This is a genomic window from Saccharopolyspora sp. NPDC045941, from assembly GCF_056431445.1.
The window spans coordinates 1-57,671 of the sequence record NZ_JBWKKU010000026.1; the positions used below are offsets into that span (position 1 = coordinate 1).

The window sequence follows — 57,671 nt, forward strand, 5'->3', positions numbered from 1 at the left end:
CCTCGACCGCGTCCGCTGCTGCCCACACCGCGTCGGCACCCTCGCCCGAGCCATCCTCACCCTCGAACACGAAGGATGAAAAAGGCTCAATGGAAATCGGACCTCTGATTTCCATTGAAATTGCGGACGTTCACCCGGTCAGCGGCGGATGAGGCGTTCCAGGACGTCGAGGGCGACCGGCATCGCCGACTCGTCGATGTCGAACAGCGGGTTGTGGTGCGGCGCCGTGTTCCCGCCGCCGACCGTCATGTAGGTCGCGATGCCGCCTGCGCGCTGGACCTCGCGGGCGAACAGGCTGGCGTCGTCGCTGCCGCCCATCTGCTTGAACCCGTCGGTGGTTCCGGCGTCGGGGAGCTCCGCCGCGATCCGGTCGATGGCTTCCACCAGCTCGGCGTCGCAGTCCATAGTGGCCGATCCGCCGGTTTCGATCACGTCCACCGCGACCCCGTGCATCGCGCCCGAGCCGCGCAGGGTGGTCTTGATGCGCTCGGTCAGGTCGGAGCTGACGTCGGAGTCCGTGGACCGGGCCTCCAGCGTCATCTCCGCCCAGGACGGCACGATGTTGACGTTGTCGCCGCCGTGCAGCGTGCCCACGTTGATCCGGGTGTCCGCGGTGGAGTACCGCGGCAGCGCCATCACGTTGAGCAGCGCGCTCGCCGCCGTGACCAGCGCGTTCGCGCCCTGCTCCGGCGCTCCCGCGGCGTGCGCGGCCGTGCCGGTGAACCTGGCGCGCATCTTGGTGGTCGCGAGCAGGCCCTGGATCCCGCCGCTGACCTTCCCCGCCGGCTCGTCGAGCCCGAGGTGCACCGCGACGAACCGGTCGATGCCTTCGGTCGCCCCGGCGGCGATCATCGACGCGGCCCCGCGGCCGCCCTCTTCGGCGGGCTGGAACAGGAACCGGACCGTGCCCGCGAAGTCGTTGTCCGCCGCCAATCGGCTCGCCAGGCCGAGCCCGATGGCGGTGTGGCTGTCGTGCGCGCAGGCGTGCATCGCGCCGTAGTCGCAGCGGAATCCCCCTGCCGCCGGGGCGTGTTCCGGGCTGTCGGACTCCGCCAGCGGCAGGGCGTCCATGTCGAACCGCAGGCCCCACACCGGACCCGGCCGGTTGCCCTCGACCTCGGCGATCACCGCCGTGCCGAACTCGGCGGCGTGCTCGACGCCCGCGGCGTCGGCGCCGGTGTTCACGGCCCGCTCCGCGAACAGCTCGCGCCGCTCGGCGGTCGGGTAGTCGACCACGGTGTCCGCTCGCATCGCGGCCCGGCCGGTCAGCGGCTCCAGGCCCAGCGCCCGCAGCCGCGACGCGACGATGCTGGACGTGCGGATCTCCAGGAACGCGGGCTCGGCGTACCGGTGGAAGTCGCGCCGCAGCGCCACGAGCTCGTCGAACTGCATCATCTCTCCTTTGTAGACGGTCACAGCCGGATGCCGGCGCCAGGTCCCACCGGCAGGTCGAAGAAGTAGAACACCGCGAGGATCAGCAGCCACACCGCGAAGAACGGCAGCACGAAGACGCTCAACCGGGCCAGCAAGGTGCCCAGCTGCGTCTCCGGCTGGTACTTCCGGTTCACGCTCAGCAGGATGTAGACGTAGGCGTTGAGCGGGCTGACCGCCTGCGTGGTCGAGTCGCCGATCCGGTACGCGGCCTGGATGAACGCCGGGTCGTAGCCGAGGATGGTGAACGCCGGGATCATCACCGGCGCCAGCAGCGACCACAGCGCCGAGCCCGAGGTGACGAACAGGTTCGCCACCGTCGCCAGCAGCACCATCACGATGATCGCCGGGAAGCCCGTCAGGTTCGCGGCCCGCAGCCCGTCGGCGGCGCCGACGGCGATCAGCGTGCCCAGGTTCGACCAGGTGAACAGGGCGATGAACTGCGCCGCGACGAAGATGAACACGATGTAGCCGGCCATGTCCTTGACCGTCTCGGTCATCATCCGCGGCACGTCCGCGCGCTCGGCGACGGTGCCCGCGGTGCGCCCGTAGACCAGCCCGGCCAGCAGGAAGGCGATGATGATCAGCGGGACGATGCTCTCCAGGAACGGCGAGGGCACCAGCGCGCCGCCGTCGCCACGCAGGAAGCTGCCGGGCAGCAGCCAGATGCCGAACGCCAGCGCGACGTAGCCGGCGAGCACCGCGAACGCCCGCCACACGCCCATGCGCTGCCGCGCGGTCAGTTCCGCCACCTGCTCGCCGTCGGGATCGGTCCACGGCCCGAGCCGCGGCTCCAGCACCCGGTCGATCAGGAACCCGCCGACCAGCGGGAGCAGCAGGCCCGCGGTCGCGGCGAAGAAGTAGTTCATCGCGATGTGGGTGTGCACCTCGGTGGCCAGCGGCGCGATCTGCAGCGCCTTGCGGGTGATGCCCTCCAGCAGCCCGTCCAGCGAACCGACCAGGATGCCGCCCGCGTAACCCGTTGCACCGCAGGCGAAAGCGCCGATCAGGCCGGCCACCGGGTGCCGCCCGGCGGCCTTGAACATCAGCGCCGCCAGCGGCGGGATGACGATCAGCGACGGATCGGACATCACGTGCGCCTGGCACGCCACGAACGCCACCACGTAGGGCAGCAGCCAGCGCGGCGCGCGGCCGAAGACGAGCGTGACCGCGGCGGTCAGGAACCCGGTCCGCTCGGCGAATCCGACGACGAGCATCATCGCCAGCACCGTGCCCAGCGGCGGGAAGCCGATGAAGTTGTCCACGAAGTTCGTCAGGAACCACACCAGGCCCTCGGTGCTGAGCACCGCGCGCACCGGGATCGGCTCGGGCTTGCCCGGCACCTCGACGGTGACGCCGAACGCCGCCACCACGGTGGAGATCACCGCCAGCGCGGTCAGCAGGTAGACGAACAGGAAGAACGGCTCGGGAATCCGGCTGCCGAGCCGTTCGATCCCGGCGAAGACCCGATCCAGTCGGGTGGGCCGGGTACGCGCTGTGTCCATGTGATCTCCGGGCGCAGTCGAACTCGTCGCGGGCTCGAACCCGCAGTGGGGCAAGGGTGGACAAGCCGTCAGCCGCGCTGCTTGGATTGCCGGAAACAGTCACATGAAGGTTCGTGCATGCAAGATTCGTCCAACCTCGACGAGCTGGACCTGGCCCTGGTCAACGCCGTGCAGATCGCCCCGCGCGGCTCCTGGCAGGTGCTGGGCGCGGTGCTCGGCGTCGACCCGAGCACGGTGGCCCGCCGGTGGCAGCGGATCACCGAGCAAGGCCTGGTGTGGATGACCGCGTACGCGCGGCTGACCGCGCCGTCGGCGCACGTGCTCGGCTGCGTGGAGATCGACTGCCTGCCGGCCGAGCGGGACGGGCTGGCGATGCTGCTCGCGCGGCTGCCGCAGGTCGTTTCGGTGCACCACGTCGGCAGCGGGCGGGACCTGTTCGTGATCATCAACGCGCGGAGCCTGCCCGCGCTGTCCCGGTTCGTGCTGGACGAGCTCAGCCACCATCCCGGCGTCCGGCGCACCAGCGTGCACACGGCCACCACGGTCTACGGCGAGGGCGCGCATTGGCGGCTGAACGCGCTCACCCCCGCACAGCGCGCCGAGCTGGCGGAGCACGCGCCGCCGCGCGCCCGCCAGGGCGTGCTGACCGAGCAGGACCGCGACCTGATCGTCGCGCTGAGCGTCGACGGCCGTCGTTCCGTGGCGGAGCTCGCCGAGCTGACCGGCACCAGCGTGTCCACCGCGCGGCGGCGGCTGGTGCGGCTCGTGGACCACGGCCTGGTGTCGATCCGCTGCGAGGTCGCGCAGAGCCTCACCGGCTGGCCGATCTCGGCGATCTTCTGGGCGAACGTGCCGCCCGACGAGCTCGCCGCGGTGGGCCGGACGTTGGCGACGCTGCCGGAGATCCGGTTCTGCGCGGCGGTGACGGGACGGCACAACCTGGTGATGATCGTCTGGCTGCGGTCACCGGAGGACAGCCAGCACCTGGAGGAGCGCCTGGCGGCCCGCTTGCCGTCGCTGTCCCTGGCGGAACGTGCGATCACCCTGTACCAGCTGAAGCGCCAGTCCCGGCTGCTGGACGACCTGGGCCGCAGCACCGAGGTGGTCCCCACCGACCCCTGGTCCGACCTCCACCTCGCCTGAAACCGCGGAGCGTCAGGGGCGCTTGTCGATCACGTGGGTGCGGAGGTCTTCGGAGGTCTGCGCGAGGTGGTCGATCATCGCCTGCCTGGCCGTCGCCGGATCTCCCACCTCCAGCGCGTGCAGGATCTTGGTGTGGTGCTCGATCGCGTTGGCGCGGATCTCGCGGACGGACGAGGTCTCCCGCCGGCCCTCCACCAGCAGCCGCCCGAACGGCTCGAACATCAGCGGGATGAACGCGTTCCCCGTCGCCTGCATCACGGTGTTGTGGAAGGCGATGTCGGCCGCGACGAACAGCTCCACGTCGTCGGTGTCGGCGGCGGACTGCATGTCCTGCAGCTGTTCGCGCAGCTGAGCCAGGTCGGTCGCGGTCCGCTTGACGGCGGCGAGCTCGGCTGCCCCGACCTCCAGCAGCCGGCGCGCGTCGATCAGGCTCTCCGACACCACCCGGCTCGACCGGGGCGCCGTGGCCGCCCGGATCATCGGATCCAGCGCGGTCCACTGAGCGGGCGGGTTCACGTAGGTTCCGCGACCCCGCTGGATGCGCACGACGTTCTGCACCCGGAGCGCCTTGACGGCCTCGCGGACGGTCAGCCGGCTCACCGAGAACTGCTCGGCGAGCTCGCTCTCGGACGGCAGCGCGACCCCGGGCGGATGGGTGCCGTCGATGATCGCCCCGAGCAGCCGCTCGGCGAGCTCTTCCGGCAGCGACACCCGGACCCCCCTCGCGCGACATCAGATGCCCAGAACCCAGCGACCCTAAACGCCCCGTCCGCGCCCGGTCAAGCCCGCGGTCCACTGAGGACCGCTCGCGGCCGCCGGATGGGTATAGAGGCTGTTTTGGATGTCGTGGTGTGAGGTGCGGTATCGCGGGGTTCTGTCTTTGAAGCGGCGCAGCCGCTTAGCCCGCCCTGGCAACTCGCAACGCCGCGGGTTCTCAGGGTCTTCTCGCGAGGACAGCCCCGACGTGGTGAATTAGTCATTCATGAGTCGGGGATCCCACAGCGAGAGGGCGGCAGCAACTCCCCCAGGGGAGCCGCTACCCGCACCGCCACCCAAAGCGAGTTTCGAAACAGGCTCTATAGTCCGATGTGGTGGGGTTCCGCGGACTTGGTGGGTTTCTTCATGAGTGGTCGAGCTCCCGTGGTGGAGTTGCTCCGGCAGCAGCAGGACACCGCCACCGCCGGGGAGCGGAAGGTCTGCCGGTTGTTGCTGGCCGACTACCCGCTCGCCGGGCTGGAGCCGGTGGCCCGGCTGGCGGCCCGGGCCGGGGTCAGCGCCCCGACCGTGCTCCGGCTGGTCGGCAAGCTGGGTTTCGTCGGGTACCCGGAGTTCCAGCAGGCGCTCAAGGACGAGCTGGGCGAGCGGCTGTCCTCGCCGCTGGACATGTACGCCAGGACCGCGGGCCGGGGCGGCGATCACGCCCTCGACCGGTCGGTGGAGACCTTCACGCAGGGCATCCGGTCGAGCCTGGAGGCGGTGCCCGCCGCCGAGGTGGACGCGGCGGTGGCCCTGCTCGCCGACGCGCGCCGCCCGGTGACGACCATCGGCGGCCGCTTCAGCGGGATCCTGGCGCAGTACCTCGCCGGGCACCTCCGCGAGCTGCGGCCGCGCACCTCGCACGTGCCCGACGGCGGCGGCGACCGCGCAGCCGCGCTGCTCGACATGGGGCGCCGCGACGTGGTGGTGGCGTTCGACTACCGGCGGTACGAGAAGGCGACCATCCGGTTCGGCGACCTCGCCAAGAAACAGGGCGCGGCGCTGATCCTGTTCACCGACCCGTGGCTGTCGCCGCTGGCGAGCTCGGCCGACATCGTGCTGCCCGCCAGCGTGCAGGCGCCGTCCCCGTTCGACTCCCTGGTCCCGGCCCTCGCCCTGGTCGAGGCGGTGGTGGCGGCGCTGGGCGACGAGCTCGGCGACGAACCGCGCAAGCGCCTGGCCCGCTACGACGACCTGGCCGACGACGTCGCGGAGTAGCCGCCCGGCGCCCGCCAGTGGGCGATTTCGCGCGAAATCGCCCACATCCCAGGGCGCGGGGTCAGGTGGCGGCGAGGTAGCCCGCGAGCATGGCGTGGGCGACGTCGCGGATCCGGTCGTCCGGCGGGAGGAACGTGGGGGAGTGGAGCTGTTCCGCGCCGCCGTGGGTGCCGACGAACATCATCAGGGACGGGAGCAGCTCGGAGAAGTAGGAGAAGTCGTCCGATCCGGCCGAGCGCAGGTCGTCGGAGACCCGCAGGCCCAGCTCGCCGAGCAGCGGGGCGGTCGCCTCCACCAGCTCCGCGTCGTTGTCCAGGACCGGCTCGCCGTGCACGAACTCGACCTCGGCGCAGCAGCCGTGCGCGCGGGCGGTCAGGTCGGCGACCTCGACCAGTCTCTTGTGGACATCCGTGCGGTCGGCGGTCGTCATCGCGCGCACCGTGCCGCGCGCAACGGCTTGCCCCGGAACGACGTTCGCGGCCGTACCCGCCGACAGGGTCGTCACGCTGAGCACGACCGAGGCCATCGGGTCGATGGTCCGGCTGATCATGCTCTGCAGCGCGACGATCACGTGCGCGAGCGCCACCACCGGGTCGCGCGTGCGGTGCGGGTACGCGGCGTGCCCGCCCTCGCCGCGCACGGTCAGCGTGAACTCGTCCGATGAACCGTTGACCACGCCCGGGGTGCACGCCACCGTCCCCGCTGGCAGCAGCGGCTGCACGTGCGCACCGATCACCGAACGGCACTGCTCTGCTTGCAGGACACCGCTTTCCGCGATCTCCGCCGCCCCCGAAGGATAGGTCTCCTCGCGCGGTTGCAGCACCGCGAGCAGCGGCGCCGGGCCACCGGCCTCGTCGACGGCGCGCGCCAGCGCGATCAACGCGGCGAGGTGCACGTCGTGGCCGCACGCGTGCATCGCACCCGGATGCCGCGATGCCCAGTCGACGCCGGTCCGCTCGGCGATCGCGAGCGCGTCGAGCTCCGCTCGCACCGCGACGGCCGGGCCCTCGCCGCCGACCCGCACGACCGCGGCGGTGTCGCCGATCCTGGTCACCGCTCCCGGCAGGTTCGCCAGCGCCAGGTCCAGGGTCGGGCCCTCGGCGCCGGACACGCAGGGCCGGGCGTGGATCCGGTGGCGGATGTCCACTGCGGACTCCAGCTGCCGGTCCAGCTCCGCCAGCAGCCGCTTCACCGCTGGTCCAGCCGGTAGACGCGGCGCGCGTTGTCCTGGCCGATCATGCGGGCCACCCGGAACGCGTCGGCCTCGGACCACTCGCCGGCCTCGACCCACTCCGAAAGCGCCTTGCGCATTCCCCGCCGCCACAGCAGCGCGCCGAGGTAGTGCAGTTCCGGCGGCCCCCAGGCGTCCGAGGAGAACAGGATCTTCGCGAACGGCGCGAGCTCCAGCGACTCGGCGACGACCGCTGCGGAGCGGACGCCGCTGTAGTTCACCCCGAGCCCCACGTCGAAGTACACGTGCGGGAATACCTGGGCCAGGTATCCGGCGTTGCGGTGGAACGGATAGCAGTGCAGCAGCATCAGGTCGACACCGGAGGGCTCCACCAGCTTGATGAACCGCGTCAGCAGCAGCGGGTCGCAGCGGTGCAACTCGACGTCGGGATCGCCGTACCCGGCGTGCAGCTGCACCGGCAATCCCCGGTCAACGCCCGACCACAGCAGGAACCGCAGCAGCACCGGGTCGGCCACGCGCGTGGAACCGGACCGCAGCCAATTCCCGGCGGCTGCAACGACTTCCGCCTCCGACGGGCGCTGCGGATCGAAGTCGAAGCCGTAGCGGTAGGCGACGATGCTCTTGAGCCCGACCGCATCGGCCGAGCGCTGCGCGAGCACCTCTGGGAACCGCGACGGCAGCTCGGCCGCGCCCACTCCGCTGCGCGCGAGGTCCTCCAGCACCGCCTCCAGGCGCACCACCTCGTCCGCCGGGACGCCGGAGGCCGACGCCATCCCGTCGGGGGAGAGGATCTCGTCGCCCTTGTAGCCGGTCTCGATCAGGTAGTGCCCGATGCCGCTGCCGGCCAGCAGTCGCCGGGTGACCTCATCGGCGCCGAGTTCTTCCCGCCGCGCCACGTAGTCGGCCGGGTCGGCGTGCGCTGTCAGGCCGAGTATGGGGGCGCACCAGCGGCGGATGGCGAAGCCCAGTTGCGAGTCGAACTGGGTCATCCACGCCGGCACCGGCCGGTCGGACTCGGTGAGCATCAGTTCCAGCGCCGGGCGGTCCACCTCACCGGCCAGCGCGCCGTGCACGTGGTGGTCCACCAGCGGCAGGCCGTCGACGGCCGCCGCGAGCTCCTCAGTAGACATCCGCGATCCTCCGGGTGCGTTCCGCGTCGTCGAGTCCGTCGAGGTGCGCGAGTTCGGTGCGCTTCACCGAGAGCTGCGTGGCCAGCAGCGACGGATCGAACCACGATCGCATCACATCATCGGCTTCCAGCGCTTTCAGCGCCGATTCGAGCGAGTCGGGCAGCGCGGGCACCCCGGCGAGATCGGCCTCGGCGGCGTCCTCCGGCCACACCACCGGCTCGTCGTAGTCCGAGGTCAGGCCCGCCAGCCCGGCCCGGATCAGCACGCCGAGCGCCAGCCACGGGTTGGCGGTGGCGTCGGCGGCCCGGAACTCCAGGTTGAACTGCGCCGCCGGGTCGGGGCCGGAGGTCGGGCAGATCCGCAGCATCGCCTCGCGGTTGCGCTCGGCGAGGAACGCGCCGCCGACGCTCCACCGGTGCGGGGTCAGCCGCAGGAACGACACCGGGCTCGGCGCGGTCCAGGCGGTCAGCGCCGCCGCGTGCCGCAGGACGCCCGCCGCGAACCGGGTGCCCACTGTGGACAGCCGACCGGGCCGTCCGGCGTCGAAGAACACCGGGCGGCCATCGGCGTCGCGCAGGCTCAGGTGGATGTGCACGCCGTTGCCGACCCCGGCCGGATCCAGCAGGGGCGCGAAGCTCGCGCCGAGCCCGCGCCGCCGGACCAGGTCGCGGACGAGCTCCTTGAGCAGCACCGCGCGATCCGCCGCGACCAGCGCGAATCCGGGTGCAGGGTCGTCAGCAGCACACTGCCGACCAGCGCCCGCGGGATGTTGCGGCGCGGGTTGTCGGTTTCCTCGCCCAGCGACGCGCACGCCTCGAAGCCCGCCCAGGACACGAACGCGAACACGGTCGCGGTCATGACCGCGCCGAGGGTCGTTCCCTGCGCGGTGAAGACGGACAGGTCGAGGGTCTGCCCGCGCGGGGCCGAGCCGCCCGCCACCCGGCCGATGACCACGAACGCCAGCATCGCCATCGCGACGATCCCGACGCCTTCGACGATCAGCAGGATGCGCGCGGTGATGCGGGTGTCGCGCGAGTTGAGCAGGCCGACCGCGACGGCGGCGAGCAGGGCCACGACCAGCCACGGCGTCGCGGCCGGGATCCCCAGCGCCTGCAGCAAGGCGTGCGCGAAGACGCCGGTCGCGGCGAGCGTGCAGGTCAGGAAGAAGAGGTAGGTGCCCAGCAGGGCGAAGCCGCCGAAGAACCCGGCGCGCGGCCCGATCGTCGCCCCGGCCAGGGCGTAGACCGAACCGGCGTGGTTGAAGTGCTGCGTGAGCCGCCAGAACCTGTAGCCGACCAGGGCGACGCCGATCAGCCCGAGGACGAAGACGAGCGGCACGGCCTTCCCAGCGGTGGCCGCGACGCCCGCGCCGTTGAGGCCCATCGCGAGGGTCGGGCCCATCAGGCCCACGGACAGGGCAAGGGCTTCCCCCAGGCGCAGCTTGCGCGGGGCGCGGGTTCGACCAGGCAACGGCTGCTCCAGCTGGCGGCGGACGGCGGAGCCACCGGCAGGCGACCCATCGGCACAGAATGAAACATCCATTCCATATCGACAGTCAACGTCCCATTTTGGAACGAACATGCCACGCTTCGCGTCGGCTGGGTGGCGCCGACGCCGACTGCCTCCGGGGCGGGTGATCCGCCCGGCGGGGCGTTTGCCCTGCTAGATGTCCGTGCGCACGTTCTGCTGCTGCGGCGACACGAAGTGCACGCGGGCCCGTGACCAGCCGAAACGTCGTGCTCTGCCGGATGTTCGCGGATCGGTGAACGGTCGAACGTGATGAACGCCACGATTCGGCGCCGTCCCGCGTGGCAGGTGTCCTGTGTGGACGATCTGGCCGGCGGTCCGCCGAGCCGTTCGCGTGGCTAAATTTCCCAGCTCGGCGGCGATTCCCGCGTCGGCGGCGGCCGGGCCGGTGCCGGACGCGAAGGCCGGGTGGGGCCGGAATCGGGCGCCGCGATGTCGTCACAGGCGTACTGACTGGTTGGTATGGGTGTGGTACTCCTGATGGACCGCCCAGGTGGGGGCGCGCTTGGAGGTGTGGTCATGGGCGACTCGCGGCACGAGTGGATCGAGCCGGGCGCGTACGAAGTCGCGCCGGGCGTGCACCGGATCCCGCTGCCCCTTCCCAACGACGGCCTGCGCGCCGTGAACGTCTACGCGATCGCCGACGGCGACACGCTGACGCTCGTCGACGGCGGCTGGGCGCTGGACGAGGCGCGCGAGCAGCTCGCCGCCGCGCTGCGCCAGATCGGCGCCGGGCTCGGCGACATCAACCGGTTCCTGGTCACCCACGCGCACCGCGACCACTACACGCAGGCGGTGGCGCTGCGGCGGGAGTTCGGCTCCAAGGTGCTGCTGGGCGAGGACGAGCGCCACACCATCAACGTCCTGAAGGATCCCGGGCACCGGCCGCTGGCCAAGCAGATCGAGCTGCTCGCCGAATGCGGCGCGAAGCCGGTGCGCGACGCGGTCATCGCCGCCCGCGACGACGGCCCGCGCGGCCCGCACTTCTGGGAAGAACCCGACGAGTGGATCGGCGAGTCCACCGACATCACGCTCGCCGACCGGCCGCTGCGCGCGCTGGCCACGCCCGGCCACACCCGCGGCCACCTGGTCTTCATCGACGATGCCGCTGGGCTGATGTTCGCCGGCGACCACGTGCTGCCGCACATCACGCCGTCGATCGGGTTCGAGCAGGCCCCCACCGAGACCCCGCTGCGCGACTACCTGGCGTCGCTGCGGCTCGTCCGCGCGCTGCCCGACATGCGGCTGCTGCCCGCGCACGGCCCGGCCACCGACAGCGTTCACCAGCGCGTCGACGAACTGCTCGACCACCACGACTCCCGCCTCGACGCGATGGCGGCCGTCGTGGTGAACGGCGCGAGCACCGCGTACGAGGCGGCGCGGGCGCTGACCTGGACCCGCCGCGAGCGCAGCTTCGACGAGCTCGGCGACCCCTTCAACCAGATGATGGCGGTGCTGGAAACCGCCGCCCACCTGGACGTGCTGAGCCTGCAGGGCAAGCTCGTCAAGGAGAAGGTCGAAGGGGTCGTGCACTACTCCGCGGCCTGACCGATGCGGATCAGGAACGGCACCACGCACACGGCGAGCACACCGCCGCCGATGGCCAGCGCGCTGTAGCTCGTCGAGGCCATCACGAGCCCGCTGGAGAGCCCGGCCGTCGCGCCGGCCAGCGAGACCGCGAGGTCGACCCGACCCTGGATGCGGGCCCGGTTCGCGAGCGGGGCGGCGTCGGTGACCATCGCGGTCCCGCCCAGCAGGCCGAGGTTCCAGCCCAGCCCGAGCAGGCCGAGGCCGATCGCGAGCCCGGCGACGGAGTGCTCCGGGGCGAACGCCGCGACGAGCCCGGCGGCCAGCAGCACGACGCCGCCGGCGGCGATCACCGCTCGCCGGCCGAACTTGTCGGCGAGCGCGCCGGTCAGCGGCGACGGCAGGTACATGCACGCGATGTGCACGGCGATCACCAAGCCGGTTTCGGCGAGCCCGTGACCGTGGTCGCGCATGTGGATCGGGGTCATGGTCATCACCGCCACCATGACCAGCTGGGTCAGCACCATCGCCCCCGCGCCGAGCACCAGGCCGCCGCGCGGCCCGTTTCCGCCGGGCCGCGCCGGGCCGGAATCCTGTTGGGCGGCAAGCTCTCGCGCGGTCAGCAGCGGGTCCGGCCGGAGCATCGCGGTCAGCAGCACGGCCGCCGCGCCGTAGGCGACGGCGGAGAGCAGGAACGGCCCGGACAACGCAGGCAGGCCAACGGATTCTGCCGCTGAGCCGGTGACTTCCGTGAGGTTCGGGCCGAGCACCGTGCCGCCGGTGGTCGCCAGCAGCACGATGCTCAGGGCGCGCCCGCGGTGCGCGGGATCTGCCAGATCCGCCCCGGCGTAGCGGGCCTGCAGGTTCGTCGCCGTGCCCGCGCCGTAGGGCAGGAACGAGATCAGCAGCAGGACGGCGTTGTCCAGCAGGATCGCCGCCACGATCCCGAGCGCCCCGAGCGCGCCGATGGCGTAGCCGGCCGAAAGGCCGCTGCGGCGGCCGCCGCGCTGCGACAACCGGCCGATCAGCAGTGCGGCGGCGGCTGCGCCGAGGGTGAACAGCGCGCTGGTGATCCCGGCCCAGCGCTTGGATTCGAGCATGTCCTCAGCCAGCAGCGCCCCGACGACCACGCCGGAGGACAGCCCGGCACCGGCCAGGACCTGCGAGCAGATCAGCGCGCGGATGGTCCGGCGCTGCACGAGCCGCCGGGTCCGGGCGGCATCGGAGTTCACCGCATCGTCGACGGTCACGCCCCGCTCACCGGCCGGTTCGGGAAGTGGCCGGACACCGCGGAATTCCGCGCGAGGGAGATGAGGAGCGAGGCGCAATCATGCACATTGTCTACCTCTCGCGGTTGCGCCGGGGCAACCTTCGGCCATGCGAGCGGGAATTCCGGCTCAGAGCACCGGGTGCATCTCGGGATGGGCCTGCCACCACTCGTGGAACAGCGGATTGTCCGCCACGTGCAGCAGGTAGGCGCGGGCGATCTCCCGGTAGAGCAGGCCCGCCTGCTCCCGGGTGATGCGGTCCGGCCGCCAGGCCACCACCAGCCGCGCGACCAGCGGATCTCCTTCCAGGGGCAGGACGACGGTGCCGGGCGGCGCGGCGAACGTGGGCTCCACCACGCGGATCCCGTGGCCGTTGGCGACCAGCTCGCGGCCGCCGCCGCTGGGCGCCTCGAAGCGGATCCGGGGCTCGAAACCGGCTTCCAGGCACGCGGCGCGGAGCGCGGCCAGCGAGCCGTCGTCGGCGCCGGGCGGCCCGATCCACGCCTCGTCGCGCAGATCGCCCAGCCGCACCTGTTCGCGGCCGCCCAACCGGTGGTCGGCGGCCAGCGCGACGAAGCACGGATAGCGCGGGATCAGCACGCGGGTGATGACCGGCCGCTCCAGCGGAACGTCGAAACCCGCCATGATGCCCAGCAGGGCCGCGTCGTGCCGGCCGCTGGTGAGCGAATCCGCCAGCACCGCGGCGGAAGACTCGACGTGCAGCATCACCGAACGCCCCAGCGGGGCGGCCTGGACGCGGTCCACGATGCTCGAAATGCACGCTATGTGGGCACATCCCAGGTGAAGTGGCTCGGTCGACGCCTGCGGCCCGCCCGCGCCGCCGAACAGGGAATCGACCTCCGACAGCACGATCCGGGCGCGATCGAGGGTCCGCCGCCCGAATTCCGTCGGCACGACGCCGGTCCGGCTCCGGACGAACAGCGCATGGCCCAGCATCCGTTCGATCGCGTGCAGCTGGTTGCTCAGCGCCGGCTGGGTGAGTTCCATCCTGGCGGCGGCGCGCGTGATGCTGCCCGCCTCCGCGATCGCGCAGATCATCCGCAGCTGCCGGATCTCGATCGTCATAGCCGAACTGTATAGCGCCGCTTATGGGGCCAGATGTCCTTCTGATGACAGAATTCCCGCAACGTGCGCACGTTCCAGGAGCCGGGAGACCCGAATCCCGGCTCCGCCCCCTTACCGAAAGCTTCCTCGCTAGGAGGTCGAACGTGCCGAAAAGACCGCCCCATGCCGCCCGGAGCCGGCGCCCTGCCGCGCTTCGGATCATGCTGCTCAGCCTGGTCTTCGCCCTGATTTCGCCCGCCGTCGCGCAGTCGGCGCCGGGCCCGGCCGAAAAGCCCACCGCGCCAACGGAAAAGAGCCCGGTCCGCACGCTGGAGGCCAAGGACCGCCCGCCGCTGCCCGCGGACGACTCCGCCCAGCGGCGCAAGTACTTCGAAGTGCAGGACTTCCCGTTCCGGCCGCGCCCCTCGGTGCAGGCCGAGGTGCAGGCGCCGGACTGCGATCCGTCACAGTTCACCGGCAATACCGGGAGTGAACTCGTCCGTCAGATCCAGTCTGCCACCCCCGACTGCATCAACACGCTGTTCCGCCTTACCGGCGGTGACGCCCACGGGGCGTTCCGGGAAGAGCAGATGGTCACAGTCGCCAATGCGCTCCGGGACAACGCCGCCGCCTATCCCGGCGACAACAGCACGAACACCCTGCAGCTGGTGCTCTTCCTGCGCGCCGGGTACTACGTCCAGTGGGGCGACCCGGGAAGCGTGGGTGAGTACGGGCCGGCGCTCAAGGCGGCGATCCAGGGCGGGCTGGACGCGTTCTTCGGCAACCCGAAGTCCGGAACTGTCAGCGACGAGAGCGGCCAGGTACTCGCCGAATCGGTCATTCTGATCGACAGTTCCACCGAGAACGGCCGCTACCTGGAGATCGTCAAGCGGCTGCTCACCGCCTACGACTCGTCCTACGACCAGTTCTATTGGATGGTCAACGCGGTCAACAACGTCTACACCGTGCTGTTCCGCGGGCACCAGTTCCCGGACTTCGTCGACGCGGTCCACGCCGACCCGAGCGTGCTGGACACCGTGCACACCTTCGCGACGCAGCACCTCGACCTGCTCGGCACCGACAACCGCTTCCTGACCGCCAACGCGGGCCGCGAGCTCGGGCGCTTCGTGCAGCACGAGGCGCTGCGCGACAAGGTCCGGCCGATGCTCAAGGACCTGCTCGGCCGCAGCCAGATGACCGGCCCGACCGCGCCGCTGTGGGTGAGCATCGCCGAGATGACCGACTACTACGACAAGCCGAACTGCGGCGAATACGGCACCTGCGACCTGCAGCAGCGGCTGACCGACGCGGTGCTGACCGTCGGGCACACCTGCTCGCCCAGCATCCGCATCCGCGCCCAGCAGATGGTGGCCGAGGAGCTGAACGCCAGCTGCACCAGCCTCAACGGCCAGGACGCGTTCTTCCACGACAAGGTCCAGGACGGCGGTCAGCCGGTGGCGGACGACAACAACACGACCATCGAGGTGGTCGCGTTCGACTCCAGCGCCGACTACCAGACCTACGCGGGCGCGATCTTCGGGATTAGCACCAACAACGGCGGCATGTACCTCGAAGGCGACCCCGCGCAGCCGGGCAACCAGCCGCGGTTCATCGCGTACGAGGCCGAGTGGCAGCGGCCCGCGTTCGAGATCTGGAACCTCAACCACGAGTACACGCACTACCTCGACGGGCGCTTCAACATGCACGGCGACTTCGCGGCGTCGACCAGCACGCCCACGGTGTGGTGGATCGAGGGCGTCGGCGAGTACATCTCCTACTCCTACCGCAACCTGCCGTACAAGGAGGCGATCGACGAGGCCGGCAAGCAGACCTACCGGCTGAGCCAGTTGTGGGACACCACCTACGACAACGGCGACACCAACCGGGTCTACCGGTGGGGATATCTCGCGGTCCGGTACATGTTCGACCGGCACCGCGCCGAGCTCGCCACCGTGCTCGACCATTACCGCCGGGGTGACTGGAACGGCGCGCGCGACTTCCTCACCCGCACCATCGGCACGAGCTATGACCAGGACTGGTCGAACTGGCTGTCCGAGTGCGCCGCAGGCGCCTGCTCGACGCCCTGACCGACAGCGATCCAGCCGCGGGCGCGCGGTCGGCGTGGAGCCGGCCGCGCGCCTGCGCGCGTCGAATGGCAACGATCAGTGATCAGCATCGTCGCTGTGCGTGCCCGAAAATCACCCGGCTGCCGCGTAGGGCGGCGAACTCCGGCGTGCCAGGCTTGAAGGGCTTGAGGCAGGTGGGGGGCGGGTACCTCGTTGGGGTCGAAGGGAACGTAGCTAGGAGCTCGTCATGTTGAGCAGGCACGAGCGGGACAGGCTCGCCGAGATCGAATCAGAGCTGGTGTCCGGCGATCCTCGGCTGGCGGAGAAGTTCGCCCGGTTCGACAGCGGCCGGAGCTGGGGTGGCGTGCGCCGGATCCTGGTGTTCCTGGTTCTCGCCCTCGTCGCGCTGCTAGCCGTGCTCTGCCTGGTGAGCGGGCTGGTGCTGACCGCGATCGCGTTGATCCTCGGCACCGCTGCCGTCGCGTTCGGCGTTTGGTGGCACGCCAGGCGGAAACGCGAGGAGTGACCGCCGATTTGTCCTATATGGATGATTCACGGAGTCGGATGGGGAAGCGCCTGTAGCACGGTGTCGGGCTCGATGAAGACGCCGTCGGGCAGGCTTCGGAGGCGTTCCAGGTGCGCCGCCGGTGCGCCCAGCGCGACGCACTGCTCGTAGATCTCCTGCTTGGTGGCCGGGAAACGCACGTGGCAGAGGAACCTGAGGAGTTCTCCGCGATCGGGTACGGGCATCGTTCCCCCCGCCCGTCGAGCCGGTTGGGTCGACATCCGGCTACCCCTCCGGAGCGGCCCGCACACGCGGCCCGGCGATGACGGAGCGGATGGGGCTGGCGGGTCAGACGGCGACCATCTCGCGGGCCGCGAGGGCGATGGCGGGAGCGTCGATGCCCGCCTGCCCCAGCAGCTCGGCCGGTGTGCCCGAGCCCGGCATGCCGCGCACCGCCAGCACGCGCACCGGCGCTCCGGTGCCCGCGAGGGCGCTGAGCACCGCCTCGCCGAGGCCGCCTTCCGGCCAGTGGTCCTCGGCGGTGACCAGCCCGCCGGTCTCGGCGGCGGCCCGCCGCAGCGCGTCGACGTCCACCGGCTTGATCGAGTACAGGTCGATGACGCGGGCCTGGATGCCTTCCCGCGCAAGCGTTTCCGCCGCCCCGAGCGCCTCGTGCAGGGTGATGCCCGCGCCGACGAGCGTGACGTCGTCGCCGTCGCGCACCACCCGCGAGCCGCCGACCGGGAACTCCTCGCCGGGCTCGTAGATCACCGGCGTGGCGCCGCGGGTGGTCCGCAGGTAGTTGATGCCGTCGCGGTCGGCCATCTCCGCGACGAGCTGCACGGTCTGGTTCGCGTCGCACGGGTAGAGCACCGTGCTGCCGTGCACCGCGCGGAACTCGGCGAGGTCCTCCAGCGCCATCTGCGACGGCCCGTCCTCGCCGATGGACACGCCGGCGTGCGAGCCCATCAGGCGCAGGTTCGCCCGGCTCACCGCGGCCATCCGGATGAAGTCGTAGGCGCGGCTGAGGAACGCGGCGAACGTCGAGGCGAACGGCACCCACCCGCGCACCTGCATGCCGATCGCCGCGGCGACCAGCTGCTGCTCGGCGATGTACATCTCGAAGTAGCGGTCCGGGTGGGCGTCGCGGAACAGCTCGGTGAAGGTCGAGTTCGACACCTCGCCGTCGAGCGCGACGACGTCGCCGCGGCGGTCGCCGAGCGCGCGCAGCGCCTCGCCGTAGGCCTTGCGGGTGGCGACCTCGGTGCCGGGCTCGAACGCGGGCAGCCCGCCGCCGGGCGCCGCGAAGACGTGCGGCACCTCGTCGCCGGCCGGCTTCGCACAGGTCACCCGCAGGTCGCGGATGCCGCCGAGCTCGCGGATCGCCTCCTCCGGGTGCACCAGCGGCTTGCCGTGGAAGCCCGGCCGGTCCTCGACCTCGGCGACGCCCTTGCCCTTCTTGGTGGCCGCCAGCACGGCGACCGGCCGCCCGTCGCCGGACTCGGCGTCCTTCAGCGCGGCCTCCACCTGCTCCGGGTCGTGGCCGTCGATCTGCAGCACCCGCCACCCGGCGGCGTGCGCCCGGGCGGCGTAGGCGTCGAGATCCCAGCCGTGCATCGTCTGCCCGGTCTGGCCGAGCCGGTTGACGTCGATCAGCGCGATGAGGTTGTCGAGCTGCTCGTGCCCGGCGTGCTCCAGCGCTTCCCAGACCGACCCCTCGGACATCTCGCTGTCGCCGCAGAGCACCCACACCCGGTAGGGCAGCCGGTCGAGCCGCTGCGCCGTCAGCGCCAGGCCGACGCCGATCGGGAGGCCCTGGCCGAGCGAGCCGGTCGCCACGTCGACCCAGGGCAGCACCGGCGTCGGGTGGCCCTCCAGGCGGCTGCCGAACTCGCGGAACGTGAGCAGCTCGGCGTCGTCGATCGCGCCGACCGCCTTCAGGCACGAGTAGTACAGCGGGGACGCGTGGCCCTTGGAGAAGATCAGGTGGTCGTTGCGGGGGCCCTCGGGGTGGTCGAAGTCCAGCCGCAAGTGCCCGTCCAGCAGCGCGGCCATCAGGTCGGCCGCCGACATGGACGACGTGGGGTGCCCGGACCCGGCGGCGCTGCTGGCCCGCACGGAGTCGACCCGCAGCTGCTGCGCCAACTCGAATCGGAAGGTCAGATGGTCCATGCCAGGGGACATGCCCGCAACCGCCGCCGACCAAACGGGCCCTGACGATCCAGGCCTGCCTCGTGGGACTTGCAGCTGATCGTCCTTTATCAGGCAAACATCGGACCTTGGCATACATGAGTCGGGGATCCCGGACCGAGGGGGCGTCTGAGATTCCGCCACCGGCACCGCTACGCAAAATGACCTGTGACTGCTGCTCTACGTCAGGTCGCTGTTGCTCAGGCCGGTGAGGAGGCGCTTGATCACCTCGGGATCGATCTCCGCCGTTTCGTCGACCTGGTGCTCGGCCTGGGCGCGCCTGCTGCGGGAGCGGCGCGGCAGCGGCACGGCGTTCGCCGAGACACCACCCGGCAGCGGCAGCTCGCACCACACGAGGGTGCCGCCGCCGCGCAGGGCGGTCGCGCCGCAGCGACCGCCGGCGAACCCGGGCGCCAGCGCCGGTGGGACGCTCGCCAGCTCGTCCTCGACCTCGGCGACGAGGCTCTCGCCGCTGAGCCGCAGGCGGACGGTGATGAACCCGGGGGTCTCGGGGTTCGCGCTGTCGACGGCCGCCGTCACCAGCGCGGTCGTGAGCTGCGAGGTCTCGTCGATCAGCTCCCGCAGGGACCACTCGGCGAGGGTGAACCGGACGAACATCTCGGCGCAGTTCACCGCGCTGGGCAGTGCGATGAGCCGTAGGTCGTCGACTTGGGAGGTCTGGGTGTTCACCTGGTTGTCGTCCTCCATCCGCGTCCGCTGCGCGCCTTCACCCGTGAGCCTTATCTTGCCAACTCGAACGGGTGGCTTGTCTTCAGGGGCGGGACTAGTGGTGTCACCGCTCGCGGCTCGGTTCCGGGCGGGCTTGTCGATCTCTCCGGCGTGCGCACCACGCGGCGACCGCTCGGCCCCGCCCGGTGCGGTGCCTCAGGTGGCTCGGTGCATCTGTTGGCCATCCCTTGACTGTCTGTTGTGGACGATATCCGGGGAACCCCGTTCCAGCGCAGCGAATTCCGGTGCCGAGCGCGGAACGCGTCGGCGCCGGGCGGGCCGGGCACAGTGGTCTGGCCAGAAACGTACGTGACGAATCGCGGTTGGTACAGACCGGTACGTATCGGTTCCGCAACGGCAGTGCCGTGGCCTGGCGCCCCGGCGGGGTGCCCGCGGTCGGCGGGCACCCCGATCGGGTCACGCGAGGGAGTCCAGGCCCTCCCGCATCGCCTTGCCGATCAGATCGATCTCCGACTCGCTGATGATCAGCGGCGGCGACACCGCCAGCGCCTTGCCCAGCGGGCGCACGATCACCCCGAGGTCGCGGATCGCGGTCTGCGCGCGGCCCACGGCGCCGGGGTCGGCGGCCAGCACCTCCGGCGCCAGCTCGACCGCGCCGAGCAGGCCGGTGCCGCCGCGCACCTCGGCCACGGCGGGGTGGTCGGCCAGCTGCTGCAGCGCGTCGTGCAGCGGGCGTTCCAGCTCGTCGGCTCGCGTCAGCAGCTTCTCGCGCTCCAGGATGTCCAGGTTGGCCAGCGCCGCGGCGGCCACCGTGGGGTGGCCGGAGTAGGTCGCGCCGTGCCGGAACGGGCGGCCCGGGTGGTTCCAGAACGGCTCGGCCACCCGCTCGGCGACCACCACGCCGCCCAGCGGCAGGTATCCGCTGGTCACGCCCTTGGCGAAGGTGATCATGTCGGGCTGCAGGCCCCACCGCTCGACGCCGAACCAGGTGCCGACCCGGCCGAACCCGCAGATCACCGCGTCGGCGACGAACAGGATGTCGTGCTCGGCGCAGATCTTGGCGACCGCTTCCAGGTAGCCCGGCTCCGGCGGGTACAGCCCGCCGGCGCCCATCACCGGCTCCGCGAAGAACGCCGCCACCCGGTCGGCGCCGAGCCGGTCGATGGCCTCCCGGAGGCTCTCGGCGTCGTCGTGGGCGACCCGGCCGACCTCCGGCACGAGCTGGCCGAACCCGGCCTGGTTGACCTCGATCCCGCCGATGCTGGTGCCCATGCCGTTGGTGCCGTGGTAGGCGTTGCCGCGGCTGAGGATGTGGGTGCGCTGCGGCTGCCCGCGCTGCGCCCAGTACTGCCGGGCCAGCTTCGCGGCGGTGTCGATCGACTCGCCGCCGCCGGTGGTGAGGAAGATCTTCGCGCCGTCCATCGGGGCGAGCTGCGAGAGCCGGTCGGCGAGCGCCTCGGCCGGCGGGTTGGTGAAGTCGTTGAACACGAAGTAGGACTCGAGCTCGCGCATCTGCGCGGCGGCGGCCTCGACGATTTCGGTGCGGCCGTGACCGACGTTGGCGTACCACAGGCTCGCGGTGCCGTCGAGGTAGCGGCGGCCCTCCTGGTCGTAGATCCAGACCCCGTCGGCCTTGCTGACGCAGAACTGGCTCTTCTTGACCTGGAACATGTCCGCGAACGGGTGCCACAACGCGGTGTCGCGCGGTGCTGTCGACATGCAGTCCTCCTTCGGTATCGCGCCCCCAGCTTGGTCGCAGCACCCGCCGGTACGCCAGTGCCAAAACGCCGAAATTCGCCGATCGAGTTGGCCAGATCGCCACCGGTGATCACGCGCTGTGACTGCGGGGTCGGTCACAACCGGGACCTTCTCCTCTGCTCGGTGCCCACCGCCGACGGCACTGTCGTGGTGTTTGCCGACCCGTGGAGGTGATCAGCGCATGAGCAGCCCTGTGTCAACCCGAGTCCTCCTCAACCGCACCTCAGGGGAACGTGACGCGAACCAGCCACGAGAAACCACGCAACGGGAGATAAGGCTGAACGCAACCACCACTGTGAATCGCGGAGAGGCGGACCAGTCATGAGCTGGCTCCCGATGCTCCGCCGCCAGTCGCCCGAATCCGCCGACGAGCGGCCGTGGACCCCGGAAGAGGTGGCGGTGCTGGCCGAGGCGGTGCGCCGCGCGCCCTCCGTGCACAACACGCAGCCCTGGTCGCTGCGGGTGCAGGGGCGCGCCGCCGTGCTGCGGCTGCGCTCGACGCCGGAGCTCGCCCACCACGACCCGGACGGCCGTGACCGGCGGATGTCGTGCGGCGCGGCGGTCGCCAACCTGGCGATCGCGATGCGCGGGCTGGGCTGGGCGACCGACGTCCACTGGCACGCCGACGAGGGCGAGGCGGCGGTGGTCGGCACGCACCGGCGGCCGGCGACCGCGATCGACCGGGAGCGCCGCCAGGCCATCGGCCGCCGGGCGAGCTGCCGGCGCGCCTTCGCCGCGCGCCCGGTCCCGCACCTGGCGCGCACCGCTGTGGCGGCCGCGGCGACCACGCAGGCCACCTGGGTGGACGGGCCCGCCGAGGAGCACGCGCTGGCGCGCCTGCTCGCCTACGCCGCGCGCACCAACCACGCGGACAAGATCTACCAGCGCGAGCTGGGCGCCTGGATCGGCCCGGTCTCGGACGAGGGGCTGCCGGCGGAGGTGCTGCCCGTGCGCGGCGTGCCCGCGACCGGCCTGGCGACCGGCGCCACCCGCCTGCCGGACCAGGCGCAGATCGCCCGGTCGCTGGCGCAGGAATCGGTGCTGGTCTTCAGCACGATCACCGACGGCCCGCGGGACCAGCTGATGGCCGGGGAGGCCGCGGAGCGGGCCTGGCTGGAGGCGACGCGGCTGGGCCTGGTGGCGTCGGTGATGACGCAACCGCTGCGGCTGTCGGAGGTCCGCGCGGGGCTGAGCGTCGAGCTCGGGCTCGGCGGGATGCCGCAGCTGCTGATGCGGATCGGCTACCCGCCGGCGATCCCGGTGCCGCGCGCCGGTCGCCGCCCGCTCCCGGACCTGTTCGCCGACTGACCGTCCACTGTGTCCATTAGGCCGACCGGCGGGTCGATCCCCCCCGGTGGGCCGCTTCGCGTCCGGCTGGTGGGACGGGTGGATGCCCGCATTGACATGCCGGTGGTGCTCTGTTGCGATTGATTCGTGATGTTCCCGGTGCTCACGAAACGGCGGCACGTGGATTTCCGCCGCGTGTCGGCCCAAGCGTGTCGTTCCTAGCGCTCCGCCAGCCCGGGCTCCGCGCCGTGGTGGAGATCCGGATCAGCAGGTAGTCCACATCGGACTGAAATTTCGGACCCAGGGAGCACGTGTGTCCAGCGTCCTCGTCATTTCCGGCAGCCCGTCGCGCACCTCGAAGACCGAACGGATCGGTGAGCACATCGCCCAGCGCATCGCGGCGTCCGGCCGCAGCGCCGACCACCTGCGCGTCCGCGGCCTGCCCGCGGATGCGCTGCTCGGGGCCGACACCCGAGCCCCGGCGATCGCCGAAGCCATCGGCAAGGTCGCCGAGGCCGACGGCGTCGTGCTGGCCACCCCGACCTACAAGGCGGCGTATTCCGGCCTGCTGAAGGCCTTCCTCGACCTGCTGCCGCAGTTCGGCTTCGCCGGCAAGGCGGTGCTGCCGCTGGCGACCGGCGGCACGGTCGCCCACGTCCTGGCCATCGACTACGCGCTGCGCCCGGTGGTGCACTCGCTGGGCGCCCGCCACGCGGTGCAGAGCTTCTTCTTGCTCGACAAGCACATCTCGGTGGTCGAGGACCAGCTCAGCGTCCACCCGGATAGCGCAGGACCGCTGGCCGACGTCATCGAGCAGTTCACCAAGGCCCTCGACGGTGTCCCGCACTCCACCGTCCTCGGCCGCACGGCGTAGGGGGCTGACGGGCAGCCACAACGCCGAACGGGCGCACGTTATGAGACTCGGTGTGCGATGTGGTCGAGTGCGTCGCTAAGGGTGGATGGCAACGCTGGGCGTTGCTCTGGTAGCGCCACGGTCCGGCGGAGAATGCCTTCTGTCCGTGCCGATGCGATCTCGCCGACCATCGAAGCCACGTCGGCGGCGACCCGTTCGGCTTCGGACCATGATCCGGCGCGCAGGGATGCTCTGAGCAGGTTCGCCCGGTGAATGTAGAGCGCCCACCGGAAGTGTTCGCGTCCTTCGGAACGTTCGACGGCGGTCGCCAGGCGGGGGAGTGCCTTGTCGTGGTTGCCGAGGCTGGCGTACACCATCCCCTCGTGTCCGGCGAGTTCACGTTCGTCGAACCACCATGACCAGACCGGATCGCGGCCGGTGGTGCCGTCGGTGAACGCGGAACAGGCACGATCGAATACCCGCAGGGCTTCGGTCTCGTCGCCGAGCGCGGCCAGGGCGCGGGCGGCGCGCACGTCGAACAGTGCCCGGACCCGGCCCGGTAGTTCGGCCCGGTCGCTCATGCGGGTCGAGATCCGCAGTGCTTCGCGGTCACGGCCGACGTGCACGCTGGCCAGTGCCTGGTTGGTGAGGATGAACCACTGCATTGACGTGTCGCCTGCGATGTGGGCGAGTTCGAGCGCTTCGGCGTTGACCGCCCGTGCCTCCTCGTGCCGTTCGGCATCGAACAGGAGCCATCCGGAGAGTTCGCCGAGCTCGGCAGTGACGGCTTCGAGGTCCCGTTCGATCGCCGGTACGTAGCGGCCTTCGCCGAGAATGCCCTGCGCCCGCCGGAAGCACCGCAGGGCGATCGGGGCGACTTCGGCTCCCCCGTGCACGCCGTCGAGGGCGACGAGGTGGGAGATCGTCCGGCGCATTTCGTCGAGGTAGTCACTTGTTGCGGGTGCGTCCTGATCGGCTATCGGGAGGAACACCCCGGATTGGGTCGGTTCGGGGTGATCCGCTGACACTCGCAGAGCCTTTTCGGCGGGTGGGGTGCTGGTGGAGAAACCGAGTTCGGCGTCATCGGCGGCACCCAGCACGGCCCGGAACCCGGCGCGGTAGTCCCGTCCGGGGCAGCGCACCGCGCCGCGTTCCAACCGGGCTATGTAGTGCGCGTCGAGGGCTCCGGCTCGTCGGGTGTGCTGAGCAACCCAGGCGTTGACGGCGTCGGCGAGCTCGGCACGGGACAACGGCTCCCCTGGCATCCGTGGCGAGGAGGTAGCCTCACGGGCTGCGCGGAGTCGATCGTTATGGGCGCGGGCCATGCTGTTGATGCTGCCAGGCGCCCTGATCTGCCCCAACCTGCCCAACCCGAATGCCCTAGCTCTGGCGCGGTCTCATGTCGAGGTTCGAGGCATGCATGATGCACTGGCGATGTTGCTCGGGCTGCTGGCCTGGTCGGTGATCTTCGTTCCGCTTTTCATCGTGTGGTGGTTGCCGGGACACCGGGAGAAGCAGGCGTTGAAGGCGGCGGCGCGGCGTCGGGAGGAACGGCTCCGCCGCCGTTTTCCGGGGCGTGCCGCGTGAACGATCAGCGTTCAGGGGCGGTGATCCTGGCGCGGCTACGCCCGGAGTGCGCGCCGCCGGATCGGCCGCCGGAAGTGCACGCCTACCGCGTCGATCACCTCGTGCGGGTGTCGCCGTGCGGCGACCGGCTGGAGCCGGACGAAGCCGAGATCGTCGAGCCGTTCACGGGCAACCCGTGCCCGACGTGCCTCATGTTCGCTGCGCTCACCAGCGAAGCGCCACCGGTCGCACGCGCCGAGTTCGAAAGCGTGCCGTCGAGCCGGGAGCTTCTGGCTGCGTTCCCGGCGGACGTCATCGCGTGGATCGTCCGGGCGCGGCGCTGACGCCCCTGTCCATTGCGGACTCGACGGCCTCCACGGTCCAACAGCGCCCTTTTCATCGCGTATCCGGCTCAGTGCAGTTCCGGTGGGTTGGTCTCGGAGGTGTCGATCGCCGAGGCCTCGACGCCCCACTTGCGCACGATTCGCTCGTAGGTGCCGTCCTGGATCAGCTTGTTCACCGCCGCCTGCAACGCGGGCGCCAGCGGCGAGTCCTTCGGCAGCGCGAATCCGACGTTCAGGCGCCGGAACTCGTTGAGGAACCGCAGGTTCGGTTGCTGGCTCACGGTGTAGCGCAGGCCGTTGATCGTGCTCATCAGCACGTCGACCTTGCCCTGCTGCAGGGCGGAATACTGCGCGCTCATCTCCTTGAAGACCAGCACCTGGTAGGCCGGCCGGCCCAGCTCGCCGCAGCGGTGCTGGTGGGCGTTGAGCGTCGTCTCGAACGTCGTGCCCGCGCCGGTGCCGATGGTGCGCCCGCACAGCTGCGTGACGTCGGTGACCGGGGCGAGATCGCTGTCCTGGCGGACCGCGAGGCCCTGGCCGTCGTTGAGGTAGGTCACGAAGTCGACGGTCTTCTTGCGCTCCTCGGTGACCCCGAAGTTGCCGGTGCCGACCTGGAATTTGCCGCTGCCCAGCGCGGGCAGGATGGTGTCGAACGCGGCGTCCTGCCGGTCGATCCGCACGCCGAGCACGCGGGCGACGGCCTCGGCGATGTCGATGTCCACGCCGACCGCGGTTCGGTTGTCGGGCAGGTAGAACGCGCCGGGCGGGCTGCCGTCGAGCGAGCTGCCGAAGGTCAGCGCCCCGGCCTGCCTGACGTCCGGCGGCAGCAACGCCGCGATCGCTTCGTCCTCGGGAACCGCGGAGACCACGTCGGCGGTCGCATCGAGACCGGGCGCGGCTTCGGTCGGGATCGCGCCGGGCGCGCATCCGGCGAGCAACCCGGCCGCGGCCAGCATCACGACTATCGTTCTGAAACGGGGCAGCATTCGGTGTGAACCCTTCGAGTGCAGCGAACGGGCGCGGTGGTGGTGGACGGCCCGTGCGAGGTGTGGTCATGCGAAAGTCGGGGATCCCATAGCCAGCGGCGGCCGCAACTCCCGCAGGGGGCCGCTGTCCGCGCCGCCACGCGAGATGAGTTTGGAAATAGGGCTCTGCAGCGGCTGAGGGCGCGAAGGGGGGACGACGTCAGCCGCGACAAGCGGCCGACCACACCAGGGCGAGGTCGATGTGGGCGCGTTTTACCAAACGCAGTTGCCTGGTCACGAAACGAGAATCGCCGGAGGCCGGGTGGGTGTCAACGACGATCAACCTGTGGGACGGCCTTGACCCGGCGTTCGGGGCGGCTAGCGTGTCAGGCGGTGGTGGACCCCGCCGACGTCGATCGGCGGCCGTGTCCTGCGAGGCGTTCCTCTCCTCTTCGTCCAAGCAGCGCGATTTCAGCGGAAGTCGATGTGCCGATTTCCGCGGATTCGCCGCACGACAGGGAAGTCCCGATGACCCGATCAACGCATCTGCAGGCGGTGCCCGATGCCGGGACCGCCACCGTCGCCCCGCCGCCCGTGGTGCCCGCGCGGCATCCCGGCAGGTGGATCGCCGCCGTCGCGGCGCTGGTCGTGTTCGCGCTCGTGGTGCATTCGATGGCCACGAACCCGAACTTCCAGTGGCCCGTCGTCGCCGCCCACTTCACGCTCCCGGCCGTGCTCAACGGCCTTTGGCTCACGCTGTGGCTGACCGCCGTCACCATGGTCCTCGGCTTCGCGCTGGGCGCCGTGCTGGCCGTCATGCGGCTGTCCGGGAACGCCGTCCTGAACTGGCTGAGCTGGACCTACACCTGGCTGTTCCGGTCCATCCCGCTGCTGGTCCAACTCCTGTTCTGGTTCAACATCGGCGCGCTGTACCCGACGCTGAGCATCGGCCCGTGGTTCGCGGTGGACACCGTGAACCTGCTCGGCGGCACCACGACGGCGGTGATCGGCCTGGTGCTGCACGAGGCCGCGTTCGCCGGGGAAGTGGTGCGCGCCGGCATCCTGTCGGTCGACGCGGGCCAGAGCGAGGCCGCGCAGGCGCTCGGCATGACCAGGATGCGCGTGCTGCGCCGGATCGTGCTCCCGCAGGCGATGCGCGCGATCATCCCGCCGGCGGGCAACATGCTCATCGGCACGTTGAAGGGCACCTCGATCGTCAGCGTCATCGCGGTGCACGACCTGCTGTACTCGGTGCAGCTGATCTACAACCGGAACTACCTGGTGATCCCGCTGCTGCTGGTGGCGACCGTCTGGTACCTCGTGATCACATCGATCCTGACCGCGGGCCAGTACTACGTCGAACGCCACTACGCCCGCGGTGCCCACCGCGAGCTGCCGCCGACGCCGCTGCAGCGGTTGCGTGCCGTGCTGAAGGGAGCCCGCTGATGCTCCGGATTTCCGGTCTGCACAAGAGCTTCGGCGCCACGCCGGTGCTGCGCGGCGTCGATCTGGCGGTGCGGCAGGGCGAGGTGACCTGCGTGATCGGCCCGTCAGGCTCGGGCAAGAGCACGCTGCTGCGCTGCATCAACCACCTGGAGAAGGTGGATGCCGGGAGCATCGAGGTGGACGACGTGCTGATCGGCTACCGCGAGTCGGCGGGCCGGCTGCACGAGCTCGGCGACCGCGCGATCGCCCGCCAGCGCGCCGGGATCGGCATGGTGTTCCAGAGCTTCAACCTGTTCGGGCACCTGACGGTCCTGGAGAACCTGATCGAAGCGCCGGTCGGCGTTCTCGGTCTGTCCAAGAAGGACGCGTTGGTGCGGGCGCGGGAGAAGCTGCGCCGAGTCGGCCTGGCGGACCGCGAGGATGCCTACCCGCGCCAGCTCTCCGGCGGCCAGCAGCAGCGCATCGCCATCGCCCGCGCGCTGGCGATGGAACCGAAGCTCCTGCTGTTCGACGAACCGACCAGCGCCCTGGATCCGGAACTGGTGGGGGAGGTGCTGGCGGTGATGCGCGACCTGGCGGCGGCGGGCCAGACGATGGTCGTGGTGACGCACGAGATCGGCTTCGCCCGGGAGGTCGCCGACACCGTCGTGTTCCTGGACGGCGGCGAGGTGCTGGAAACCGGACCGCCGAGTCGAGTCCTCGACGCCCCCGAGCTGCCACGAACCAGGGACTTCCTGCAACGCGTGCTGTGAAAGGGGATCGGGAATCACGCGGTGCGCTAGTGCGGTGCAGCCCGGGAGGTGCTCGACCGCTTGATGGTGGTGGCGAAAGGGCCTTCGCAGGACTGGTCCTGCGAAGGCCCTTCTCGATTCGCCGAGCCTCGGTCAGGCGAGGAACCGGCCCCGCGGGGCGGTGTCCCGGAGGACGTCGCGCGCCGCGAAGGTCAGCTCAACGGCCCTTCCGCGGAGCAGCGTCACTTGGTCCTCGCCCGGCCGTACCGCAGCATGCCCTCCAGCCACTCGTCGAGGCCCGCCGACCGCGGTTCGCCGCGCCACGCCAGGTGACCGTCCGGGCGCACCAACCAAACCTCGTCGGCCTCCGCGCGGTCCTTCTTGTTGGTGGCGTTCGATGTCTTGCGCTGCAGCACCTCGAAGTGCTCCTCGCCCAGCCGCTGCCGGACCACGTCGACGCACGGGTCCGCGCCGCCCGCGGGCACGAGCAGCACCCAACGCCCGCGGAACTCGTCGTACAGCCGGGTGCGGCGGCGGTCCGACGTCCGAACGCACTCGAAGTCGCCGACCATGTCGCCGGGCCGCGGCTTGGAGTCGAACCGGGCTCCGCCGCCCAGCGGGCCGTCCCGGTACGTCTCCCAAAGCTCGGAATGGGAGAACGTGGTCAGCTGGTCGAATCCGGGGAGCTTCACCAGTGGTGCGATGACCTGGTCCCGCACGAACCGCACGATCGGGTTGCGCATCTTCTCGATCTGGCTGGGCGCGGTCTTGCCGAGGACGATCTCGGCCGCGATCGGGCGGCGCTCGCCCTGGTAGGTCTCCAGCAGCGCCTCGCTCGCCTTGCCCTGGATGACGAGGGCGAGCTTCCAGGCCAGGTTCTCCGCGTCGCCCATGCCGGTGTGGATCGCGGGCCCGCCGAACGGCACGTGCGGGTGGGCGGCGTCACCGGCCACCAGGACGCGGCCTTCGCGGTAGTTGTCCACGATCCTGGCGTGCGAGACGAACGTGAGCTTCGTGGTCGTGTCGCGGAACTCGATGCTGCCGTAGGGGGAACGCTCGGCCAGCACGGTCCGCACCCGCGAAACGATCTCGTCGTCGGTGGGCTTCTCGGTGCCCTGGTCGGGGTCGAGCGCCAGGAGGCGCCACAGGTTGTTGGCGCCGTCCGGGTCGATCATCGGCATCGCGCCGACTCGCCCGTCGGGGTGGATCCAGCTCGTCAGCCCGCCCCGGTCGAGGTCCCAGTCGATGTGCGCGTCGACCAGCAGGTAGCGCTTGCTGCGGCCGATGTAGCCGATCCCGGCGGACTTCCGGACCATGCTCTCGGCACCGTCGCAGCCGACCAGCCAGCGGGCGCGGACCTGCTCGCCGTTGGCGAGCACCGCGGTCACGCCGGTCGGGTCCTGCTCGATGTCGACCAGTCCGCAGTCCCATTCGACGGCTCCGCCGAGTTCGGCCCAGTGTTCCCGGATGGCCGCCTCGATCTTGCCCTGGTTGATCAGCATCGGAGGAGCCAGGTTTTCCTTGCCGGGCGTGGTGTACCGCAGCCTGATCGGCTGCCGGCCCAGGTGCGCGGTGGCCCTGGTGAGCAGCGGCGTCTCGTTGGGCAGGTTGCCCAGCGAACCCATCCGCTGCATGACTTCGGATCCCGGGCCGTGCACCGAGCTCGACAACCGCACGGGCGGGCTGGGGGCCCGGTCCATCAGTCGTACCGAAACGCCCTGCAGCGCCAGGTAGTTGGCGAGCGTCAGGCCCGCCGGTCCGGCGCCGATCACCAGCACGTCTGTCGTTGATTCACTGCTCATTCTGGGCTCCACGGGGGGTGATTTATCGGGACCTTGCGACGATTGCCTTCGCGCCACCGCGTCCAGGCCTGGACCCAGCGCGAGGACGCCGGCCGCCCCTGGGGCTGGCCCGGGGAGCGCGGTGGCGAGGGCTGTTGGTCACGCTTTTCACATGCCGTTCGGGCTAGTGCCCTGGACGGGCCCGGATTCGGGTCCCGCCGACGGCCGGACGATCCTGATCGGCGTGCCGGGCTCCGCGCTGGGGCCGGTGGTTCTCGGGCCGTCCTCCGCGCCGGCTTCGGCTGCCGCTGTTCTCACTCCTTCCGGATTTCCTGCGAGAATGTGCAGAATGTAGGGAGATCGCGATCTTGTGCACAAGCGTTGGGACAGCAAGTTGCCACCGCCGCGAGTGCCGGTGAACGGCGCTTCGGAGGGGTGGCAGTTACCTGCCACCGGCCCCGGTGCCGCGCGGGTGACCGCAGGGGACGTTCATGGTGGAAGAAGTGTTCAGCCGGTGGCGTGCACTGATGCGATCGACTGCCCTCGCGATGATCGCGGCACGAATTCGGCCTCGATGGCCAGGTGCCTGTTGGTGCGATCTGCCGGAATGCACGGGTCGTGACAGTCCACAGTGAACCGGCGTGAACGGCGGAGCGGAAAGGACCCGGGGGCTGTGGCCGAGGGCTGGTGATTCCATCGCAGCACTGGGCGGTCGAGGAAGACAGGGCTCGGAGTCGTCGACGCGTGGCTGACCGAAGCGGGGGTGCCACACCCGGGGTTGGGACATGCGGCAAGGGTGCATCCGCCCGCGCGATCGGATCCGGGCGCGGCGCGGCCGTTTCGGGACGAGATGGCGGAGGTGCGGCGAAATCGCTGCATCGGCCGGGGCCGCATCGCGCCAGCGCTTGGTGCCCCTCGTCAATTCCTTTCATCCGGTGATCTCGTCTTTTCGCCGGCTGCCCGAGTGCCAGGTCACGCGAGCTTGGATCACTCGAACGGGCTCCGGCAATCCTTTCGAGGCAGTGTGAAAGGTGACGGCCGTGGTGTGTGTGCCAGATCACAATCAAGTGCTTTTGCTTGAGAAGCGCCAGCACCATCGCGCTTGCGGCACTGAGGCCGCAATCACATTCGTCGGGGGTGTGCAGATGAGCAATCCCGTCGGTGCCGGCGCGCCGGACGGCCGTCGGCTCGTCCGGCCGAAGAGCTTCCGCTCCGGCGGCGATCGTGTCATTCGGACGGTGGAGGTGCGCCTGTTCCGAATGCGGATCATGTTCGTGCGCGCGAGGAACTCGCCGACTGCCGCCGCATCGTGCGGCGGGCGGCAGGCGGCGGGGAGCGGGGCGTCGTCCGTCGGGGGAGCGGCCGAGGAGCCTGCCGCGAGACCCGCTCCCCGGTGGGCGCCGCGCGGCCGGCACGCGTTCCGGTCGCGCTCCTCGGTTCGCGTTCAGTTTCGAGGGCGGGCACCCGAAAGCGGTGTCGCGGTGACGATTCACCCTGGGGCGAAAGATGGTTGGTGAGCTTCCCGCTCGCTGGCTAGTGTTGGCCCAGGTGCGTGGCTGAAGATCTCGGTCAAGACGGCGCAGTCCGCTTCTCGGAGTGTGCGGCGGGCGCCGTTCTCCCGCGTGTTCGGCGCTCTTTCGGTTCTGTGGTTTCGCCGTTCGGCGAAGCGGTTCCTTCCTGCTGCTCGCGGGAAGGTCGGGTGGGCTTGTTGGCAGTTCGTGCTGATCGAATGCGACTTGGATAGTCCAGGAGTTGAATGGTGTTCGAGTTGGCTTTCGCTTCTGAAGGTTCGGTAGGAGGCCTGCGCGAGATAGCCGCCAGGGCGCGGCGGGGCGCTGTCGACGACGTCGGCGCTGTCGACGACGGGCTGGAACGTTCGCTGCTGCGGGCGAACGAGCTGATCGAGACCGCGGTGCACGAACACCGCCGGAGATCGTCGCAGAGCTCCTTCGTCATGGTCGGGCTCGACGAGGACTTGCAGTGCACGGTGGAACAGATGGTAGCGCGGGCCGAGAGATCCGTGTTCATCGCGGTCTCACTCCCCTCCGATGCGGAACTCCTCTGCCGGACAACAGGAATCGGTGCGGCGGTGGGCGTCCGGGTGCTGAGCGCCCCGCAAGCTTTGCGGGTGGACCGCGCGGTGGAGATGATGCGTCGGCCGGAATGCGAGATCAAGCTCTCCCGGAGCCCCCTGCAGGGAGTCGTCCTGGTGGACGGCCGGCTCGCGTTGCTGCGGTCGAATGCGGGAGCCGCCGACCGGCAGGCGTCGATCATCCGCCTGCCCGCGGTGGTCCGGGCACTGGAATCGCTGTTCGTCGCCTCCTGGGAGACCGGCAGGCCGCTGCCGGACCACCTGCTTCCCCTCGAACGCCGGAGCGCGGAGCCGGTGCGGCGGATCTTGGAGCACCTGCGGGCCGGGCACACCGACAGCCAGTCGGCGAAGAAGCTCGGCATCTCGCTGCGGACCTACCGCCGCCAGGTGGCCTGCATCATGCAGGAGCTCGGGGCCAAATCGAGGTTCCAGGCCGGTGCCCTGGCGGTCGAAGCGGGCCTGCTGGACGCGCGGGGCGCGGCGCAGGATTCGTGAACATCTCGGGTCGGGTGGGAGGAGAGGCGAACGCGGTGGAGCATTCGATGGTCGGGGACCAGGCGGAGCACGGGCGTGCCTTCGAGCAGGCGGCGTTCGGGAACCTGGGGGATGGGATCGAGCAGGCGTTGCTGGAAGTGCGTGCGCTCATCGGTGCCACGGTCGCCGAGCACCGCGAGAAATCCGCATCAGACCTGGCGTTCCGGGTCGTGGGCCGGGACGTCGACGCGGCGCTGGAGGCGATGGCGAACCTGGTCGGCCGGGCGCGGAACAGCGTCGAAGTGGTGCTCGCCTCGAACTCGGAGTGGCGCATGTCGGCGCGTTCGGTGCTGCGCAACCTGGCCCGCTTCGCGGGCGACCAGGTGCGGGTCAGATTGCTCTGCGCCCCCGCGGTTCTCGATCTCTCGCTCTTGCGGGCCGGTGACGAGCAGCGGGCGCCGTTCGAGGCCCGGTTCGGTCGGATCAGTTCGCTGGTGGCCGTCGTCGTCGACGGGCGGACCGCGCTAGTGCGCTCGGACGCGACGTGCGACGGGCAGGCGGTCGTCGTCCGCGCCGCGCCGGTGATCCGTGCGCTGGAGGACCTCTTCGCCGATGTCTGGCGCAATGCGCGTCCCGTGGCGAATCCCGTCGACTTCGGCGGCCGGGCGCACACCGAGTTCGCGCAGCGGGTGTTGAAGATGCTCTACGACGGCCACACCGATGCGGTGGCCGCGCGGGAACTCGCCGTGTCGGTCCGGACGTACCGGCGCTACGTCGCCGAAATCGTGGAGTTGTTGGGGGCGAACTCGCGCTTCCAAGCCGGCGTGCGGGCCGCCGAGATCGGCTTGCTGCCCGCGTCATGACGGCTAGTTGATCGCGAATTTCTTCTTGTGCACCAAGGTAATCGAGTGACAGCTGGTTGCCAACCAGGTGGTCCGGCAGCGCGCGGCCGACGGCCGGTGGCAGCTTGTGGCCGCAGGCCTTGTTGTTCGATCGGGGCCGGCAATAGCTTCGAACCACGCTCGCGCGGAGGTCGCGAACCACGAGTTGGTGCGGAAGGGGCGTTATGGCTGCGCTTTTGGAAGAACGCAAGGAAGAGATCAAGGACATCGTCTGCGACATCCTGGAGATCGATCCCGACGAGCTGACGGATGTGAGCCTCTTCAAGGAGGAGCACGACGCGGACTCCCTGCGCGCGATCGAGATCCTCGCGGCCCTGGAGAAGAAGTTCGGCGTCGTCATCGACCAGTCCGAGCTGGGCCGGATGGTGAACCTCGACGGCGTGTACTCGGTATTCGTCGAGGCGGCCGAGAAGTAGCCGGTCCGGCGGTGCCCGGATCGCCGGGACCCCCCTCCCGGCTTGGAAATCTCCTGCCGAACGCCCACGCAATGACGCCCAGGAGGCGAGGGAACCATGCGCGACGCCGCGACCCATCGCGTTGTCATCACCGGTATCGGTGCGGTTTCCAGCATCGGCATCGGGGTACCGGACTTCCTGGCGGGGCTGCGCGCGGGCGACAGCGCGGTCAAACCGATCAGCGCGTTCGACACCAGCGGGTACGAGCACTCCTTGGGTTGCGAGATCGATGATTTCGAACCGCAGCGGTGGATTCGCAACATCGCGCCCGACGGTCTCGGCAGGGCGAGCCAGTTCTCCGTCGCCGCGGCCCGCATGGCCGTCGACGACGCCGGGCTCGGCGAAGAGGACCTGCGCGAGCGGCGCTGCCTGAGCGTGATCGGCACGACCGACGGCGAGGCTCGCGACCTGGACCAGCTGGTCGAGACCGAACTGCGGTCCGGGCCGGGGGACATGGACCCGGCCGTGGCCGCGCGAGTCCCGGCGGGCCGGCTCTCGACCGCGGTCGCCGACGAGTTCGGGCTGCGCGATGTCGAGGCGGTGACGCTTCCGGCCGCGTGCGCCGCCGGGAACTACGCCATCGGCTACGGCTTTGACGCCATCCGGGCCGGCGACGTGGACTTCGTCCTCTGCGGCGGCGCGGATGCCTTGTGCCGCAAGACGTTCACCGGATTCTACCGCATCGGGACCATCGCCCCGGAGCGGTGCCAGCCCTTCGACAAGGACCGCAAGGGGATCCTCACCGGAGAGGGCGCGGGCGTCCTCGTGCTGGAGAGCCTGGAGTCCGCCCTGGCCCGCGGGGCCCGCATCCACGCCGAGGTGCTGGGGTTCGGGCTCAACTGCGATGCGTTCCACCCGGTCGCGCCGAACGAGGACAGCGTGGCCAGGTGCATGCGGCTCGCCCTCGACGACGCGGGCGTCAAGCCGGGCGAAGTCGACTTCATCTCCGCGCACGGCACCGGGACCAAGGCCAACGACGTCACCGAGGCCTCGGCGATCCGGCGCGTGTTCGGCGCGGACACCGCGCCGCGCACGATCTCCATCAAATCGATGCTCGGGCACACCATGGGCGCTGCGAGCGCGCTCGCCTCGATCGCCTGCGTGCTCGCGATCACCGAGAACTTCATCCCGCCGACGATCAACCACGTCGAGACCGACCCGGAGTGCGGCGTCGACTGCGTGCCGAACGAGGCGGTCGAGGCGCAACCGCGGATCGTGCAGAACAACGGGCTCGCGTTCGGCGGGAACAACGCCGTCGTGATCTACGGCAAGTACGAAGAGGAGCGGGTGTGACAAGGCTTTGCGCGCACAAGAGGCGTTCCCGATGAGCTGTCTGATCACCGGCACCGGAGCGGTGGCGAGCGTCGGGAACACCGCGGACGAGGTCTTCGACGCGCTCTGCGCGGGCCGCAGCGGGCTGGCGCCGCTGCGCGGCTTCGACAGCGACAAGTTCCGCGCCAAGAACGCCTACGAGATCGATGACCGCCCGGCATCGGGAGGTGACGTGCCGTCGCGCGCCACGGACTGGCTGCTGCGAGCGGTTGCCGAGGCGTTGCGGGACGCCGGTCTCGGCGAAGACCTCTCCGACGTTCCCGTGCTCGTAGGAACCGGGCTGCGCGAACTGCGGTCCGTCGAGCTGAAGTGGCGCGACGGCGCCGAGTTCGACCTCGATCGGTTGCACTTCGGCACGGCGCTGCGGGAACGCTTCGGAGCCGCCCGGACCTACACGCTCTCCAACGCCTGCTCGGCTTCCCTGCACACGTTGGCGATGGGCAGCGACATGATCGCCACCGGGCTCGCCGACACCGTCGTCGTCGCCGGCGTGGACACCGTCACGGAAAGCATGTTCGGGCTGCTCGACCGGGTCCAGCTCGATCCACCGGACCGCGTGCGGCCGTTCGACCGGGCCCGCAAGGGCACGCTCATGGGCGACGGGGCCGCGGCCGTGGTGCTGCGCCGGGACGATCCCGCGGCACTGGCCGGGGCCGGCGGCCGGCTGCGCGCCGTGAGCATGAACTGCGACGCGGGTCACGCGACCGCGCCCGACGCGCACAGCATCGCCGGTGCCATTCGCGCCGCGCACGAGCTGGCCGGTGTCAAAGCGCGTGACATCGACCTGATCCTGTTGCACGGCACGGGAACCCCGCTCAACGACGAGGCGGAGGCGACCGCGCTCAGCGAGGTCTTCGGTGCCGACGTCGAGCTACCGCTGCTGACGGCGCTGAAGTCGATGACCGGCCACACCTCGGGCGGATCGGGGCTGCTGAGCCTGATCGTCGCCGTGCTGGCGCTGGCATCCGGCCGGATCCCGCCCGCCACCGGCCTCACCGACCCGACGGCCGATGCCGAGCGCTTCCGGTTCGTCCGCGACCGTCGCCGGTACCCGGACCTCGGGCTGGCCCAGGTCAACGCCTTCGGCTTCGGCGGTGTCAACGCGGTCGCCGTCGTGGAAGGGATGGACGGCTGATGCGGATCGTCGTGACGGGTGTCGGCCTGGCACTGCCCGGCGCTGAAGACCTCGCGGCGCTGCTGCGCACCGACGGGCAGCGCGGCGAGCCGGTCGACCCCGGGGCCCGGATCGGGCGCCGCGGCCTGCGCTACAAGGATCGAGCCTCGCAGCTCGCCCTGTGTGCGGCGGCGGAGGTGCTGACCGACGCCGGTTTGCGCGCGGCGGACGGCGAGTTGACCGTCGCCGGTGAATCGGTCGCCGTCGTGGCGAGCTCGAACCTCGGCAACCTGGACACCGTCTGCGAGATCGCGTCGGCCATCGCCGAGGAGTCCACTGATCGCATCAGCCCGATGGCCCTGCCCAACGCTTCGAGCAACGTCGTCGCGTCGTCGGTCGCCATGAAATTCGGCCTGCGCGGCCCGAACCTGATGCTCTGCAACGGTCCGACCGCCGGCCTGGACGCCGTGCACTGGGGTGCGGCGCTGGTCGCCGCCGGCCGGTGCGAGCGCGCTCTCGTCGTCGGGGTGGAGACGCGCAACCACGTGGTCGAGGCCCTGACCGGCGAGGTCGACCTGCTGGACGGCGCGGTCGCGCTGGTGGTGGAGAGCGACGAGGCGGCGCGGGCGCGCGGTGCGCGGGCGGTCGCCGAACTCGGGCAGTACACCCGGGAAGGCAGCGTCGCCGCGTGCGTCGACCGGGTGCTCGCCGGCGGCGGGTCGCCCGGCATCTGGTTCACCCCGGACGCCGCGGAACGGCCGGAGGTCACGCCGGGAACACCGCGCCACGACGTCACGGGTGCCTTCGGGCTCGCTTCCGGCGCGCTCGGTGTGCTGCAGTGCGCTGCCGCGATCGGCTGGCTCGGCACCGGTGGTGCCGGTTCCGCGCTGGTCACCGCGGGCGACGACGCGGCCGACGGGGTCGCCGGAATGGTGTTGTGGCAAGCGGGGAAAGGGGAGCGATGAGTGCTGACACGTCGGCTTCGCCGAGCCAGGTAGCCCTTCTCGGCGGCCAAGAACCGGTCGCGGTGCGGTGCGCTAGGAAGGCGGAGGTGCCCGACGACCCGATTCGCGTCCTCCTGGTGCACGGGCTGTGCAGCAACGCCGCGATCTGGGACGCGTTCGTCGCGCTGGCCGACCCCAGGTGCGAGCTCTGGGTCGCCGAACTTCCCTGGCGCGGCACGGGAATCGCCGGATGGACATCGCAGCCGGTCGAGGAGTGGATCGGCCAGGCGGTCGCCCAGATGCCGGGTGGTCCGGACGTGATCGTCGCGCATTCCTTCGGGACCAACGCCGTGCTCAGTTGGCTCGACCGGCAGGACACCGGGCCCAGCGGCCGGATCGCGGTCGGGAGTCGGGAACTGCGCGGCGTCGTCCTCGTCTCGCCGCTCTACCGCGCCGAACCGGAGGACTTCGACTGGGATTCGATCGGCTACTACCTGCACAACTTCGACCAGATCCTGGCCGCGGGCATGCGCGTGCGGCCGGGCAGCAGGCGCCTCTCGCCCGAGCAGCGGCTGGCCATCGCGGTGAAGGTGCGCGACCTCATCGGGCCCTACGGCTGGATCCGGTTCCTCGACACCTACCTGCGGATGCCGGAGGTGCGCACCGAACGGCTGCTGATGCCGTTCCTCGTCATCGGCGGCGAGTCGGATTCCATCGCGTTCCCCGCCGACTCGGAAGCCCTGGGCAAGGCGCTGCCGGACGCTTCGGTGCACATCCTCCCGGGCAGCGAGCACTTCCCGATGGTCGCGTCGGCGGAGTCGTTCGCCGACCTGGCAAACACGTTCCTCCGCACCCTGTCGGCCTGATGGTCTGTCGGCGGATGCCGTCCGCGCTTTTGGAAGCGGCGCAGCCGCTTGCATCCACCTTGCCAAGACGACCATCGGCGGGTTCTGAGAGGTTTCCTGGCGAGGACGGCCCCTCCGCCGCGTATTGGACATACATAAGGAGGGGCACCCACAGTCCAGGGAAGCTCTCAGGTTCCGCTAAGCGACCACCCACCCCAGACCAGCCACCAACAGGCTCTGATCACCGCCAGGAGCCCGTCACCCAGCATGGAGCGCAACCGATGACCGCCGACACCGAGCCGGTACTGACGAAGTCCTTGTTCGCCAACACCACCCACGTGGCGCTGCGGCCCCGCTACGAGGGCTCCAACATCTGCACGTGGATCGGCTTCAAGCACGTCAACTACCTCGTCGAGGAGGCCGTGCTGGAGCACTTCCGCAGCGCGGGCCTGGGCGCCCGAGGCCTGTTCGAGGCTTACGGCCTGGGGCTGGACATCGTCGACCTGGACACCCGCATCCTGCACGCGCTGCACATGGACGACCTCGCCGATGCGGAGGTCGTCTCGGTCACGAAGCCGGGCGATCCGGTGCTCGGCTTCCGCGTCACGCTGAGCCTGGAGCGCGCCGGGCAACCGACCAAGGCGGTGGTCGCCAAGGTCAAGGTTTCGCTGCGCCCCACCGACTACCTGCCCGCCGCAGGTGAACCACCCGCGGAACTGGCCGGTTTCGTGGTGTCGAAGCTCGGCGCGCACCTGCCCGCCGCGCGCCCCACCGCGACCGTCGAGCCCGCCGACAACACCGCGCTCCAGCAGGGGCGCGGGACCACCGGCGGCGACCCGGTGCTGGAGCGGCTCACCGCCGGGGAGAACGCCTTCGGCTGGAAGTGGCGCATCCCCTACCCGTACTGCCACTTCACCGAGCGGCTGCAGATGTCGGGCTACCTGCGGCAGATGGAGGAGGTCGTCGACCTGTTCCTCGCCGACCGCGGCATCTCCATCCGCGAGCTGCTGGCCGACCGGCGGTGGATCCCGGTCGTCCCGCACTCGAACATCCAGATCCTGGACGAGGCCCTGATGGAGGAGGACCTCTACACCATCTACACCGTCGAGGGCATCTTCAAGGACTTCACCTACACCTCGCGGATGGACTGCTACGTCGTCCGCGACGGCCGGCTCGTGCAGACCGCCACCGGGCGGATCACCCACGGCTACGCCCTGATCGAGAGCCGCAGCGACTGGCGGCTGGTCAACTTCGACGAGCGCGTGGTGCGAGCACTGGGCGGCTGACCGGCCCACACGGCGCGGGAACGGAGACCCATGCACGAGTACTTGCTGATCGAGAGCGGCGGCCCCCGAGCGGGCGCCGGGTGCGACCGGTTCGTCGGCGACGCGGTCCGGTTGCTCGATGGCGGCGACGCGGTGTCGCTCCTGCTCATCGAGAACGCCGCGCCGGCCGCGGTGCGGGATGCGTTCCCGAGCATCGACGGATTCCTGCGCAACGGCGGCGAACTCTGGGTGGATTCGTTCTCCCTGCGGCAGCGGGCCGTGCGAGCCGAAGATCTGGTCCCCGGCGCCCGGGTCGTGGAAATGGCCGACGTCGCCGAGAAACTGCTGGAGACGGGACTGCGGGCGGTGTGGCACTGAGATGGTGTTCGAGGTTCCGCACACTGACGTGCTGCTGAAGGTACTCGGCGCGCCGTACCAGACCGAGCTGGTGACCAGCGTGTTCCGGTTGGCGGATGCGCTGCTCGACCGCGGCGCATCCGTGCAGGTCTGGACGTGCGGCGACGCCACCGGCCTGACCCGGGTCAGCCTCGGCGACAGCAAACCGATCAACTTCGCCGATCGGCACGCCGACCACCCGTCGACGGCGCGGCTCGTGCGCGAGCTGCTGAGCGCGCACCCGGATCGGCTCGACTGGTACGTCTGCCGCTTCTGCTGCGCGGACCGCGGCGCGGCCGAGCAGATCCCGGAGGTGCGCAAGCGCCCGCCGGCCAGGTTCTGGGAGCACGTGCAGGCGACCGACAAGGTCCTGGCGATGGGGGTGTGCTGAGCGTGGCGAGCAGAAGCACCCTGATGATCATCGAGCGTGCCTACCGGGGATCGGTCGAAACGCAGTTCGCCGACGTCCTCTACTTCGTCCGCGAGCTGCACCGCCAGAGCGGCGGCGTCGACATCGAGCTGCGCGGGCCGGCGGCGGGGTTTGCGGTGGACACCGAGTTCGAACCCGCCATCCGCATCGCCGGCCGGGTGCTCGACTCGCTGCCCGACCCCCGCCACTCGCTGCGGCAGCTGCTCGACGACGGCGTCGGGGTCCGGGTCGAGGAGCCGGACCTGGCGGCCCTCGGCCCCAGCGCGCGGGACCGCCTGGTTCCCGGCGTGCACGTCGTTCCCGCGCACGAGCCGGCCTCGCGCTGGCCCGACTACGAACGGGTCTGGTTCTTCTGATGGTCTGTCGGCGGATGCCGTCCGCGCTTTTGGAAGCGGCGCAGCCGCTTGCATCCACCTTGCCAAGACGACCACCGGCGGGTTCTGAGAGGTTTCCTGGCGAGGACGGCCTCTCCGCCGCGTATTGGACATACATCAGGAGGGGCACCCACAGTCCAGGGAAGCTCTCAGGTTCCGCTAAGCGACCACCCACCCCAGACCATCCACCAACGGGCACTGAGCCCGACCGCCCCGATCCGCCCGTCACAGCCGGAGGAAACACGAATGGCCCCCACCGCCGCCGTCGGCAACCCGGTCATCTCCGCGTGGTCCACCATTTCCCCCTTCGGGTTGAGCAGCGCCGATTTCGCCGCAGGGCTGCGCTCGGGACGCAAGCCCGCGGGCCGCCTCGACCGCGGCGAGTGGCGAGTGCCGTTCGAGGAGGCGCACCTGGTGCCCGGCTTCGACATCAGGTCGGTGCTGGGCAGGCGCGGCACCCGCTCGATGGACCGGGCGAGCGGGCTGGCCGTCGCCGCGGTCGGCCGGCTGCTGGACGGCGCCGGCGGCGAGCGGCTGCCGGGCGTTGGCGAGGACACCGGGCTGGCGCTGGGGACCAGCACCGGGAGCGCCCAGAGCATGATGGACTTCACCCGGGACTCGCTGGTCGGCGAGCGGCCCTACCTGGTCGACCCGGCGCGCTTCCCGAACACGGTGATGAACTGCGCCGCCGGTCAGTCCGCCATCTGGCACCGCCTCAAAGGACCCAACACCACCATCGCCGGCGGGCGGGCCACCGGGCTGCTGGCCCTCCAGTACGCGCTGCGGCTGCAGCGGGCCGGCCGGGCGGAGACCTTGCTGTGCGGGGCGGTCGAAGAGTTCTCGACCGCGCGCGCTTGGCTCGAATGGCACGCCACCGATCGCCGGGACAACGTGCTGGGCGAGGGCGCCGCGGTGTGGTTGCTGGAGCGCGCCGGCGCAGCCCGGGACAACGGCAGGCCGGGCATCGCCGAAGTCATCGGCCTGGAGTTCGGATTCGCCAAGGACGGGCAGGAGATCCGCCCGGTACTCGGGGCGGGCCTGCGCCGCCTGCTGGATCGGTCCGGGGTAGCGCCGGAGGAGATCTGGGCGGTCGCCGACTCGCAGGCACCCGGCGCCGACGGGGAGGAGGAACGCGCGGTCATCGCGGACGTGCTCGGCACCGCCACGCCCCGGCGCGTGCCGTGCGCGGAGTCCATTGGGGACACCTCCGCGGCGTCCGCGGCGTTCCAGATCGCTGCTGTTCTCGCACTTGCGGAGGACGGCGGGGCAGGCGGTGCCCGGACGGTCCTGGTCACCTCGGCGGAATCGAACGGCGTCGTCGGAGCGGCCCTGCTGGAGCTGGTCGACCCCGCCCGATCCGGGCTGTAGGGGACATACGTGAATCGGGGAGCCCGCAGACCGGACGGCGTCCGTAACTCCCGCAGGGGGCCGCTCCCCGCACCGCTACGCAGGACGAGTTCGGAAGCGCAGTACCGCCAGGAAAGGGATGCACACGATGACCGACACCGACGCGACGCCCATCGACCTGGAGGACCTGCGGCGCATCGTCGCAGAGGTGCTCGACGTCGAGGTGTCCGACGTGACCGACGACGCCCGGTTCGTGGAGGACCTCGGCGGCGATTCGCTGCTGGCGTTGGAGGTCATCGTCGTGCTGGAGAAGAAGTACGGGGTGAAGTTCACCGAGTCCGAGGTGCAGGGCCTGACGTCCCTGCCGAAGACCCACGACCTGCTCGCGGCCAAGTTGGGGGGCGCCTGATGCGCGCGGCGTGCAGCCCGATCGCGGGCGCGATCGAGGTCGCGGGCCAGGAGCTCGCGATGGTCATCGAGCCCGGCGAACCCGTTTTCGCCGGCCACTACCCGGGATTCCCGATCTTCCCCGGGGTGAGCATCGTCGAGTTCGTCCACCGCGGTGCGCTGGCCGCCATCCCGGAACCCCAGCAGCGGTGGGAACTCTCGGGCATCGACAAGGTCCGGTTCACCAGCCCCGTCTTCCCGGGCGACTCGCTGACCGCGGACCTCGGGTGGCGGCGGCGCGGTGCCGGCTGGGCCTGCACCGCCTCGGTCGCCACCGAGCGCGGGACCGCCGCGCAGGTCCGGATCAGCTTCGCGGAGGCGGGCGCGGCGACCGCGGAGAGCGGCGGAATCGCCGGGATCAAGCGGATCCTGCCGCACCGGCACCCGATGCTGCTCGTCGACCGGGTCGTCGATCTCGTCCCCGGCGAGCGGCTCACCGCGCTGAAGGCGGTCACCTGCAACGAGCCGTGGTACCGGGAGCTCGCGGACGACGCCGACGACGAGGACTACGACTACCCGGGCGTGCTGCTGCTCGAATCCTGGTGCCAGGCGGCGGGATTGCTCATCGCGGGGCCGAAACCGAACCCCGACGTGCGTACCGGCACGGTGATGCTCTTCGGCGGGGTCGCCGGCGTGCGCCGCACCGGGCGGGTCCGCCCCGGCGACGTCGTGGAGCACCGGGTCCGCTTGGCGCGGACGTTCACCGACACGGCGATCTTCGAAGGGGAGAGCGCGGTCGGCGGCGAGGTCGTGATGGAGATCGACCAGGTGGTGATGGCGCTGCGACCGGCATCCGAACTGACCGGCGCGGCGGCGGCCGGAGCGGAGGGGACGGGCGGATGACGGAGTCGGACAGGCGGGTCGCCCTGGTCACGGGCGGATCGCGGGGGATCGGCAGGGCGACCGTGCTGCGGTTGGCGCGGGACGGGTTCGACGTGGCGCTCTGCTACGCGTCGAACCCCGAAGCGGCCGCGCTGCTAGAGAAGGAAGCGGGCGACCTGGGGGCGCGGGTGGTCGCCAAGCAGGCGGACGTGTCGCGGGCGGACGAGGTGCGTGCGCTGGTCGCCGACGCCCAGGAAGAACTCGGGCCCATCGACGTCGCGGTGACCTCGGCGGGCATCGTCCGGGACAACCCGCTGCTGCTGATGAAGGACGAGGACTGGCACCAGGTCCTGGACACCAACCTCGACGGCACCTACCACGTCTGCCGCGCCGTCGTCTTCGAGATGATGAAGCGCAAGCGCGGTTGCATCGTCAACATCTCGTCGGTGGCCGGGGTCCACGGCAACGCCACGCAGACCAACTACTCGGCGTCCAAGGCCGGGATCATCGGCTTCACCAAGGCGCTCGCCAAGGAGGTCGGGAAGTACGGCATCCGCGCGAACGTGGTCGCGCCGGGCTTCATCGAGACCGACATGACCGCCGGGCTGTCCGAGAGCACCCGCGCGGCCGCGGCGGCGAACATCGCGCTGGGGCGGTTCGGCCGACCGGAAGAGGTGGCCGACATGGTCGGTTACCTGGTGTCCGCCGAGTACGTGACCGGCAGCGTGCTGCAGATCGATGGCGGCATCGTCATCTGAGCCGGCCGAGGAGCGGAGAACCCGTCATGCGCAGGAAGAACAGCGTCCCCAGGTGGTACTTCTCGTTGCGCAGCCCGTACTCCTGGCTCGCCTACCGAGACCTGGTGGACCGGCACCCCGAGGTGGCGGCAGCGGTCGAGTGGCGACCGTTCTGGGAACCGGACGCCCGCAGCGAGCGGATGCTGGCCGATGCGGGCGGCAGCTTCCCGTACGTGGCGATGTCCCGCGCCAAGAGCCTCTACATCCTCCAGGACGTGCGCCGGCTCACCCAGGAGCGCGGTCTCGAACCGACCTGGCCGGTCGACCGCGACCCGGTGTGGGAAGTGCCGCACCTGGCGTACTTCGTCGCGCTGGACGGGGGACTGGGGCGCGAGTTCGTTGACCGCGCCTACCGCGCCCGCTGGCAGGAAGGGCGTGACATCTGCGACCGCGCCACCATGGCGGAGCTCGCCGCCGAACTCGGGCTGCCGCCGGACCGCGTCGCGAACGCGGTCGACGACGAGGAACTGCGTCGGCGGGGGACCGCGGCACTGCTCGACATCGATGAGGACGGCGTGTTCGGGGTCCCGTTCTTCGTGGACCGCTTCAACAAGTTCTGGGGCGTGGACCGGCTGCCGGCCTTCGTCCGGTCGGTGGCCGGCACGGCCGCCGCGCCGGTGCCCGTCGCGGCCGCGGAGCTGGACCCGGGCCTCGGCGGTGACCAGGGGCATGCCGGTGGCTGCGGCTGAACGACCATTCCGCGCGACCTGGAGGGCGAGATGAGGGAAGGCAACATCAGTTCGGCCGCGGCCGTGCACCGGTGGGCTCGGGTTGCCGGCAGCACCACGGCGATCGTCTACGAGGGCACCGAGATCAGCTACGCGCAGCTGTCCGCCCGGGTGCGGCGGTTGGCGGCGGTGCTCTCCGATGGCGGGCTCCGCCGCGGTGACCGGGTCGCCTACCTCGGTCGGAACAGCGCGCTGCTGCTGGAGACCGCGCTTGCCGCGGCGCACCTCGGCGTGATCTTCCTGCCGCTGAGCTTCCGGCTGTCCAGCGACGAAGTGGCTTTCCTGCTCGGCGATTCCGGTGCGCACACGCTCGTCGTCGAGGACGAGCAGCGGGCGTTGGTCGACGGCATCGCCGACTCGGTCCCGGTGCGCCGCTTCCTGCTCGACTCGGCGGCCGACCCCGTTCACCCGCGCTGGGAGAGCTTGTCGGCGGCGGCTTCGCCGGACCGGGACGACGAACCGGTGCACGTCCGGGAGGCGGACGTCGCCCTGCTCATGTACACGTCCGGGACCACCGGGCGGCCCAAGGGCGCGCTGCTGACCCACGGGAACCTGTGGTGGAACCAGGTCAACACGGCGACCGCGATCGAAACCCGGTTCCGCGACCCGGCCCTGGTCATCGCGCCCATGTTCCACATCGCCGGGCTCAGCGGCTTCACCATGGGTACCCTCGCGCACGGCGGCACCTTGGTGGTCCGGCGCGCGTTCAACGCCGAGCAGTGCCTGGAAGACCTGGTGACACACCGGGTGGCCAACCTGATCGCGGTGCCGACGATGTTCGACGCCATCGCCCGGACCCCTGGTTTCGAGCGGGCCGACCTGTCGGCGTTGCGCGCCGCGATCGTCGGTGGCGCGCCGGTCCCGGACCAGCTCGTCCGCGACTACTCGGCGCGGGGGGTGAAGCTGCAGCAGGCGTGGGGCCTGACCGAGACCGCGCCGCTGGCGACCTACCTGCCTCCGCAGTTGGTGGACGGCAACCCTGGATCGGCGGGTTTCCCCATGCCGCACACCGAGATCAGGCTGATCGATCCGACCACCGGGGCCGTGGTGACCGAACCGGGCGAGGCCGGCGAGATCTGCGTCCGCGGGCCGAACGTGATCTCCGGGTACTGGAACGACCCGGACGCGACTCGCAAGGCGGTGGACGACGCCGGCTGGTTCCGCTCCGGCGACATCGGACACTGGGACGAGCAGGGCCACCTCTACGTCGTCGACCGGCTCAAGGACGTGATCATCAGCGGTGGGGAGAACATCTATCCCGCCGAGATCGAGCGGCTGATGGCCGAGTTCCCGGGCGTCCGCGAGGTGGCCGTGGTGGGCGTGCCGCACCCGAAGTGGGACGAGACTCCCGTCGTGGTCGTGTGCCAGGACGGCGCGGCCACCCTGGAGGAGATCCGCGCGTTCCTCGGGGAGCGGCTGGCGCGGTTCAAGCTCCCCACCGCGGTGCACCACTGCGACGTCCTGCCGCGCAACGGCACCGGGAAGGTCGACAAGGCGGGGTTGCGGGCGCGGCTGGCCGGCGAGCTCGAACTGGTCGCCGCAGACCGATGATGCGAGCCAGGCCGGGAGGGGTGCGACGTGGTCGGCGTTCGTGATGGCACCGAGACCGCGGTTTCAATTGAAACTGCGGCCACGATCCACGGCGTCATCGAGGAACAGGCGCGGCGGAACCCGGCTGCGGTGGCGATCGCGCACCGCTGGTCCGAGCTGAGCTACGCGGCGCTCGACGCCAGGGCGAACCAGCTCGCGCACCACCTGCGCGCGCTGGGCACGGGGCCGGGTTGCCTGGTCGGCGTGGGCCTGCGCCGCGGGCCGGACCTGGTCGTGGCGCTGTTGGCCGTGCTCAAGGCCGGTGGCTCGTTCGTGGCCCTAGACCCCGCCGAACCGGCGAAGCGGCTGGCGCTCATCTCGTCCGATGCCGACCTGCACTGCCTGATCACCAGCGGCGCCGGCCCATCGGGGCTTCCCGCCCGCCACCTCGTGCGCATCGACGCGGACGCCGCGGAGATCGCCCAGCGGCCCACCGCGCCACCGAAGTCCGTTGTGGACGGTGAGTGCCCGGCGTACGTCACGTACACATCGGGACCGCACGGCCGGCCGCTGGGAATCGTGGTCCGGCACCGCAACGCGCTCGGCCGCTTCGCCGGGATGCGCGACCGTATCGGTTGCGCGGAATCGGACGTCGTCCTCGCGTTGACCAGCATCTCCTTCGACGCCGGGGTGCTGGACGTGCTGTGGCCGCTGACCTGCGGCGCGAAGGTCGTCATCGCCGGGGACCGGCTGATCGAGAACCCGGCTCCCGCCGCCGAGCACCCGCTCGGCTTCAGCCTGTTCTTCTTCGCCGCCGCCACGGCCGACGAGCAGCGGCGCGACGGGTACCGCCTGGTGCTGGAGGCCGCGAAGTTCGGCGACGCCCACGGGTTCGAGGCCGTGTGGACCCCCGAACGGCACTTCCACTCCTTCGGCGGCCTGTACCCGAACCCGGCGGTCATGGCCGCGGCGCTGGCGACGGTGACCGAGCGGATCGGACTGCGGTGCGGCAGCGTGGTCGCGCCGCTGCACGACACGGTCCGCATCGCCGAGGAGTGGTCCTTGGTGGACAACCTCTCCGACGGCCGGGTCGGCCTCGCGTTCGCATCCGGCTGGAACACCAACGACTTCGTGTTCTTCCCGGACCACTTCCCGCGCCGCAAGCAGCGGATGGCCGAGCAGCTGGACGAGTTCCGGCGGCTGTGGCGCGGGGAGGCGGTCCGGCGGCGGGGCGGCGACGGCGCGGAGGTCGATGTGCGGGTCTTCCCGTCGCCGGTGCAGGACGAGCCGCCGATCTGGCTCACCTCGGCGGGCTCGGTGGAGACCTTCGAGCGCGCTGGGGCGGCCGGGGTGAACGTGCTCACCCACCTGCTCGGGCTGGACCTCGACGAGCTGGCGGGGAAGATCGCGGCGTACCGCAACGCCAGGGCCGAGCACGGGTTCGCCGGGCCGGGCCGGGTGTCGGTCATGGTGCACACCTTCCTGCTCGACGACGCGGAGCGGGCGAAGGCGCTGGCGAGGGGCCCGTTCCGGGAGTACCTGCGCAGCTCCGCGGAGCTCAGCCGGGTGCTGTTCGGCGCCGGGACCGCCGTCACCGACGAGGACCTCGAATCGGTGCTGGACCTGGCGCTCGACAGGTACCTGGAGCGGTCCGGCCTGTTCGGTTCGCCGGCGGAGGGCGGCGAAGTGGTGCGCAGGTTGGCGGCTGCGGGTGCGGACGAGATCGCGTGCCTGATCGACTTCGGGGTCGCCGTCGACGAGGTGATCGCGGGCCTGCCCACGCTGAACCAGCTGAAAGAACTGCACGAGGAGGAGGTGGCCGACGCCGCGCACTCGTTCGCGCAGCTCGTCCGGCGGCACAACATCACCTTGCTGCAGTGCACGCCGTCCTTCCTGGCCGCGCAGCGGGCCGGTTTGGAGTCGTTGAAGGGCGCCCGCGCGGTTCTCGTCGGCGGGGAGGCGATCCCAGCGGATCTGGCGCGACGCCTGTCGGCTGCTCTGCCGGGGGTGCGGCTGTTCGCCGCATACGGCTCACCGGAGACGACCTCCTGGGCCGCGGTCCACGAGATCGGCCCGGACGCGGCGGTGCCCATCGGCCGAGCGCTGCCGGGCACCGAGGTGCTGGTGGTGGACGAGGACCTGCGGGAGGTGCCGGTCGGAGCGGTCGGTGAGCTCCTGATCGGCGGGGCCGGGATCGCCGCGGGTTACCTCGCACAGCCCGGGCTCACCGCGCAGCGGTTCGTCGCGAGCGGATCCGGCGCCGCCTACCGGACCGGGGACCGCGTGCGCCGGGAAGCGGACGGAACCCTGACGCTCCAGGCGCGCGATGACCGCCGGGTGACCGTCCTCGGGCACCGAGTCGAACTCGCCGAGGTGGAGAACGTGCTTTCCCAGCACGCCCAGGTCGAATCCGTCGAGGTGACCGCGAGCACCGGTCGGTCCGGTGGCGCGCAGCTGGTCGCGCGGGTCGCCCCGGTGGCCGAGCCTGCCGACCACGTCGCCGAAGAGGCCCACGTGCGCCGTTGGTGCCAGGAGTGGGAACGGAGGTATGCCGTTGCCGAGCCGGGAATCGGTGCCGTCGAACCGATTCCGCCCCAGGACATGCGCGCGCGGCTGGACCACACCGCGCGCCGCATCGCGGACCTGGCGCCGCAGTCGGTCGTGGACGTCGGTGCCGGGCCCGGACTGCTGCTGCGCGCGCTGCTCCCGCACATCGCGGAATACCGCGGGATCGAGCCCTCCTCGTCGGCCGTCGGAGCGGCTCGGCAGTCGCTCGGCCCCGAGCCCCCGCGCAACGTCGTCATCGACCACGCCGACGCCACCGCGCTCGCCGGCATGCCGACCGCCAGCGCCGACGTGGTGGTGCTGAACTCCGTCGTCCAGTACTTCCCGAGTACCGGATACCTGGAACGCGTTCTCGCCGAGGCCACCAGGGTCGGTCGGCGCGCGGTCTTCGTCGGCGACGTGCGGGGCTTGGCGGAGCTGGACGCACTCTATGCGGCAGCGGAGCTCAAGCGATGCCAACCGTTGACGTCGGCGGCGGAACTCGCCTCGGCGATCAGGAGAAGCGTCGCGGGCGAGCCGGAGTTGTGCCTCTCGCCCGCGTACTTCAGGAGGTTCGGCCACGCGCGGATCGAGCTCAAGCGCGGGCACGAGGTCAACGAGCCGACCTGCTTCCGCTACGACGTCACCCTGCTGCTCGACGAGCCACCCGGCAGCCCGGTCTCCGATGCGTTGGCCTGGTCGGAACTCCCGGCCGGACTGGACGGCCTCGCCCAGCGGATCGGCACCGGGCCGCTGACCGTCAATGGCATCCCCAATCGCCGGCTGGTGCGCCCGCGGGCGCTGCTCCAACTGCTCGGCGGGATTGCGGACGACACCACGGCCTGGGAGCTGGAGCGGCTGCTGTGGGAGGTCGACGGGTCGTCGGCCGTCGACCCGGAGAGCGTCGTGGAGTTCGGTGAGCGGCACGGCGCGAGAGTCCGGCTGCTGGTCCCGGAACATGGTGGCCTGCACGAGTTCGACGCTGCTTTCGAGCCGGTGGAGGGGCGCGCATGAAAGCCGGGGCAACCGATCCGCTGGCCGTGGCGCGGGCACCCAGGTTCCGCGCGGCACTGCGCGCCTTCGCCCGGGAGAGCCTTCCCGGAGCCATGGTCCCGGGGCGGATCGAGATCGGCGGCCGGTTTCTCGACGGGCTGACCGGAACCACGTACGTCCCGCCGACCGGTCCGGTCGAAGCCCGGCTGGTCGGCATCTGGCAGGACGTGCTCGGCGTGCACCGGGTCGGCGTCGCGGACGATTTCTTCGATCTGGGCGGCACTTCCCTGACCGCCACGGTCTTGTTGGACCGGGTGCGGGACGAGTGCGGCGTCGAAATCGGGCCGCACGAGCTGTACGCAGGGCCCGTCATCGCAGAGCTGGCGCGGTTGGTCGGCGATGAAGCCGTTCTCAGCGACCGATCGCGCGGAATCGACCCCGACGCCCTGGCTGCGGAAGCGCTGCTGCCGGACGACGTCCGGCCAGGTCGGGTCGCCGAGCCGGTCGCGCCCTTCCGGAATGTCGTGCTGACCGGCGCGACCGGGTTCGTGGGCGCGTTCCTGCTCCGCGACGTGCTGGACCGCTCCGATGCCGACGTGCACGTCGTCGTGCGGGCCGGCGACCGGGACGGTGCCGTGAACCGGGTCCGGAAGAACCTGGCCGCGTACGGTCTGTGGCGCAGGGCAGACGCACGACGTCTGGTCGGGATTCCCGCCGACCTCAGCCGCCCCTACCTCGGCCTGGACCGTCCCGCGTACGAGGAACTGGCACGGCGGGCCGATCTGGTGCTGCACAGCGGCGCCGGGACCAGCCCCGTGCTTTCCTACCGGCAGCTCAAGACGACGAATGTGCTGGGAACATTGGAAGTCCTGCGGCTGGCGTGCCGAGGTCGCGTGAAGCCGGTGCACTACGTGTCCTCGCTAGAGGTGTTCCCCGATGCCCTGGGCGCGCAGCCCCTCGGCGAGGTGGAGCCGCCTGATGCGGACGGTGCGATCAGCGGTCGTGCGCAGACCAAGTGGGTGGCGGACCGCCTCGTCGCGCAGGCCGGGCGGCGCGGCCTCCCGGTCGCGATCCACCGCCCCGGGCAGGTCGTCGGGGGCCGAGCGACCGGGGCCTGCCCGCCGGAGCTCTTCTTGTGCGCCTGGTTGAAGGGCTGCATCCAGCTGGGCTCGGCGCCGGACCTGGACCTGTTCGTCGACGCGGTTCCGGTCGACTTCGTGGCTGCGTCCATCGCGCGAATCGCGATGAGCGGAACGGAGTTGGGCCGGGCGCACCACCTGCCGGGTGCTCCACCCGTGCGCTGGGCGGACCTCGTGGACCTGCTGAGCGAATCGGGGTACCGGGTGTCGCGCAAGCCGTACGGGGAATGGCGCAGGGATTTGCGCGTTGCGGTGGAAGCCGGCGCGGAGAATGCGCTGCTCCCGTTCCTGCCGCTATTGGGCGAGGACGGACCGGCGCCGGACCTGCCGCTCCGAAATGTCGGCCACCCATTCGAGGCGGATCGGGCGGGGGGCTCGGAAACGGCTCCTCCGGTGGGCGTCCCGGAACTGATATCGGGTTGCCTGGACTACCTGGTCGCGATCGGGAACCTGGAGCCGCCGATGGCCGCTGGGTGAATTGAGCCTTTTCCGGCCTCGTTTCGGGCGGCGGTGCGGGTGGCGGAACCTCAGATGGCGGTGTTCGAATTGCTGCAATAACGCGGAATTCGGTTGCATCGTCCGCTGCCGGGTGGCATTCGGGCACTCGCGAAATCCCATGCGGGGCATTTGGGTGCCGCATGGTTTCCGCTGTCGCTGAAAGGTGCGCCCCGGGTGATCGCAGCTGTTTGTTTCCGGATGTCGTCGTTCTAGCCTTGCAAGGAGGTTTTTCCAGCCTCGTTTTGCGTGGCGGTGCGGGTGGCGGAACCTCAGAGGCTTCCTGGTCTGTGGGTGCCCCTCCTGATGTATGTCCGATACACGGCGGAGGGGCCGTCCTCGCCAGGAAGCCTCTGAGAACCCGCGGCGGTGCGGGTGTCGTAGGTGGGTTATGCGCCTGCGGCGCATGCGGCACCTCATCGACGTGCAGCTTTACGACCCGCGACTGCGGGTTGACCAGGATGAAAAGGGCTCAATGGAAATCCGGCTGGACTGGTGAGGTTTGCCGTGACCGCTAAGAAATCAGCAGTCGAGGACATTCTCCCGCTTACCCCGCTGCAAGAGGGGTTGCTGTTCCACGCCTGGTACGACGAGCAGGGGCCGGACGTCTACGTCGTCCAGCTGAGCGTCGAGCTCGAAGGCGACTGCGACGTCCCGAGGTTGCGGGCAGCCGCTCAGGCGTTGGTGGACCGGCACGCGAGCTTGCGCGCGGCGTTCGTGCGCCGCGGTGGCCGGGAGCCGGTGCAGGTGATCGCCCGGCGGGTGCGGGTGCCTTGGCGGGAGCTCGACCTGGTGGCGGCGGCCGATCCGGCGGCCGCCTTCGCGGATGTCCTCGCGGCGGACCGGAACGAGCGGTTCGACCTGGGGAGACCGCCGCTGGTGCGCTTCATGGCGGTGCGGTTCGCCGCTGACCGCGTCCGCCTGGTGATGACGTGCCACCACGCCTTGTTCGACGGTTGGTCGCTGCCGATCGTGGTCGATGAGCTGGTCGAGCTGTACTCCCGCGACGGCGACACCAGCGGGCTCCCACCGGCTCCGGCCTGGCGGGAGTACTTGGCGTGGTTGTCCGATCAGGACGGTGCGGGGGCTGTTCGGGCGTGGGGCGAGGCTCTTTCCGGGGTGGACCAGCCGACCTTGGCGGCTCCGGGCGCGGGTCGGGGCGGAGTGGTGCCGGGTCGTGCGGTGGCTGATGTCTCGACGGGTCTGCTGGGCGGTCTGCGGTGTCTGGCGGCTCAGCGTGGTGTGACGTTGTCGTCGGTGGTTCACGTTGCTTGGGGGGTGTTGCTCGGCGGGTTGGCCGGCTCCGGGGACGTGGTCTTCGGCTCCGTGGTGGCGGTTCGGCCCCCGGAAGTCCGGGGTGTCGAGTCGCTGGTGGGGTTGTGCGTCAACACCGTTCCGGCGCGGGTTCGGTGGTCGCCTGGGACGCGTGTTGGAGATTTGCTGGCGGAGGTCCAGTCCGCGCAGCTCGGGTTGATGCCGCACCGGCATGTGGGGCTGCCGGAGATCCAGGGTGCGCTGGGTGTTGGTGAGCTGTTCGACTCGGTGGTCATCTTCGAGAACTACCCGGCCAAGCCGGGAACGGCCGGCGAAGCGGCAGCGGGGCCTTCGCTGCGCGTCGCGAACGTCGAAGGTCTGGACTCGACGCATTACGGGTTGGCGTTGGTGGTGCTGCCGGGGGAAGACCAGCTGACGTTGCGCCTGGACTACCGGCCGGATTGCTTCACCGCCGAGGAAGCGGAACTGGTCCTGCGGCGGTTGATTCGCGTGCTGGAGTCGATGGCCGCCGATTCCGACATGCGCGTGGTGGACATCGACATCCTCACCGAGGAAGAGCGGTACCAGCTGCTTGAGGCGTGGAACGGGCAAGGTGTGGTCGCCGCTGAGTCGACGCTGCCGGAGCTGTTCGAGGCTCAGGTGGCGGAGTCGCCGGATGCCACTGCGGTGGTGTGCGGTGATGAGTGGGTGTCGTATGCGGAGCTGAATGCTCGGGCGAATCGGCTTGCTCGGTGTCTGATCGGTCGTGGTGCTGGGCCGGGTTGTGTTGTGGGTCTTGCGGTTCCGCGTTCGATCGAGATGGTCGTGGCGGTGTGGGCGGTGCTCAAGGCGGGTGCTGCGTATCTGCCGATCGATCCAGGCTTTCCGGCCGAGCGGATCGGGTTCATGTTGGCCGACGCCGAGCCGGTGCTGGTGGTGACGACCATCGAAGCCGAACATGCGATGCCGCAGGGCTTTCCAGTTCTCGTGGTGGACGATCCGGGAACCGCGGCCGCGGTGGCCGCCGCTTCGAGCGCGGATATCACTTGTGCGGATCGTGCTGCTGTGCAGCTCGACGACGCGGCGTACGTCTTGTTCACGTCGGGCTCGTCTGGGCGGCCGAAGGGCGTGGTGGTCTCTCACCGGAATGTGTGCGGGTTCGTTGCGGCCGTCGATCCGTGGTCGGGAGCCCGCCCCGGGGACAGATTGCTCGCGGTGACGACCTTGTCGTTCGACATCGCCGTGGTCGAGTTGCTGGCGCCGCTGCTTGCCGGTGCGGCGGTGGTCGTGGCTCGCGGTGGTGAGGTCGGAGATCCGCGGGCGTTGGCGGCGTTGGCGGCAGACCACGCGGTGACGGTCATGCAGGCGACACCGGCTCTGTGGCAGGCGCTGGTGTCCGAAGCGCCGGGGATGATTCAAGGGCTGCGGGTGTTGACCGGCGGTGAGGCCCTGCCAGAGCAGCTGGCGGCCCGGCTGCGCGGTTCGGCCGGTGAGGTGGTCAACCTCTACGGGCCGACGGAGGCCACGGTGTGGTCGACGGCGGCGGAGATCGATCGCGGTGGCCGGGTGACCATCGGCCAGCCGTTGGGCAACACCCGCGTCTACGTCCTCGGCCCGAACCTTCGGCCGGTGCTTCCCGGAGTGACCGGTGAGTTGTTCATCGCCGGTTCCGGGGTGGCGCGGGGATATCTCGGGCGTCCGGGGTTGACGGCCGGGCGGTTCGTGGCTGATCCGTTCGGTCCGCCTGGTGGGCGGATGTACCGGACCGGGGATCTGGCTCGCTGGAATCGCGATGGGGAGCTGGAGTTCGTCGGTCGGGTGGATGATCAGGTCAAGGTTCGGGGTTTCCGGATCGAGTTGGGTGAGGTCGAGGCCGCACTGGCTGCTCATCCGGCGGTGTCGCAGTGCGTGGTGGCCGCGCGGGAGGACCGGCCGGGGGAGAAGCGCCTGGTCGCCTATGTGGTGGCCGATGCCGGTGACCCGGCCGAATTGCGGGCGTACGCGGCTCGGCGGCTGCCCGGCTACATGGTCCCGTCGGCTGTGGTGGTCCTCGACGGTTTCCCGTTGACGGCGAACGGGAAGCTGGACCGGAAGGCGTTGCCCGCTCCCGATTTCGGCTCCGGCGTGGTGGAGGTTTCGCCGCGGACTGAGCGCGAGGCGTTGTTGTGCGGGTTGTTCGCCGAGGTGCTGGGCGTTGCGGAGGTAGGGGTAGAAGACAGCTTCTTCGACCTGGGCGGCCACTCGTTGCTGGCGATTCGGTTGGCCGGCCGTGTCCGCGCCGAGTGCGGTGTGGAGTTGTCCGTGCGCGCGGTGTTCGAGGCACCGACAGCGGCACAGCTGGCCATCCGGATCGACACCGAGGCGGGGGTGCATCACCCGGTGGCGCTGCGCGCCGAGCAGCGGCCGGAACGGGTTCCGCTGTCCTTCTCCCAACGCCGCTTGTGGTTCGTGGGAGAGCTCGACGCGACCGGCTCGGCGTACCACATCCCCCTGGCGTGGCGGATTCCCGGTGAGGTCGACATCGTCGCCCTGCGAACGGCGGTGCGGGACGTTCTCACGCGCCACGAGGCGCTGCGGACGGTATTCCCGTTCGGCGAGGACAGCGTGCCCTGGCAGCAGGTCCTGGACGCCGACACCGCGCTGGAACGAGCCTTCGGCACTGCCGAAGGGAAGATCGGCTCCGACGACGTTGAGCGGGTGGTCGCCGAGCATTCCGCGCAGGCCTTCGACCTGGGGGTGGAGCCGCCGATCAGGGTGCGATCGTGGGAGATGGCCGGCGGTGGCCGTGTCCTGCTGGTGGTCGTGCACCACATCGCCGGTGACGGTTGGTCGGTGGGGCCGCTGGTGCGGGACTTGGCCGTCGCATACGCGGCGCGGTGCACCGGCGAGGCGCCGGGTTGGCGGGAATTGCCGGTCCAGTACGCGGATTTCGCGTTGTGGCAGCGGAAAACCCTGGGCAGCGAGGACGAACCCGGCAGTGCGATCTCGCGTCAGCTGGACTTCTGGAAGCAGGCTCTGCGGGGCCTTCCGGAGGAACTGGCCCTTCCGGTGGACAGGTCTCGGCTGGCCGTGGCGTCGTATCGAGGCCGGACTCTTTCGGCCGTCGTCGAGCCGGGTGTGCACCGGCGATTGGTCGAGCTGGCCCGGGAGTGCCGGGCGAGCACCTTCATGGTGCTCCAGGCCGCGCTCGCCGCGTTGCTGACGCGGTTGGGTGCGGGGACGGACATCCCGATCGGGAGTCCGATCGCCGGACGTGATGACGAGGCGTTGCGCGATCTAGTCGGTGCGTTCGTCAACACGCTGGTGTTGCGGACGGATGCTTCGGGGGATCCGAGTTTCCGGGAGCTGCTGGGCAGGGTCCGGGAGACGAACCTGGCTGCGTACGCGCATCAGGACTTGCCGTTCGAGCGGCTCGTGGAGGCGTTGAACCCGCAGCGGTCCCTGGCCCGTCACCCGCTGTTCCAGGTGGCTCTCGCGTTCAACAACGGACCCATCGCCGCGCTCGACCTGCCCGGCGGGAACGCCGAGCCGATTGCCGTCCCCATCAGCACCGCCAAGTTCGACCTCGCCTTCACCGCGGTCGAACTCCCGGCCTCGGGAGAGCACCCCGACGGCCTGGAGGTGTCCGTGGAGTACAGCGTGGACCTCTTCGACGCGGAAACCGCCGAGCAGCTCCTCCAACGATTGCTGCGGCTGCTGGACCGGGCGTCCGCCGATGCCGATCGGCCACTGCACGAGCTCGACGTCCTCGCGGCGGCCGAGCGCCACCGGCTCCTCCACGAGTGGAACGGCGGTCAGGCGGCACCCGGTGCCCTGGTCCCCGATCTCTTCGAAGCGCAGGTCGCGCGTGCTCCCGACGCGGTCGCGGTGCTGTGTGGCGGGACGGCGGTGACGTACGCCGAGCTGAACGCGCGGGCGAACCAGTTGGCGCGATGCCTGGTCGAGAAAGGGGCCGGGCCGGAGACCGCGGTGGGGCTCGCGATCCCCCGGTCCGTCGAGATGGTGGTGGCACTGCTCGCCGTGCTGAAGGCGGGGGCCGCATACGTGCCGCTGGACCCGGCATATCCGGCCGACCGGCTCGCGTTCATGGTGGCCGACTCCGCACCGGTGCTCCTGCTCACCCGCAGCGACGTCGAGCAGCAGTTCGCGGCCGGCCGAATGGTCTTGGACGAACCGGGTGTCGTCGAGGCGCTGGCCCGGTACGCCGGTACCGACCTGACCGACGCCGAGCGGACTGGTCCGCTGGATCCGGCGAACCCGGCCTACGTCATGTACACCTCCGGCTCGACCGGAACCCCCAAGGGGGTCGTCGTCACGCACTCGGGGATGGCGGATTCCGTCGCGTGCGCGCACGCGGTCGTCGGCCCGGAACGACTCGCCCGCGTGCTCGCCTCGACATCGCTGAGCTTCGACACCTCGGTGCTGGAGATCTTCCCGCCGCTGACCTCCGGCGGGGCGATCGAAGTGGTACCCGATCTCCTCACCTTGGCGGAGCGCCCGCAGGTGCTGTCGGACGGCGGACTCGTCAGCGCCGTGCCGTCGGTCCTGGCGAAGGTGATTCGCGGCCAGGAGCGGGCGGAGGGCGTGCACACGGTGATCTTGGGCGGCGAATCCTTCACCGCCCAGCTCGTCCGGGACATCCGCGCGGTCTTCCCGAACTGCCGGATCATGAACTTCTACGGGCCGACCGAGGCCACGGTCTACTCCGCGGTCTGGTACTCCGACGGCGACGAGCCGCCGCAGGTGCCGATCGGGCCGCCGGTGCCGAACACCAGGGCTCACGTGCTGGGCCCCGCCCTGGAGCTGGTGCCCGCCGGGGTGGTGGGCGAGCTGTACATCGCGGGTGCCGGGGTGGCGCGTGGGTACTCGGGGCGTGCCGGGTTGACGGCCGAGCGCTTCGTGGCCGATCCGTTCGGCGCCGCCGGCGGGCGGATGTACCGGACCGGCGACCGGGTGCGCTGGAACCGGAACGGGGAGCTGGAGTTCCTCGGTCGCGCCGACGACCAGG

47 protein-coding genes (1 of these 47 running past the window's edge) are annotated in these 57,671 nt (G+C 70.7%); 31 read left to right on the forward strand and 16 right to left on the reverse strand.

What is annotated here, in order from left to right; genetic code table 11:
• Nucleotides 1-138: 138 nt before the first annotated feature.
• Complete coding sequence (locus AC07FN_RS21685; RefSeq protein WP_478397217.1) at nt 139-1,395, reverse strand: amidohydrolase; 1,257 nt, start codon at nt 1,393-1,395, stop codon at nt 139-141.
• Between the two features lie 17 nt (nt 1,396-1,412).
• Nucleotides 1,413-2,936: an AbgT family transporter gene (locus AC07FN_RS21690; RefSeq protein ID WP_478397218.1), complete on the reverse strand. Its 1,524-nt coding sequence runs from the start codon at nt 2,934-2,936 to the stop codon at nt 1,413-1,415.
• Nucleotides 2,937-3,053: 117 nt separating this feature from the next.
• Here AC07FN_RS21690 and AC07FN_RS21695 point away from each other — a divergent pair, with 117 nt between their 5' ends.
• On the forward strand, nt 3,054-4,079 hold the full coding sequence (locus tag AC07FN_RS21695) for an Lrp/AsnC family transcriptional regulator (protein ID WP_478397219.1): 1,026 nt from the start codon (nt 3,054-3,056) through the stop codon (nt 4,077-4,079).
• Between the two features lie 12 nt (nt 4,080-4,091).
• On the opposite strand, the gene AC07FN_RS21700 is transcribed toward AC07FN_RS21695, so the two are convergent.
• On the reverse strand, nt 4,092-4,790 hold the full coding sequence (locus AC07FN_RS21700) for a FadR/GntR family transcriptional regulator (RefSeq protein ID WP_478397220.1): 699 nt from the start codon (nt 4,788-4,790) through the stop codon (nt 4,092-4,094).
• 411 nt (nt 4,791-5,201) lie between these two features.
• On the opposite strand from AC07FN_RS21700, the gene AC07FN_RS21705 reads away from it, so the two are divergent.
• Nucleotides 5,202-6,053: a MurR/RpiR family transcriptional regulator gene (locus AC07FN_RS21705; protein ID WP_478397221.1), complete on the forward strand. Its 852-nt coding sequence runs from the start codon at nt 5,202-5,204 to the stop codon at nt 6,051-6,053.
• A 61-nt stretch (nt 6,054-6,114) separates the two neighbouring features.
• Here the strand turns inward: AC07FN_RS21705 and AC07FN_RS21710 are convergent, their stop codons facing one another.
• From AC07FN_RS21710 to AC07FN_RS21725, 4 genes are read right to left on the reverse strand one after another with little or no spacing between them, the layout of a single operon-like run.
• Complete coding sequence (locus AC07FN_RS21710; protein ID WP_478397222.1) at nt 6,115-7,245, reverse strand: M20 metallopeptidase family protein; 1,131 nt, start codon at nt 7,243-7,245, stop codon at nt 6,115-6,117.
• On the reverse strand, nt 7,242-8,375 hold the full coding sequence (locus AC07FN_RS21715; protein WP_478397223.1) for an amidohydrolase family protein: 1,134 nt from the start codon (nt 8,373-8,375) through the stop codon (nt 7,242-7,244). Before AC07FN_RS21715 ends, AC07FN_RS21710 begins: the two co-directional genes overlap by 4 nt.
• On the reverse strand, nt 8,365-9,066 hold the full coding sequence (locus AC07FN_RS21720) for a type I glutamate--ammonia ligase (RefSeq protein ID WP_478397224.1): 702 nt from the start codon (nt 9,064-9,066) through the stop codon (nt 8,365-8,367). Before AC07FN_RS21720 ends, AC07FN_RS21715 begins: the two co-directional genes overlap by 11 nt.
• Nucleotides 8,955-9,845 carry an APC family permease gene (locus tag AC07FN_RS21725; protein ID WP_478397225.1) on the reverse strand — a complete coding sequence of 297 codons (891 nt, stop codon included), beginning with the start codon at nt 9,843-9,845 and terminating at the stop codon, nt 8,955-8,957. Before AC07FN_RS21725 ends, AC07FN_RS21720 begins: the two co-directional genes overlap by 112 nt.
• A gap of 576 nt (nt 9,846-10,421) precedes the next feature.
• Between AC07FN_RS21725 and AC07FN_RS21730 the strand changes: the two genes are divergently transcribed.
• Nucleotides 10,422-11,450 carry an MBL fold metallo-hydrolase gene (locus AC07FN_RS21730; protein WP_358579334.1) on the forward strand — a complete coding sequence of 343 codons (1,029 nt, stop codon included), beginning with the start codon at nt 10,422-10,424 and terminating at the stop codon, nt 11,448-11,450.
• Here the strand turns inward: AC07FN_RS21730 and AC07FN_RS21735 are convergent.
• A complete protein-coding gene (locus AC07FN_RS21735) occupies nt 11,435-12,679 on the reverse strand; it encodes an MFS transporter (RefSeq protein ID WP_478397226.1) in 1,245 nt (414 codons plus the stop codon). The genes AC07FN_RS21730 and AC07FN_RS21735 overlap by 16 nt on opposite strands.
• Nucleotides 12,680-12,826: 147 nt before the next feature.
• Entirely contained in the window at nt 12,827-13,783 is a 957-nt protein-coding gene (locus AC07FN_RS21740; protein ID WP_478397227.1) for a LysR family transcriptional regulator, read from the reverse strand.
• Between the two features lie 200 nt (nt 13,784-13,983).
• On the opposite strand from AC07FN_RS21740, the gene AC07FN_RS21745 reads away from it, so the two are divergent.
• Together AC07FN_RS21745 and AC07FN_RS21750 are read left to right on the forward strand one after the other, a co-directional pair.
• The gene (locus tag AC07FN_RS21745; protein WP_478397228.1) at nt 13,984-15,849 is read left to right on the forward strand and encodes a collagenase; all 1,866 of its coding nucleotides are present in this window, start codon (nt 13,984-13,986) and stop codon (nt 15,847-15,849) included.
• Between the two features lie 226 nt (nt 15,850-16,075).
• The gene (locus tag AC07FN_RS21750) at nt 16,076-16,354 is read left to right on the forward strand and encodes a DUF3040 domain-containing protein (protein WP_478397229.1); all 279 of its coding nucleotides are present in this window, start codon (nt 16,076-16,078) and stop codon (nt 16,352-16,354) included.
• Nucleotides 16,355-16,380: 26 nt separating this feature from the next.
• On the opposite strand, the gene AC07FN_RS21755 is transcribed toward AC07FN_RS21750, so the two are convergent.
• From AC07FN_RS21755 to AC07FN_RS21770, 4 genes are all read right to left on the reverse strand, one after another.
• Entirely contained in the window at nt 16,381-16,578 is a 198-nt protein-coding gene (locus AC07FN_RS21755; protein ID WP_478397230.1) for a DUF2795 domain-containing protein, read from the reverse strand.
• Between the two features lie 103 nt (nt 16,579-16,681).
• Complete coding sequence (locus tag AC07FN_RS21760; protein WP_478397231.1) at nt 16,682-18,505, reverse strand: transketolase; 1,824 nt, start codon at nt 18,503-18,505, stop codon at nt 16,682-16,684.
• A gap of 198 nt (nt 18,506-18,703) precedes the next feature.
• The gene (locus AC07FN_RS21765; RefSeq protein ID WP_452613206.1) at nt 18,704-19,213 is read right to left on the reverse strand and encodes an ATP-binding protein; all 510 of its coding nucleotides are present in this window, start codon (nt 19,211-19,213) and stop codon (nt 18,704-18,706) included.
• Nucleotides 19,214-19,669: 456 nt separating this feature from the next.
• Nucleotides 19,670-20,932, reverse strand: a complete 1,263-nt coding sequence (locus tag AC07FN_RS21770) for an aminotransferase family protein (protein ID WP_478397232.1) — start codon at nt 20,930-20,932, stop codon at nt 19,670-19,672.
• A 360-nt stretch (nt 20,933-21,292) separates the two neighbouring features.
• Between AC07FN_RS21770 and AC07FN_RS21775 the strand changes: the two genes are divergently transcribed.
• Together AC07FN_RS21775 and ssuE are read left to right on the forward strand one after the other, a co-directional pair.
• Entirely contained in the window at nt 21,293-22,279 is a 987-nt protein-coding gene (locus AC07FN_RS21775; protein WP_478397233.1) for an Acg family FMN-binding oxidoreductase, read from the forward strand.
• Between the two features lie 292 nt (nt 22,280-22,571).
• Entirely contained in the window at nt 22,572-23,132 is a 561-nt protein-coding gene (gene ssuE, locus AC07FN_RS21780) for an NADPH-dependent FMN reductase (protein ID WP_478397234.1), read from the forward strand.
• Between the two features lie 38 nt (nt 23,133-23,170).
• On the opposite strand, the gene AC07FN_RS21785 is transcribed toward ssuE, so the two are convergent.
• Nucleotides 23,171-24,211: a hypothetical protein gene (locus tag AC07FN_RS21785; RefSeq protein WP_478397235.1), complete on the reverse strand. Its 1,041-nt coding sequence runs from the start codon at nt 24,209-24,211 to the stop codon at nt 23,171-23,173.
• A 223-nt stretch (nt 24,212-24,434) separates the two neighbouring features.
• On the opposite strand from AC07FN_RS21785, the gene AC07FN_RS21790 reads away from it, so the two are divergent.
• On the forward strand, nt 24,435-24,698 hold the full coding sequence (locus tag AC07FN_RS21790) for a hypothetical protein (protein WP_478397236.1): 264 nt from the start codon (nt 24,435-24,437) through the stop codon (nt 24,696-24,698).
• The gene (locus AC07FN_RS21795) at nt 24,695-25,021 is read left to right on the forward strand and encodes a hypothetical protein (RefSeq protein ID WP_478397237.1); all 327 of its coding nucleotides are present in this window, start codon (nt 24,695-24,697) and stop codon (nt 25,019-25,021) included. Before AC07FN_RS21790 ends, AC07FN_RS21795 begins: the two co-directional genes overlap by 4 nt.
• 68 nt (nt 25,022-25,089) lie before the next feature.
• Here AC07FN_RS21795 and AC07FN_RS21800 read toward each other — a convergent pair whose 3' ends face one another.
• A complete protein-coding gene (locus tag AC07FN_RS21800) occupies nt 25,090-25,977 on the reverse strand; it encodes an ABC transporter substrate-binding protein (RefSeq protein WP_478397283.1) in 888 nt (295 codons plus the stop codon).
• A gap of 537 nt (nt 25,978-26,514) precedes the next feature.
• On the opposite strand from AC07FN_RS21800, the gene AC07FN_RS21805 reads away from it, so the two are divergent.
• Nucleotides 26,515-27,432: an amino acid ABC transporter permease gene (locus AC07FN_RS21805; RefSeq protein WP_478397238.1), complete on the forward strand. Its 918-nt coding sequence runs from the start codon at nt 26,515-26,517 to the stop codon at nt 27,430-27,432.
• Complete coding sequence (locus AC07FN_RS21810) at nt 27,432-28,184, forward strand: amino acid ABC transporter ATP-binding protein (RefSeq protein WP_478397239.1); 753 nt, start codon at nt 27,432-27,434, stop codon at nt 28,182-28,184. The genes AC07FN_RS21805 and AC07FN_RS21810 overlap by 1 nt, the downstream gene beginning before the upstream one ends.
• Before the next feature lie 221 nt (nt 28,185-28,405).
• Here the strand turns inward: AC07FN_RS21810 and AC07FN_RS21815 are convergent, their stop codons facing one another.
• The gene (locus tag AC07FN_RS21815) at nt 28,406-29,965 is read right to left on the reverse strand and encodes an FAD-dependent monooxygenase (RefSeq protein ID WP_478397240.1); all 1,560 of its coding nucleotides are present in this window, start codon (nt 29,963-29,965) and stop codon (nt 28,406-28,408) included.
• Nucleotides 29,966-31,700: 1,735 nt separating this feature from the next.
• On the opposite strand from AC07FN_RS21815, the gene AC07FN_RS21820 reads away from it, so the two are divergent.
• The 20 genes from AC07FN_RS21820 to AC07FN_RS21915 form a co-directional block, all read left to right on the forward strand.
• Complete coding sequence (locus AC07FN_RS21820; protein WP_478397241.1) at nt 31,701-32,531, forward strand: helix-turn-helix transcriptional regulator; 831 nt, start codon at nt 31,701-31,703, stop codon at nt 32,529-32,531.
• A gap of 47 nt (nt 32,532-32,578) precedes the next feature.
• Nucleotides 32,579-33,373 (forward strand): hypothetical protein, encoded by a 795-nt coding sequence (locus tag AC07FN_RS21825; RefSeq protein WP_478397242.1) that lies wholly within the window; start codon nt 32,579-32,581, stop codon nt 33,371-33,373.
• A gap of 203 nt (nt 33,374-33,576) precedes the next feature.
• The gene (locus AC07FN_RS21830) at nt 33,577-33,828 is read left to right on the forward strand and encodes an acyl carrier protein (RefSeq protein WP_452613059.1); all 252 of its coding nucleotides are present in this window, start codon (nt 33,577-33,579) and stop codon (nt 33,826-33,828) included.
• Between the two features lie 96 nt (nt 33,829-33,924).
• Nucleotides 33,925-35,160, forward strand: a complete 1,236-nt coding sequence (locus AC07FN_RS21835; protein ID WP_478397243.1) for a beta-ketoacyl-[acyl-carrier-protein] synthase family protein — start codon at nt 33,925-33,927, stop codon at nt 35,158-35,160.
• Nucleotides 35,161-35,191: 31 nt separating this feature from the next.
• Nucleotides 35,192-36,334: a beta-ketoacyl-[acyl-carrier-protein] synthase family protein gene (locus AC07FN_RS21840; RefSeq protein ID WP_478397244.1), complete on the forward strand. Its 1,143-nt coding sequence runs from the start codon at nt 35,192-35,194 to the stop codon at nt 36,332-36,334.
• Entirely contained in the window at nt 36,334-37,278 is a 945-nt protein-coding gene (locus tag AC07FN_RS21845; protein WP_478397245.1) for a beta-ketoacyl synthase N-terminal-like domain-containing protein, read from the forward strand. The genes AC07FN_RS21840 and AC07FN_RS21845 overlap by 1 nt, the downstream gene beginning before the upstream one ends.
• Nucleotides 37,275-38,123, forward strand: a complete 849-nt coding sequence (locus AC07FN_RS21850) for an alpha/beta fold hydrolase (protein WP_478397246.1) — start codon at nt 37,275-37,277, stop codon at nt 38,121-38,123. Before AC07FN_RS21845 ends, AC07FN_RS21850 begins: the two co-directional genes overlap by 4 nt.
• A gap of 260 nt (nt 38,124-38,383) precedes the next feature.
• Complete coding sequence (locus AC07FN_RS21855) at nt 38,384-39,388, forward strand: acyl-CoA thioesterase family protein (RefSeq protein ID WP_478397247.1); 1,005 nt, start codon at nt 38,384-38,386, stop codon at nt 39,386-39,388.
• A gap of 30 nt (nt 39,389-39,418) precedes the next feature.
• Nucleotides 39,419-39,745 (forward strand): hypothetical protein, encoded by a 327-nt coding sequence (locus AC07FN_RS21860; protein WP_478397248.1) that lies wholly within the window; start codon nt 39,419-39,421, stop codon nt 39,743-39,745.
• 1 nt (nt 39,746) lies between these two features.
• A complete protein-coding gene (locus AC07FN_RS21865) occupies nt 39,747-40,154 on the forward strand; it encodes a hypothetical protein (RefSeq protein WP_478397249.1) in 408 nt (135 codons plus the stop codon).
• A gap of 2 nt (nt 40,155-40,156) precedes the next feature.
• The gene (locus tag AC07FN_RS21870) at nt 40,157-40,549 is read left to right on the forward strand and encodes a hypothetical protein (protein WP_478397250.1); all 393 of its coding nucleotides are present in this window, start codon (nt 40,157-40,159) and stop codon (nt 40,547-40,549) included.
• Nucleotides 40,550-40,813: 264 nt separating this feature from the next.
• The gene (locus AC07FN_RS21875; protein ID WP_478397251.1) at nt 40,814-41,935 is read left to right on the forward strand and encodes a beta-ketoacyl synthase N-terminal-like domain-containing protein; all 1,122 of its coding nucleotides are present in this window, start codon (nt 40,814-40,816) and stop codon (nt 41,933-41,935) included.
• A gap of 127 nt (nt 41,936-42,062) precedes the next feature.
• On the forward strand, nt 42,063-42,323 hold the full coding sequence (locus tag AC07FN_RS21880) for an acyl carrier protein (RefSeq protein ID WP_478397252.1): 261 nt from the start codon (nt 42,063-42,065) through the stop codon (nt 42,321-42,323).
• Entirely contained in the window at nt 42,323-43,204 is an 882-nt protein-coding gene (locus AC07FN_RS21885) for a 3-hydroxyacyl-ACP dehydratase FabZ family protein (protein WP_478397253.1), read from the forward strand. Before AC07FN_RS21880 ends, AC07FN_RS21885 begins: the two co-directional genes overlap by 1 nt.
• On the forward strand, nt 43,201-43,941 hold the full coding sequence (gene fabG, locus AC07FN_RS21890) for a 3-oxoacyl-[acyl-carrier-protein] reductase (RefSeq protein WP_478397254.1): 741 nt from the start codon (nt 43,201-43,203) through the stop codon (nt 43,939-43,941). Before AC07FN_RS21885 ends, fabG begins: the two co-directional genes overlap by 4 nt.
• Before the next feature lie 26 nt (nt 43,942-43,967).
• Nucleotides 43,968-44,669 (forward strand): DsbA family protein, encoded by a 702-nt coding sequence (locus tag AC07FN_RS21895; protein ID WP_478397255.1) that lies wholly within the window; start codon nt 43,968-43,970, stop codon nt 44,667-44,669.
• 30 nt (nt 44,670-44,699) lie between these two features.
• Entirely contained in the window at nt 44,700-46,259 is a 1,560-nt protein-coding gene (locus AC07FN_RS21900; protein WP_478397256.1) for an acyl-CoA synthetase, read from the forward strand.
• A 27-nt stretch (nt 46,260-46,286) separates the two neighbouring features.
• Nucleotides 46,287-49,796 (forward strand): MupA/Atu3671 family FMN-dependent luciferase-like monooxygenase, encoded by a 3,510-nt coding sequence (locus tag AC07FN_RS21905; protein WP_478397257.1) that lies wholly within the window; start codon nt 46,287-46,289, stop codon nt 49,794-49,796.
• Nucleotides 49,793-51,391, forward strand: coding sequence for a thioester reductase domain-containing protein (locus AC07FN_RS21910; protein ID WP_478397258.1), 1,599 nt, complete (start codon nt 49,793-49,795; stop codon nt 51,389-51,391). Before AC07FN_RS21905 ends, AC07FN_RS21910 begins: the two co-directional genes overlap by 4 nt.
• A gap of 525 nt (nt 51,392-51,916) precedes the next feature.
• Nucleotides 51,917-57,671 carry the beginning of a non-ribosomal peptide synthetase gene (locus AC07FN_RS21915; RefSeq protein WP_478397259.1) on the forward strand. Its footprint extends 12,143 nt past the window's final position, so the window shows 5,755 of its 17,898 coding nt (coding positions 1-5,755); the start codon lies at nt 51,917-51,919; its stop codon lies beyond the right edge, outside the window.

What these genes read in the sequence shown, in the direction of transcription:
- AC07FN_RS21685 (WP_478397217.1), bottom strand. Translation starts at nt 1,395, where the DNA reads ATGATGCAGTTCGACGAGCTCGTGGCGCTGCGGCGCGACTTCCACCGG.
- AC07FN_RS21690 (WP_478397218.1), bottom strand. Translation starts at nt 2,936, where the DNA reads ATGGACACAGCGCGTACCCGGCCCACCCGACTGGATCGGGTCTTCGCC.
- AC07FN_RS21695 (WP_478397219.1), top strand. Translation starts at nt 3,054, where the DNA reads ATGCAAGATTCGTCCAACCTCGACGAGCTGGACCTGGCCCTGGTCAAC.
- AC07FN_RS21705 (WP_478397221.1), top strand. Translation starts at nt 5,202, where the DNA reads ATGAGTGGTCGAGCTCCCGTGGTGGAGTTGCTCCGGCAGCAGCAGGAC.
- AC07FN_RS21715 (WP_478397223.1), bottom strand. Translation starts at nt 8,375, where the DNA reads ATGTCTACTGAGGAGCTCGCGGCGGCCGTCGACGGCCTGCCGCTGGTG.
- AC07FN_RS21730 (WP_358579334.1), top strand. Translation starts at nt 10,422, where the DNA reads ATGGGCGACTCGCGGCACGAGTGGATCGAGCCGGGCGCGTACGAAGTC.
- AC07FN_RS21740 (WP_478397227.1), bottom strand. Translation starts at nt 13,783, where the DNA reads ATGACGATCGAGATCCGGCAGCTGCGGATGATCTGCGCGATCGCGGAG.
- AC07FN_RS21745 (WP_478397228.1), top strand. Translation starts at nt 13,984, where the DNA reads ATGCTGCTCAGCCTGGTCTTCGCCCTGATTTCGCCCGCCGTCGCGCAG.
- AC07FN_RS21750 (WP_478397229.1), top strand. Translation starts at nt 16,076, where the DNA reads ATGTTGAGCAGGCACGAGCGGGACAGGCTCGCCGAGATCGAATCAGAG.
- AC07FN_RS21755 (WP_478397230.1), bottom strand. Translation starts at nt 16,578, where the DNA reads ATGCCCGTACCCGATCGCGGAGAACTCCTCAGGTTCCTCTGCCACGTG.
- AC07FN_RS21760 (WP_478397231.1), bottom strand. Translation starts at nt 18,505, where the DNA reads ATGGACCATCTGACCTTCCGATTCGAGTTGGCGCAGCAGCTGCGGGTC.
- AC07FN_RS21770 (WP_478397232.1), bottom strand. Translation starts at nt 20,932, where the DNA reads ATGTCGACAGCACCGCGCGACACCGCGTTGTGGCACCCGTTCGCGGAC.
- AC07FN_RS21775 (WP_478397233.1), top strand. Translation starts at nt 21,293, where the DNA reads ATGAGCTGGCTCCCGATGCTCCGCCGCCAGTCGCCCGAATCCGCCGAC.
- AC07FN_RS21790 (WP_478397236.1), top strand. Translation starts at nt 24,435, where the DNA reads ATGCTGTTGATGCTGCCAGGCGCCCTGATCTGCCCCAACCTGCCCAAC.
- AC07FN_RS21800 (WP_478397283.1), bottom strand. Translation starts at nt 25,977, where the DNA reads ATGCTGGCCGCGGCCGGGTTGCTCGCCGGATGCGCGCCCGGCGCGATC.
- AC07FN_RS21805 (WP_478397238.1), top strand. Translation starts at nt 26,515, where the DNA reads ATGACCCGATCAACGCATCTGCAGGCGGTGCCCGATGCCGGGACCGCC.
- AC07FN_RS21810 (WP_478397239.1), top strand. Translation starts at nt 27,432, where the DNA reads ATGCTCCGGATTTCCGGTCTGCACAAGAGCTTCGGCGCCACGCCGGTG.
- AC07FN_RS21815 (WP_478397240.1), bottom strand. Translation starts at nt 29,965, where the DNA reads ATGAGCAGTGAATCAACGACAGACGTGCTGGTGATCGGCGCCGGACCG.
- AC07FN_RS21820 (WP_478397241.1), top strand. Translation starts at nt 31,701, where the DNA reads ATGGTGTTCGAGTTGGCTTTCGCTTCTGAAGGTTCGGTAGGAGGCCTG.
- AC07FN_RS21825 (WP_478397242.1), top strand. Translation starts at nt 32,579, where the DNA reads ATGGTCGGGGACCAGGCGGAGCACGGGCGTGCCTTCGAGCAGGCGGCG.
- AC07FN_RS21830 (WP_452613059.1), top strand. Translation starts at nt 33,577, where the DNA reads ATGGCTGCGCTTTTGGAAGAACGCAAGGAAGAGATCAAGGACATCGTC.
- AC07FN_RS21835 (WP_478397243.1), top strand. Translation starts at nt 33,925, where the DNA reads ATGCGCGACGCCGCGACCCATCGCGTTGTCATCACCGGTATCGGTGCG.
- AC07FN_RS21840 (WP_478397244.1), top strand. Translation starts at nt 35,192, where the DNA reads ATGAGCTGTCTGATCACCGGCACCGGAGCGGTGGCGAGCGTCGGGAAC.
- AC07FN_RS21845 (WP_478397245.1), top strand. Translation starts at nt 36,334, where the DNA reads ATGCGGATCGTCGTGACGGGTGTCGGCCTGGCACTGCCCGGCGCTGAA.
- AC07FN_RS21850 (WP_478397246.1), top strand. Translation starts at nt 37,275, where the DNA reads ATGAGTGCTGACACGTCGGCTTCGCCGAGCCAGGTAGCCCTTCTCGGC.
- AC07FN_RS21855 (WP_478397247.1), top strand. Translation starts at nt 38,384, where the DNA reads ATGACCGCCGACACCGAGCCGGTACTGACGAAGTCCTTGTTCGCCAAC.
- AC07FN_RS21860 (WP_478397248.1), top strand. Translation starts at nt 39,419, where the DNA reads ATGCACGAGTACTTGCTGATCGAGAGCGGCGGCCCCCGAGCGGGCGCC.
- AC07FN_RS21865 (WP_478397249.1), top strand. Translation starts at nt 39,747, where the DNA reads ATGGTGTTCGAGGTTCCGCACACTGACGTGCTGCTGAAGGTACTCGGC.
- AC07FN_RS21875 (WP_478397251.1), top strand. Translation starts at nt 40,814, where the DNA reads ATGGCCCCCACCGCCGCCGTCGGCAACCCGGTCATCTCCGCGTGGTCC.
- AC07FN_RS21880 (WP_478397252.1), top strand. Translation starts at nt 42,063, where the DNA reads ATGACCGACACCGACGCGACGCCCATCGACCTGGAGGACCTGCGGCGC.
- AC07FN_RS21885 (WP_478397253.1), top strand. Translation starts at nt 42,323, where the DNA reads ATGCGCGCGGCGTGCAGCCCGATCGCGGGCGCGATCGAGGTCGCGGGC.
- fabG (WP_478397254.1), top strand. Translation starts at nt 43,201, where the DNA reads ATGACGGAGTCGGACAGGCGGGTCGCCCTGGTCACGGGCGGATCGCGG.
- AC07FN_RS21895 (WP_478397255.1), top strand. Translation starts at nt 43,968, where the DNA reads ATGCGCAGGAAGAACAGCGTCCCCAGGTGGTACTTCTCGTTGCGCAGC.
- AC07FN_RS21900 (WP_478397256.1), top strand. Translation starts at nt 44,700, where the DNA reads ATGAGGGAAGGCAACATCAGTTCGGCCGCGGCCGTGCACCGGTGGGCT.
- AC07FN_RS21910 (WP_478397258.1), top strand. Translation starts at nt 49,793, where the DNA reads ATGAAAGCCGGGGCAACCGATCCGCTGGCCGTGGCGCGGGCACCCAGG.